The sequence below is a fragment of the Streptomyces sp. NPDC037126 genome, from assembly GCF_055605965.1.
In genome coordinates, this window is sequence record NZ_JBVJTD010000002.1 from 224,556 (window position 1) to 280,954 (window position 56,399).

Annotated in this window: 45 protein-coding genes and 1 pseudogene (2 of these 46 cut by a window edge); 22 read left to right on the forward strand and 24 right to left on the reverse strand. The window is 73.0% G+C overall.

Features of this window, described 5'->3' with window-relative positions; all coding sequences use genetic code 11:
- The 4 genes in view from egtA to egtD are tightly spaced (each overlapping or abutting the next) and all read left to right on the forward strand, a layout consistent with a single transcriptional unit that may run on beyond the window.
- On the forward strand, positions 1 to 1,162 hold the 3' portion of the coding sequence (gene egtA / locus ACZ7FF_RS06095) for an ergothioneine biosynthesis glutamate--cysteine ligase EgtA (protein WP_470809883.1). It extends 173 nt beyond the left edge of the window; only the last 1,162 of its 1,335 coding nucleotides appear in the window; its start codon lies beyond the left edge, outside the window; it ends in the stop codon at positions 1,160 to 1,162.
- Positions 1,159 to 2,496 (forward strand): ergothioneine biosynthesis protein EgtB, encoded by a 1,338-nt coding sequence (gene egtB / locus ACZ7FF_RS06100; RefSeq protein WP_470809884.1) that lies wholly within the window; start codon positions 1,159 to 1,161, stop codon positions 2,494 to 2,496. The genes egtA and egtB overlap by 4 nt, the downstream gene beginning before the upstream one ends.
- The gene (gene egtC / locus ACZ7FF_RS06105) at positions 2,496 to 3,275 is read left to right on the forward strand and encodes an ergothioneine biosynthesis protein EgtC (RefSeq protein WP_470809885.1); all 780 of its coding nucleotides are present in this window, start codon (positions 2,496 to 2,498) and stop codon (positions 3,273 to 3,275) included. Before egtB ends, egtC begins: the two co-directional genes overlap by 1 nt.
- Positions 3,272 to 4,234 (forward strand): L-histidine N(alpha)-methyltransferase, encoded by a 963-nt coding sequence (gene egtD / locus ACZ7FF_RS06110; RefSeq protein WP_470809887.1) that lies wholly within the window; start codon positions 3,272 to 3,274, stop codon positions 4,232 to 4,234. Before egtC ends, egtD begins: the two co-directional genes overlap by 4 nt.
- Positions 4,235 to 4,256: 22 nt before the next feature.
- Here egtD and ACZ7FF_RS06115 read toward each other — a convergent pair whose 3' ends face one another.
- Entirely contained in the window at positions 4,257 to 5,513 is a 1,257-nt protein-coding gene (locus ACZ7FF_RS06115; RefSeq protein ID WP_470809888.1) for an extracellular solute-binding protein, read from the reverse strand.
- Positions 5,514 to 5,730: 217 nt separating this feature from the next.
- On the opposite strand from ACZ7FF_RS06115, the gene ACZ7FF_RS06120 reads away from it, so the two are divergent.
- The gene (locus ACZ7FF_RS06120) at positions 5,731 to 5,946 is read left to right on the forward strand and encodes a dodecin (RefSeq protein WP_470809890.1); all 216 of its coding nucleotides are present in this window, start codon (positions 5,731 to 5,733) and stop codon (positions 5,944 to 5,946) included.
- Between the two features lie 12 nt (positions 5,947 to 5,958).
- On the opposite strand, the gene ACZ7FF_RS06125 is transcribed toward ACZ7FF_RS06120, so the two are convergent.
- Positions 5,959 to 6,450: a phosphatase domain-containing protein gene (locus ACZ7FF_RS06125; protein WP_470809892.1), complete on the reverse strand. Its 492-nt coding sequence runs from the start codon at positions 6,448 to 6,450 to the stop codon at positions 5,959 to 5,961.
- 118 nt (positions 6,451 to 6,568) lie between these two features.
- On the opposite strand from ACZ7FF_RS06125, the gene ACZ7FF_RS06130 reads away from it, so the two are divergent.
- The 3 genes from ACZ7FF_RS06130 to ACZ7FF_RS06140 all read left to right on the forward strand — a co-directional run bounded on the left by ACZ7FF_RS06130 (position 6,569) and on the right by ACZ7FF_RS06140 (position 10,203).
- A complete protein-coding gene (locus ACZ7FF_RS06130) occupies positions 6,569 to 7,576 on the forward strand; it encodes an LLM class flavin-dependent oxidoreductase (protein ID WP_470809893.1) in 1,008 nt (335 codons plus the stop codon).
- Between the two features lie 72 nt (positions 7,577 to 7,648).
- On the forward strand, positions 7,649 to 7,843 hold the full coding sequence (locus tag ACZ7FF_RS06135) for an antitoxin (RefSeq protein WP_470809895.1): 195 nt from the start codon (positions 7,649 to 7,651) through the stop codon (positions 7,841 to 7,843).
- Positions 7,844 to 7,872: 29 nt separating this feature from the next.
- Entirely contained in the window at positions 7,873 to 10,203 is a 2,331-nt protein-coding gene (locus ACZ7FF_RS06140; RefSeq protein WP_470809896.1) for an ATP-binding cassette domain-containing protein, read from the forward strand.
- A 100-nt stretch (positions 10,204 to 10,303) separates the two neighbouring features.
- Here ACZ7FF_RS06140 and ACZ7FF_RS06145 read toward each other — a convergent pair whose 3' ends face one another.
- From ACZ7FF_RS06145 to ACZ7FF_RS06165, 5 genes are all read right to left on the reverse strand, one after another.
- Positions 10,304 to 11,182: a lysophospholipid acyltransferase family protein gene (locus ACZ7FF_RS06145; RefSeq protein ID WP_470809898.1), complete on the reverse strand. Its 879-nt coding sequence runs from the start codon at positions 11,180 to 11,182 to the stop codon at positions 10,304 to 10,306.
- Positions 11,182 to 11,952 (reverse strand): GNAT family N-acetyltransferase, encoded by a 771-nt coding sequence (locus tag ACZ7FF_RS06150; protein ID WP_470809901.1) that lies wholly within the window; start codon positions 11,950 to 11,952, stop codon positions 11,182 to 11,184. Before ACZ7FF_RS06150 ends, ACZ7FF_RS06145 begins: the two co-directional genes overlap by 1 nt.
- Positions 11,953 to 12,315: 363 nt before the next feature.
- On the reverse strand, positions 12,316 to 13,065 hold the full coding sequence (locus tag ACZ7FF_RS06155) for a succinate dehydrogenase/fumarate reductase iron-sulfur subunit (RefSeq protein ID WP_470809903.1): 750 nt from the start codon (positions 13,063 to 13,065) through the stop codon (positions 12,316 to 12,318).
- A complete protein-coding gene (locus ACZ7FF_RS06160) occupies positions 13,062 to 15,011 on the reverse strand; it encodes a fumarate reductase/succinate dehydrogenase flavoprotein subunit (protein ID WP_470809905.1) in 1,950 nt (649 codons plus the stop codon). The genes ACZ7FF_RS06155 and ACZ7FF_RS06160 overlap by 4 nt, the downstream gene beginning before the upstream one ends.
- Before the next feature lies 1 nt (position 15,012).
- Positions 15,013 to 15,684, reverse strand: coding sequence for a succinate dehydrogenase (locus ACZ7FF_RS06165; RefSeq protein ID WP_470810579.1), 672 nt, complete (start codon positions 15,682 to 15,684; stop codon positions 15,013 to 15,015).
- A gap of 120 nt (positions 15,685 to 15,804) precedes the next feature.
- On the opposite strand from ACZ7FF_RS06165, the gene ACZ7FF_RS06170 reads away from it, so the two are divergent.
- From ACZ7FF_RS06170 to ACZ7FF_RS06180, 3 genes are read left to right on the forward strand one after another with little or no spacing between them, the layout of a single operon-like run.
- Positions 15,805 to 16,689, forward strand: coding sequence for a LysR family transcriptional regulator (locus ACZ7FF_RS06170; protein WP_470809906.1), 885 nt, complete (start codon positions 15,805 to 15,807; stop codon positions 16,687 to 16,689).
- 53 nt (positions 16,690 to 16,742) lie between these two features.
- Positions 16,743 to 17,201, forward strand: coding sequence for a MarR family winged helix-turn-helix transcriptional regulator (locus ACZ7FF_RS06175; RefSeq protein WP_470809908.1), 459 nt, complete (start codon positions 16,743 to 16,745; stop codon positions 17,199 to 17,201).
- A gap of 49 nt (positions 17,202 to 17,250) precedes the next feature.
- A complete protein-coding gene (locus ACZ7FF_RS06180) occupies positions 17,251 to 18,972 on the forward strand; it encodes an MFS transporter (protein WP_470809909.1) in 1,722 nt (573 codons plus the stop codon).
- Between the two features lie 67 nt (positions 18,973 to 19,039).
- On the opposite strand, the gene ACZ7FF_RS06185 is transcribed toward ACZ7FF_RS06180, so the two are convergent.
- The 3 genes from ACZ7FF_RS06185 to ACZ7FF_RS06195 all read right to left on the reverse strand — a co-directional run bounded on the left by ACZ7FF_RS06185 (position 19,040) and on the right by ACZ7FF_RS06195 (position 23,208).
- Positions 19,040 to 21,184 carry a putative bifunctional diguanylate cyclase/phosphodiesterase gene (locus ACZ7FF_RS06185; RefSeq protein ID WP_470809910.1) on the reverse strand — a complete coding sequence of 715 codons (2,145 nt, stop codon included), beginning with the start codon at positions 21,182 to 21,184 and terminating at the stop codon, positions 19,040 to 19,042.
- Positions 21,181 to 21,993, reverse strand: coding sequence for an SAM-dependent methyltransferase (locus ACZ7FF_RS06190; protein WP_470809911.1), 813 nt, complete (start codon positions 21,991 to 21,993; stop codon positions 21,181 to 21,183). The genes ACZ7FF_RS06185 and ACZ7FF_RS06190 overlap by 4 nt, the downstream gene beginning before the upstream one ends.
- Positions 21,994 to 22,251: 258 nt before the next feature.
- Positions 22,252 to 23,208 carry an SCO0930 family lipoprotein gene (locus ACZ7FF_RS06195; protein WP_470809912.1) on the reverse strand — a complete coding sequence of 319 codons (957 nt, stop codon included), beginning with the start codon at positions 23,206 to 23,208 and terminating at the stop codon, positions 22,252 to 22,254.
- A 799-nt stretch (positions 23,209 to 24,007) separates the two neighbouring features.
- On the opposite strand from ACZ7FF_RS06195, the gene ACZ7FF_RS06200 reads away from it, so the two are divergent.
- Positions 24,008 to 24,136, forward strand: a complete 129-nt coding sequence (locus tag ACZ7FF_RS06200) for a hypothetical protein (protein WP_470809914.1) — start codon at positions 24,008 to 24,010, stop codon at positions 24,134 to 24,136.
- Positions 24,137 to 24,167: 31 nt separating this feature from the next.
- Complete coding sequence (locus tag ACZ7FF_RS06205; protein ID WP_470809915.1) at positions 24,168 to 24,932, forward strand: bestrophin-like domain; 765 nt, start codon at positions 24,168 to 24,170, stop codon at positions 24,930 to 24,932.
- Positions 24,933 to 25,020: 88 nt separating this feature from the next.
- On the opposite strand, the gene ACZ7FF_RS06210 is transcribed toward ACZ7FF_RS06205, so the two are convergent.
- Positions 25,021 to 26,184, reverse strand: a complete 1,164-nt coding sequence (locus ACZ7FF_RS06210) for a hypothetical protein (RefSeq protein WP_470809916.1) — start codon at positions 26,182 to 26,184, stop codon at positions 25,021 to 25,023.
- A 335-nt stretch (positions 26,185 to 26,519) separates the two neighbouring features.
- Here ACZ7FF_RS06210 and ACZ7FF_RS06215 point away from each other — a divergent pair, with 335 nt between their 5' ends.
- A complete protein-coding gene (locus ACZ7FF_RS06215) occupies positions 26,520 to 27,182 on the forward strand; it encodes a class F sortase (protein ID WP_470809917.1) in 663 nt (220 codons plus the stop codon).
- A 37-nt stretch (positions 27,183 to 27,219) separates the two neighbouring features.
- On the opposite strand, the gene ACZ7FF_RS06220 is transcribed toward ACZ7FF_RS06215, so the two are convergent.
- Positions 27,220 to 28,053: a polysaccharide deacetylase family protein gene (locus tag ACZ7FF_RS06220; protein ID WP_470809919.1), complete on the reverse strand. Its 834-nt coding sequence runs from the start codon at positions 28,051 to 28,053 to the stop codon at positions 27,220 to 27,222.
- Between the two features lie 216 nt (positions 28,054 to 28,269).
- Between ACZ7FF_RS06220 and ACZ7FF_RS06225 the strand changes: the two genes are divergently transcribed.
- Positions 28,270 to 29,703 (forward strand): MFS transporter, encoded by a 1,434-nt coding sequence (locus ACZ7FF_RS06225; RefSeq protein ID WP_470809921.1) that lies wholly within the window; start codon positions 28,270 to 28,272, stop codon positions 29,701 to 29,703.
- Here the strand turns inward: ACZ7FF_RS06225 and lysX are convergent.
- A complete protein-coding gene (lysX, locus tag ACZ7FF_RS06230; protein WP_470809923.1) occupies positions 29,648 to 32,926 on the reverse strand; it encodes a bifunctional lysylphosphatidylglycerol synthetase/lysine--tRNA ligase LysX in 3,279 nt (1,092 codons plus the stop codon). The two genes, ACZ7FF_RS06225 and lysX, sit on opposite strands and share 56 nt — an antisense overlap.
- A gap of 109 nt (positions 32,927 to 33,035) precedes the next feature.
- Here lysX and ACZ7FF_RS06235 point away from each other — a divergent pair, with 109 nt between their 5' ends.
- Positions 33,036 to 33,506: a universal stress protein gene (locus ACZ7FF_RS06235; RefSeq protein WP_470809924.1), complete on the forward strand. Its 471-nt coding sequence runs from the start codon at positions 33,036 to 33,038 to the stop codon at positions 33,504 to 33,506.
- A gap of 255 nt (positions 33,507 to 33,761) precedes the next feature.
- A complete protein-coding gene (locus ACZ7FF_RS06240; protein ID WP_470809925.1) occupies positions 33,762 to 35,186 on the forward strand; it encodes an APC family permease in 1,425 nt (474 codons plus the stop codon).
- Here ACZ7FF_RS06240 and ACZ7FF_RS06245 read toward each other — a convergent pair whose 3' ends face one another.
- On the reverse strand, positions 35,187 to 36,338 hold the full coding sequence (locus ACZ7FF_RS06245; protein WP_470809927.1) for a CapA family protein: 1,152 nt from the start codon (positions 36,336 to 36,338) through the stop codon (positions 35,187 to 35,189).
- Positions 36,339 to 36,583: 245 nt separating this feature from the next.
- On the opposite strand from ACZ7FF_RS06245, the gene ACZ7FF_RS06250 reads away from it, so the two are divergent.
- From ACZ7FF_RS06250 to ACZ7FF_RS06260, 3 genes are all read left to right on the forward strand, one after another.
- The gene (locus ACZ7FF_RS06250) at positions 36,584 to 37,153 is read left to right on the forward strand and encodes a sigma-70 family RNA polymerase sigma factor (protein WP_470809929.1); all 570 of its coding nucleotides are present in this window, start codon (positions 36,584 to 36,586) and stop codon (positions 37,151 to 37,153) included.
- Positions 37,154 to 37,296: 143 nt separating this feature from the next.
- A complete protein-coding gene (locus ACZ7FF_RS06255; RefSeq protein ID WP_470809931.1) occupies positions 37,297 to 37,812 on the forward strand; it encodes a hypothetical protein in 516 nt (171 codons plus the stop codon).
- A 184-nt stretch (positions 37,813 to 37,996) separates the two neighbouring features.
- Entirely contained in the window at positions 37,997 to 38,650 is a 654-nt protein-coding gene (locus ACZ7FF_RS06260) for a zf-HC2 domain-containing protein (protein ID WP_470809933.1), read from the forward strand.
- 4 nt (positions 38,651 to 38,654) lie between these two features.
- On the opposite strand, the gene ACZ7FF_RS06265 is transcribed toward ACZ7FF_RS06260, so the two are convergent.
- The 3 genes from ACZ7FF_RS06265 to ACZ7FF_RS06275 form a co-directional block, all read right to left on the reverse strand.
- Complete coding sequence (locus tag ACZ7FF_RS06265) at positions 38,655 to 39,518, reverse strand: Fpg/Nei family DNA glycosylase (RefSeq protein ID WP_470809935.1); 864 nt, start codon at positions 39,516 to 39,518, stop codon at positions 38,655 to 38,657.
- Positions 39,519 to 39,558: 40 nt separating this feature from the next.
- Positions 39,559 to 41,637 carry a SpoIIE family protein phosphatase gene (locus ACZ7FF_RS06270; protein WP_470809937.1) on the reverse strand — a complete coding sequence of 693 codons (2,079 nt, stop codon included), beginning with the start codon at positions 41,635 to 41,637 and terminating at the stop codon, positions 39,559 to 39,561.
- Positions 41,638 to 41,704: 67 nt separating this feature from the next.
- On the reverse strand, positions 41,705 to 43,105 hold the full coding sequence (locus ACZ7FF_RS06275) for a DUF6777 domain-containing protein (RefSeq protein WP_470809939.1): 1,401 nt from the start codon (positions 43,103 to 43,105) through the stop codon (positions 41,705 to 41,707).
- Between the two features lie 101 nt (positions 43,106 to 43,206).
- Here ACZ7FF_RS06275 and ACZ7FF_RS06280 point away from each other — a divergent pair, with 101 nt between their 5' ends.
- Positions 43,207 to 44,628 carry a lipase maturation factor family protein gene (locus tag ACZ7FF_RS06280; RefSeq protein WP_470809941.1) on the forward strand — a complete coding sequence of 474 codons (1,422 nt, stop codon included), beginning with the start codon at positions 43,207 to 43,209 and terminating at the stop codon, positions 44,626 to 44,628.
- Here ACZ7FF_RS06280 and ACZ7FF_RS06285 read toward each other — a convergent pair.
- Positions 44,520 to 44,768, reverse strand: a pseudogene (locus ACZ7FF_RS06285) (hypothetical protein); the annotation flags it as partial. The gene ACZ7FF_RS06280 and the pseudogene ACZ7FF_RS06285 sit on opposite strands and share 109 nt — an antisense overlap.
- Before the next feature lie 151 nt (positions 44,769 to 44,919).
- Between ACZ7FF_RS06285 and ACZ7FF_RS06290 the strand changes: the two are divergent.
- On the forward strand, positions 44,920 to 45,945 hold the full coding sequence (locus ACZ7FF_RS06290) for a Gfo/Idh/MocA family protein (protein ID WP_470809942.1): 1,026 nt from the start codon (positions 44,920 to 44,922) through the stop codon (positions 45,943 to 45,945).
- A gap of 22 nt (positions 45,946 to 45,967) precedes the next feature.
- On the opposite strand, the gene ACZ7FF_RS06295 is transcribed toward ACZ7FF_RS06290, so the two are convergent.
- The 6 genes from ACZ7FF_RS06295 to ACZ7FF_RS06320 form a co-directional block, all read right to left on the reverse strand.
- Positions 45,968 to 46,963: a phosphotransferase family protein gene (locus ACZ7FF_RS06295; RefSeq protein ID WP_470809944.1), complete on the reverse strand. Its 996-nt coding sequence runs from the start codon at positions 46,961 to 46,963 to the stop codon at positions 45,968 to 45,970.
- A gap of 101 nt (positions 46,964 to 47,064) precedes the next feature.
- Complete coding sequence (gene murJ, locus ACZ7FF_RS06300) at positions 47,065 to 48,639, reverse strand: murein biosynthesis integral membrane protein MurJ (protein WP_470810581.1); 1,575 nt, start codon at positions 48,637 to 48,639, stop codon at positions 47,065 to 47,067.
- Positions 48,640 to 48,815: 176 nt separating this feature from the next.
- Positions 48,816 to 49,982: an alanine--tRNA ligase-related protein gene (locus ACZ7FF_RS06305; RefSeq protein WP_470809946.1), complete on the reverse strand. Its 1,167-nt coding sequence runs from the start codon at positions 49,980 to 49,982 to the stop codon at positions 48,816 to 48,818.
- 319 nt (positions 49,983 to 50,301) lie between these two features.
- Entirely contained in the window at positions 50,302 to 53,316 is a 3,015-nt protein-coding gene (locus ACZ7FF_RS06310; RefSeq protein WP_470809948.1) for an alpha-mannosidase, read from the reverse strand.
- Between the two features lie 30 nt (positions 53,317 to 53,346).
- The gene (locus tag ACZ7FF_RS06315; protein ID WP_470809949.1) at positions 53,347 to 55,383 is read right to left on the reverse strand and encodes an endo-beta-N-acetylglucosaminidase; all 2,037 of its coding nucleotides are present in this window, start codon (positions 55,381 to 55,383) and stop codon (positions 53,347 to 53,349) included.
- Positions 55,380 to 56,399, reverse strand: the 3' portion of a protein-coding gene (locus ACZ7FF_RS06320; protein WP_470809950.1) for a glycoside hydrolase 5 family protein. 237 nt of this gene lie beyond the right edge of the window; the window shows 1,020 of its 1,257 coding nt (coding positions 238–1,257); its start codon lies beyond the right edge, outside the window — the gene reads right to left on this strand; its stop codon occupies positions 55,380 to 55,382. The genes ACZ7FF_RS06315 and ACZ7FF_RS06320 overlap by 4 nt, the downstream gene beginning before the upstream one ends.

Below are 56,399 nucleotides of genomic sequence, written 5' to 3' on the forward strand. Positions count from 1 at the left end.
GTCACCCGAACGACTCACGGCGGCCTACGCCACGCTGCGGACCGTGCCCCTGGGATCGGCGCTCACCGTCGAGCCCGGCGGCCAGCTGGAGCTGAGCTCGCCGCCCGCCGCCTCCCTCATGGAGTGCATCGGCACCGTCTCCGCCGACCTGGACGCGGTCCGGGCCGTCCTCGCAGGGGACGGGCTCGGTCTCGTCGGCATCGGTCACGAGCCCTGGCACGCGCCCCGCAGGTTCCTGCACGAGCCGCGGTACGACGCGATGGAGACCTGCCTCGACCGGCGCGGCCCGGCCGGCCGGCACATGATGTGCGCCTCCGCCTCCGTCCAGGTCTGTGTGGACGCGGGCCACGAGGAGCCCGGCCCGCTGGGGCACGTACGGCGCTGGTGGCTGGCCCACCGGCTGGGCGCGGTCCTGGTGGCCGCGTTCGCCAACTCCCCGCTGATCGGCGGCCGACCCACGGGCTGGATGTCCTCCCGGCAGCTGATGTGGATGGAGATCGGCGCGGGCCGGGCGGGCGCTCCCCCGCTGAACGGGGAGCCGAGGACGGCGTGGGCCCGGCATGTGCTGGACTCCCCGGTGATGTGCGTCCGCGGGGACGGCGGTCCCTGGGAGGTCCCCGAGGGCCTCACCTTCCGCGAGTGGACACGTTCCCGGCAGCCGCGGCCGCCCACCCGGGCGGACCTCGACTACCACCTGACCACGCTGTTCCCGCCGGTGCGGCCGCGCGGTCACCTGGAGCTGCGGATGATCGACGCGCAGCCGGGAGACGACGGCTGGATCGTGCCGCTCGCGGTGACGGCGGCGCTCTTCGACGATCCGGAGGCGGCCGAGACCGCGTACCGGAGCCTGAAACGGCTGGGCGAGCGGGACCCGCACGCGCCCGCCCCACACAACCGGCTGTGGAGCGACGCGGCCCGCCTGGGACTCGCCGACCCCGAGCTGCGCGACGCCGCCACGGTCTGTTTCACGGCGGCGCTGGAGGCGCTGCCGAGGATCGGCGCGACCACCGAGGTCACGGACGCCGTGGCGGGGTACCTGGACCGCTATGTCGCCCGGGGCCGCTGTCCGGCCGACGACCTCCTCGACCCCTCGCCCGGTACGGGCCTCTCCCCGGCCGGGGGCAGCCCCGCCGCCCACGGCAGGAAGGACATGCGCACATGACCGCCCCCGAGACCGACACCACGGCCGCGGAGCCGGACACCGAGGCGCTGCGGGAACGCGCGCTGGCCTCGCTCACCACCGCCCGTGACCGGACCACGCTGCTGACCGGTTGCGTGGACGAACCCGACCTCACCGCGCAGCACTCCCCGCTGATGTCCCCGCTGGTGTGGGACCTGGCGCACATCGGCAACCAGGAGGAGCTGTGGCTGCTCAGGGCGGTGGGCGGCCGGGAGGCGATGCGGCCCGAGATAGACAGCCTGTACGACGCCTTCGAGCACCCACGTGCGGAGCGTCCCTCGCTGCCGCTGCTGCCGCCCGCCGAGGCCCGCGGGTACGCGGCCGAGGTGCGCGGCCGGGCGCTGGACCTGCTCGAGTCGGCGGACTTCCACGGCACCCGGCTGACCGAGGCCGGTTTCGCCTTCGGAATGATCGCGCAGCACGAACAGCAGCACGACGAGACGATGCTGATCACCCATCAGCTACGGAAGGGGCCGCAGGTCCTGACCGCGCCGGACCCGGAGCCGGCGCCGCTGTTCACGGGCCCGGCCGAAGTCCTCGTCCCCGGCGGCCCGTTCACCATGGGCACCTCCGGTGAGCCGTGGGCGCTGGACAACGAACGCCCGGCGCACACACGGGAGGTGGCGCCGTACTGGATCGACACGACGCCGGTGACGAACGCGGCGTACCAGGCGTTCGTCGAGGACGGCGGCTACGACACCGAGCGCTGGTGGACCCCGGAGGGCTGGGCCCACATCAGGCAGCACTCCATCACGGCACCGCTGTTCTGGCGCCGGGACGGCGGCCGGTGGCTGCGCCGCCGCTTCGGGATCACCGAGGCGGTCCCGGCGGACGAGCCGGTGCTGCACGTGTGCTGGTACGAGGCGGACGCCTACGCCCGCTGGGCCGGGCGCCGGCTGCCCACCGAGGCGGAGTGGGAGAAGGCCGCCCGCCACGACCCTGCCACGGGCCGGTCCACCCGCTACCCCTGGGGCGACGACGATCCGGCGCCCCGGCACGCGAACCTCGGCCAGCGGCACCTCAGGCCCGCCCCGGCCGGCAGCTATCCGGCGGGTGAGTCGCCGCTGGGCGTGCGGCAGCTGATCGGTGACGTCTGGGAGTGGACGGCCAGCGACTTCCTGCCGTACCCGGGGTTCCGGGCCTTCCCGTACAAGGAGTACTCGGAGGTGTTCTTCGGTCCCGCGCACAAGGTGCTGCGCGGCGGCTCGTTCGCCGTGGACCCGGTGGCCTGCCGGGGCACGTTCCGCAACTGGGACTACCCGATCAGGCGGCAGATCTTCTCCGGGTTCCGCACCGCCCGCTCGGAGACCGTCTGATGTGCCGTCACCTGGCCTATCTGGGGCCGGAGGAATCGCTGGGCCGGATCCTCGTGGAGCCCGAGCACAGCCTGTTCCGCCAGTCGTGGGCGCCGCGCCGGCAGCGGCACGGCACGGTGAACGCCGACGGTTTCGGCGTGGGCTGGTACGCCCCCGAGGACCCCGTCCCGGCCCGCTACCGGCGGGCCGGGCCGATCTGGGCGGACCTGTCCTTCGCCGACCTGGCGCGGGTGGTGCGCTCCGGTGCCGTGCTCGCCGCCGTCCGGGACGCGACCCTCGCGGGCGCGGACGCCGAGGCCGCGGCGGCGCCCTACGCGTCGGGGCGCTGGCTGTTCAGCCACAACGGCGTGATCGCGGGCTGGCCGGACGCGGCGGCGTCCCTGGTGTCCGCGCTGCCGCCGGTCGACCTGCTGTCGCTGCCGGCCCGCAACGACTCGGCGTTCGTCTGGGCGCTGGTCCTGCACCGGCTGCGGTCCGGTGACGACCCGGACCAGGCGCTCGGTGACACCGTCCGCCGGTTCGCGCGGGCGGCCCCGGCCTCGCGGCTCAACCTGCTGCTGACGGACGGCACCACGATCGCCGCCACCGCCTGGGGCGACAGCCTCTGGTACCGCACCGAACCCGGCCGGAGCACGGTCGTCGCCTCCGAACCGTACGACGACGACCCGCTCTGGCAGGAGGTCCCCGACCGCACCGTGCTCACCGCGAGCCGCGCCGGCGTGCTGCTCGCCCCGCTGGAGGATCCGGCGGCCGTATCCCCGAAGGAGACCTGTACGTGAGTCCCCTGCACGTCACTCGCACCCTCCCCGAGGACGCCACGGACGCCGCGCTGCGCGCCGACGTCCGGAGCGGCCTGACCGTCACCCCCAAGTGGCTGCCGCCGAAGTGGTTCTACGACGCCCGTGGCAGCGAACTGTTCGAGCGGATCACCGAGTTGCCCGAGTACTACCCCACGCGGGCGGAGCGGGAGATCCTGGCCGCCCGGTCCTCCGAGATCGCCGCGGCGAGCGGTGCCCGGACGCTGGTCGAGCTGGGTTCGGGTTCCTCGGAGAAGACGCGCTTCCTGATCGACGCGCTGCCCTCGCTCGCCGCCTACGTCCCGGTGGACGTCAGCGAGAGCGCCCTCACCCAGGCCGGGCAGGCGCTCGTGGCGGAGCGTCCGGAGCTGGAGGTCCATGCGCTGATCGCGGACTTCACCACTCCGCTCGGCCTGCCCGGCACCCCCGGCCCCCGGCTGGTGGCCTTCCTCGGCGGCACGATCGGCAATCTGCTGCCCGCCGAGCGCGCCAAGTTCCTGGCCTCCGTACGCGCCCTGCTGGCCCCCGGCGACGGGCTGCTGCTCGGTACCGACCTGGTCAAGGACGAGGAGGTGCTGGTGCGGGCGTACGACGACGCTGCCGGGGTGACGGCCGCGTTCAACAAGAACGTGCTGTCCGTCATCGACCGGGAGCTGGGCGCCGACTTCGATCCGGACGCCTTCGACCACGTGGCGCTGTGGGACTCCGGGCAGGAGTGGATCGAGATGCGGCTGCGCTCGCGCGTCCCGCAGACCGTGAAGGTGCCCGCGCTCGACCTCGCCGTGGACTTCGCGGCGGGCGAGGAGCTGCGCACCGAGGTGTCGGCGAAGTTCCGCAGGTCCGGGGTGACCCGCGAACTGGCCGACGCGGGCCTCGATCTGACCCACTGGTGGACGGACGCCCAGGACCGCTTCGCGCTGTCGCTGAGCGTGGTGCGGTGAAGCGGCGGCCCGGCCCGCCCGGTCAGAGGTCCGGGGTGAGTTCCCCGGTGAGCTTCCGGGAGGCCCGGCGGGCCTCGGTCGCCGGGTCGGCGCCGGTGAGCACCCTGGTCATGTACTGCTTGATCGGGTTGTCGGCCTCGACGTCCGCCCACTGAGGGGTGTTGGGGGTCGCCCTGCCGTGCGCCGCGCCCGCGGCCATGGCGGCGACCCCCTCCTCGCCTGCGACCGCGCCCGCCAGGGTGGTCTTGTTGGGCACGTAGTTCATGGTGCGGGCGAGTTCGGTGTCCCACTTGGCGCCGGTGAGCGCCCCGACGACGGCGGTCGCGGCGAACTGGTCCTTGCTGCGCTGCGGGACGACGAGGTCGGAGCCGCCGGTGAAGACGGTGCCGGGCCGGGACGCGGCCTTGCCGGGCACCGGGAAGAAGCCGAGCTTGTCCTTCAGGTCCGGGTTCTGTTTCACGATCGCCTGGGCCTGCCCCGGTACGGCGATGATCTGGGCCACTTTGCCGCCCGCGAACACGCCTGCCTGGGGCGGGTGTTCCTCGTCGGCGTCCCTCGGCCCCGCGCCCAGCGACTGCAGCCGCCGGTAGAAGTCCATGCCGCGCAGCGCGGCCGGGGTGTCCAGGGTGCCCTTCCAGTTGTAGTCGTCCTTCTTCTGGGCGAGGTCGCCGCCCTCGTCCCAGATGAAGCCGGAGAGCGTGTACCAGTCCTGCCCGGCGAGATAGATGCCCTGGTCGCCGCCGGAGTCGAGCTTCTCGGTGTCGGCGAGCCATTCGTCGCGGGTCCTCGGCGGGCGGGTGATGCCGGCCTGCTCGAAGAGGTCCTTGCGGTAGATGACGACGCGGTTGGCCGCGTACCAGGGGATCCCGTACTGCTGGTTGCCCTCCTTGCCGGGCTGGGCGAGGCCGGGCAGCCACTTGTCCTTGCCCCAGTCGCGCATCGACTCCAGGGTCAGGTCGGCGAGCCTGCCGCCGTCCGCGTAGAGGGGCACCTGGGTGTTGCCGACCTCGATGACGTCGGGGCCGCCGCCGGAGTGGTCGTCGAGCGCCTTGCGGACCTTCTCGACGATGCCGGTCCACTCCTGGATGCGGATGTCCAGCCGCAGGTCCTTGTGGGTGCGTTCGAAGTCCGCGGTGAAGCGCTGGAGGAACTCCTTGGAGGCGCTGTCCTTCATCAGCCACACGGTGACGGTCTCGCGGTCGTGTCCGCCCGGGAGCATCCCGCAGCCGCTGGCGAGGGAACCGGTGACACAGATGAGGGTGAGCAGACGACGTCTCACGAGGGGTCCTGTTCTGTCTGGCATGGGCGGTGCGGACAGGGGTGGGGGACCCGAGGTGGGGGGACGAGCACGCGTGCTCGTACGGGTGTGCTGGATTTTGGTATGGACCAATGCGTTGGTCAAGTGCTGTCAGTAGTTCGGTGGTGACGCCGTGCGGAACGGGCGGCTATGCGGCACGGTGGAGTACGGCGTGACTCACGGCGGTAAGGAGCCCCTCATGTCGAACCACACCTACCGGGTCACAGAGATCGTCGGCACCTCACACGAGGGCATCGACCAGGCCATCCGCAACGGCATCGCCCGCGCCGACCAGACGCTGCGCAACCTGGACTGGTTCGAGGTGACCCAGGTCCGCGGGCAGATCGAGAACGGGCGGATCGAGCACTACCAGGTGGGCATCAAGGTGGGCTTCCGCATCGAGGACGGGGACTGACCCGCCCCGGCGTCAGGTACGGCCCTCCCGTTCCTGGGCGTCCCGGAGCGCCTCGGACTGTGCGGCCCAACGGGCCCGCACGACGGTGAAACCGGCGCGTTCCGCGTCGTCGCACACCAGCTCGTCGTCGTCCACGAGGACCCGCACCTCGCGGTTCCGGGCGAGCCCGCGCAGGGTCTCCAGCTTGGTGAACCGGGCGGGCCGGCGGTCGGCGTCGCCGCGCATGTGCAGCCGCCCCTCGGGCAGCCCGTGGGCCGCGAGCCAGTCCAGCGTGTCCCGCCGGCACCGCTCCGGGCGGCCGGTGAGATAGACGACCTCGCACGTCCGGGCACTCTCCACGGCCAGCGCGACGCCCTCGGCCAGCGGGGGGTCCTGCGGCGCGGCCGCGAAGAAGGCCGCCCACTTCTTCGGCCGCGCTTCGAGGAAGTGCTGCCGGTGGGCGGTGTCCGCCAGGGTGTTGTCGAGGTCGAAGACGGCGATCGGCCGTGCGCTGCTGTCGGTCACACCGGAACCCTAGCCAGTGGCCCGTGGCCTCATGCCTCCTCCCCGGAGCAGTCGGTGACCGCCCGCCGGCGCCCGGCGCCGTCGGGAATCACCGGGCCGCCCGGGCGTTGAACCCTGCGTGAGCAGCACAGTGATCGCCCGGACCAGGTTCTCCGTCCTCGACCGCTCCCGCACCCGGGAGGGGCACCCGCCCGCCGAGGCGCTGCGGGACACCGTCGTGCTGGCCCGGGAGGCGGAGGCGCTCGGCTACCACCGGTTCTGGGTCTCCGAGCACCACGGTGTGCCGGGCGTCGCCGGTTCGGCGCCGACCGTGCTCGCCGCCGCGGTCGCCGCGGCCACCCGGACGATCCGGGTGGGCACCGGCGGGGTGATGCTGCCCAACCACCGGACCCTGGTCGTCGCCGAGCAGTTCGGGGTGCTGGAGTCGCTGTTCCCCGGGCGGATCGACATGGGCCTCGGGCGTTCCGTGGGCTTCACCGACGGGGTGCGCAGGGCCCTCGGCCGGGACAAGGGCGACGCCGAGGACTTCGCCGCCCAGCTCGGCGAGCTGCTGGACTGGTTCGCGGGAACCTCGCCGACCGGGGTGCACGCCCGCCCCTCGGAGGGCCTGAGGGTGCCGCCGTTCGTGCTGGCGACGGGCGAGGGCGCGACGATCGCCGCCCGCGCCGGGCTGCCCATGGTCATCGGGGACCTGCGCGACCGGGAGAGGATGCTGCGCGGCATCGACCGGTACCGCTCCCTGTTCCGCCCCTCCCCCTGGGCCGCCGAGCCGTACGTCGTGATCTCCGGGACGGTCGCGGTCGCCGGCACCGAGGAGGCGGCCCGGCGGCTCCTCGTCCCGGAGGCCTGGTCCATGGCGTACTCGCGCACCCACGGCACCTTCCCGCCGCTCGCCCCGGCCGAGACGGTCGGGTCCCGCGCGATGGGCGCGCGGGAACGGGGCTTCTACGAGTCCGGGCTCGCGGGGCACCTGGCCGGCACCGCCGAGCAGGTCGCCCACGGGCTGGAGACGGTACTGAAGGAGACCGGGGCCGCGGAGGTCCTGGTCACGACCAGCACCTACGACCGCGCGGGCCTGCTGGACTCCTACCGCCGGCTCGCCGGGCTCTTCGCACCAGCCTCCTGACGCTCGAGATGCGAAGGGGCTCCGGGCCGGAGACCCTGGAAGTGCAAGCCTCAAGCGACGAGGAGGGCTCCCATGTCCTTCATGGACAAGATCAAGGGCATGCTCAAGGGTCACGAAGACATGGCCGACAAGGGCATCGACAAGGGTGGCGACTACCTCGACCAGCGGACCGGGAACAAGTACCAGTCGCAGGTCGACACCGCCCAGGACAAGATGAGGGACGAGTTCGGCACCCGGCGCGACCCGGGCAACCCTCCGCAGTCCTAGCGCACGGGGGCGGATAGAGTGGCCGCCCGATGCGCAGCCCCCGAGACCCGTACGTCCGTGTCCGCGGCGCCCGTGAGCACAACCTCAAGGGCGTCGACGTGGACATCCCGCGCGACGTACTGGCCGTTTTCACCGGCGTCTCCGGCTCGGGGAAGTCGTCCCTGGCGTTCGGCACGATCTACGCCGAGGCCCAGCGGCGGTACTTCGAGTCGGTAGCGCCGTACGCGCGCCGGCTGATCCACCAGGTCGGAGCGCCGAAGGTCGGCGAGATCACCGGGCTGCCGCCCGCCGTCTCGCTGCAGCAGCGCCGCGCGGCGCCCACCTCACGCTCCTCGGTGGGCACGGTCACCAATCTCTCCAACTCGCTGCGGATGCTGTTCTCGCGCGCCGGGGAGTACCCGCCGGGCTCCGAGCGCCTGGACTCGGACGCGTTCTCGCCGAACACGGCGGCCGGCGCCTGCCCGGAGTGCCACGGGCTCGGCCAGGTGCACGGTACGACCGAGGAGTTGCTGGTCCCCGATCCCACGCTGTCGATCCGCGAAGGTGCCGTCGCCGCCTGGCCCGGCGCCTGGCAGGGCAAGAACCTGCGGGACATCCTCGACGCGCTCGGTCACGACGTGGACCGGCCCTGGCGCGAACTGCCCGCCGAGCAGCGGCGGTGGATCCTGTTCACGGACGAGCAGCCGGTCGTCACCGTGCATCCGGTGCGGGACGCGGACCGTATCCAACGGCCTTACCAGGGCACGTACATGAGCGCCCGCCGGTATGTGCTGAAGACGTTCTCCGACACCAGGTCGCCCACTCTGCGGGCCAAGGCGGAGCGTTTTCTGGCCAGTTCGCCCTGCCCGGTCTGCGGGGGCAGTCGGCTGCGGCCCGAGTCGCTGGCGGTGACCTACGACGGCCGGACCGTCGCCGAGCTGGCCGCGCTGCCGCTGACCGACCTGGCCGGACTGCCGGCGGGCGGCACGGAGACCGCGCGCGTCCTCACCGAGGACCTCAGGGCCCGCATCGCACCCGTGGTGGAGCTGGGCCTCGGCTACCTCAGCCTCGACCGGGCCACCCCCACCCTCTCGGCGGGCGAGCTGCAACGGCTGCGGCTGGCCACGCAGTTGAGGTCCGGGCTGTTCGGTGTGGTGTACGTGCTGGACGAGCCGTCCGCCGGGCTGCACCCCGCGGACACCGAGGCGCTGCTGACCGTGCTGGACCGGCTGAAGACGGCAGGCAACTCGGTGTTCGTGGTGGAGCACCACCTGGATGTGGTGCGCGGCGCCGACTGGCTGGTGGACGTGGGTCCCGGCGCGGGCGAGCACGGCGGCCGTGTGCTGTACAGCGGGCCGCCGGACGAACTGGCGTCGGCCGAGGGCTCGGCGACGGCCGTGTTCCTCTTCGACGAGTCGCCCGGGCCGCCGGGCGCGGCCCGCGAACCGCGCGGCTGGCTGGAGATCGGCCCGGTGACCCGGCACAACCTGCACGAGGTGACGGCCGCGTTCCCGCTCGGCGCTTTCACCGCGGTCACCGGGGTGTCCGGCTCCGGGAAGTCCACGCTGATCGGCGAGCTGACGGAGGACGTGGCGGGGGTGGACCGCCTGGTGCGGGTCGACCAGAGGCCGATCGGGCGCACCCCGCGCTCCAACCTGGCGACGTACACCGGGCTCTTCGACGTCGTACGGAAGGTGTTCGCGGCGACGGACGAGGCGCGGGCCCGTGGGTACGGGGTGGGACGGTTCTCGTTCAACGTCGCCGGGGGGCGCTGCGAGACCTGCCAGGGCGAGGGGTTCGTCAGCGTCGAGCTGCTGTTCCTGCCGAGCACGTACGCGCCCTGCCCGGACTGCGGCGGCGCCCGCTACAACCCCGAGACGCTGCAAGTGGCCTACCGGGGGCGGAACATCGCGGAGGTGCTCGATCTGACGGTGGAGGCCGCGGCGGAGTTCTTCGCGGACACCCCGGCCGTCGCCCGGAGCCTCGGCACACTGCTCGACGTGGGGCTCGGCTATCTGCGTCTGGGCCAGCCGGCGACCGAGCTGTCCGGCGGGGAGGCGCAGCGCATCAAGCTGGCGAGCGAGTTGCAGCGCGGCCGCCGGGGGCACACCCTCTACCTGCTGGACGAGCCGACGACCGGACTGCACCCGGCCGACGTCGAGGTGCTGATGGACCGGCTGCACGGGCTGGTCGACGCCGGGCACACGGTCGTCGTGGTCGAGCACGACATGACGGTGGTCGCCGGCGCCGACTGGGTGATCGACCTGGGCCCGGGCGGCGGCGACCGGGGCGGCCGGATCGTGGCCGCCGGCCCCCCGGACCGCGTCGCCGTGGCCGAGGCGAGCGCGACGGCCCCGTATCTCGCCCGGGTCATGCCGTGACGGCCGGCCCGGCGCCTGCCTCGCCCCCCGGTCGGCCGGTTCCGCCGCGTGGGTCCCGTCCCGGTCCCGCCCGGCACAGGAGGCGGAACCGGGTGGCGGCCTAGCCGGCGCGGGTCATGTCCCGGGGGGATGCCGGGCCGCCGGCCGGGAGCGCCCGCACGGCGGTGGGGTGGCCGGTGACCAGGGCCGTGTGGGTCCAGGCCGGCTCCGGGGTGACCGGCTGGGCCGCCTCGGCCAGGCCGCGGCGGTCGGGGTGGGCGCCCGGCGGTATCACCGGACGCACCTCGACCTCGGCCGTGAGGCCCCGCGTGCGGGCCACCCGCCACAGCGAGGCGAGCAGGGTGTCCTCGCCGACGAACGCGGCCGGGGTGCCGCTGCCGCCGTCCTGCTGCCGGTAGCGCAGCCGGACCGGCTGCACCGGTACGCCCGCGTCCAGGGCGGCCTGGAAGACGGCCCGGTGGAAGCGGCCGTGGGCGCGCCCGCACCAGGTGCTGCCCTCCGGGAACGCGGCGACGGCCGCGCCCTGCCGCAGCGCCCCCGCGATCCGGGCGACCGTCTCGGGCAGGGCGCGCAGCCGGTCCCGCTCGATGAACAGGGCGCCGCCGCGCGCGACCAGCGCCCCCGCCACCGGCCACTGCCGGATCTCGGTCTTGGCGAGCATCCGGGCGGGCCGTACGGCGGTCAGCAGCGGGATGTCCAGCCACGAGACGTGGTTGGCGACCAGCAGCAGCCCACCGTCAGGCGCGTCGGCCCCGGTGACACGGACCCGTACCCCTATGGCCCGTACGACCGCCCGGCACCACCGCCTGACCCACTCGGCGGGGATCCTCCCGCCGAGTGGGGACAGCGCGATCCCGGCCAGCACCAGGACCACCACCGCGGTCAGCCGGAGCACGGCACGGGGTACGGCCGCGGCGGCCCGGGCGGGTTCCACGCAGGCGCCCGGGGTGCAGGGCGCCGTGGGCAGCCAGACGCTCATCAGGCCGGCACGAGGGAGAGGAAGTGCCGCAGGTAGCGCGCGTTGACCCGGCGCATCGACAGCAGCACGTACAGGTCGGCGACGCCGAAGTCCGGGTCGTGCGCGGGCTCCCCGCACACCCAGGCGCCGAGGCGAAGGTAGCCGCGCAGCAGGGCCGGCAGCTCGCCGCGCCCGGCGGGGACCTCGGCGTTCGGGGACCAGGGCAGCAGCGGCCGTACCCGGAACTCCTCGGGCGCCAGGTGCTTGGCGCGCACCCGGTCCCAGGTGGCGGTGGCGACGACGCCGCCGTCGGCGAGCGGCACCGAGCAGCAGCCGGCCAGCCACTCGTGGCCGCGGTCGACCATGTAACGGGCTATCCCGGCCCAGATCAGGCCGATGACCGCGCCGTCACGGTGGTCGGGGTGCACGCAGGAGCGGCCGACCTCGACCAGCCCGGGCCGGATCGCGTCCAGCGCGCCCAGCTCGAACTCGCCCTCCGAGTAGAGCCGGCCGGCGACCGCGGCCCGCTCGGGCGGCAGCAGCCGATAGGTGCCCACGACCTGCCCGGTCACGGTGTCGCGGACGAGCAGGTGGTCGCAGTACGCGTCGAAGGCGTCGACGTCGAGGCCCGGCTGCGGGGTGGCCAGCAGGGCACCCATCTCCCCGGCGAAGACGTCGTGCCGCAGCCGCTGCGCGGCACGCACGTCGTCCTCGTCCCGGGCGAGGGTGACGGTGTAGCGGGTGGGTGCCGCGGGCTGCGGGGGACGATCGAGGGTGGAAACGCCGGTCATGGCTCTCTCCTGGTCACGGGCCGGTTCGGCGACGGCGGCGGTGGGCCGGTGACGTACGGCCCGCCGTTCCTGTTCTTCCGATGCCGGTTGGCCGTCGCGTGACCTGTGCCAGGAGAGCGGATGTGGGGATGTTGAACGCCGGGGTCGGGGCCGCCGGTGGTGCCCTCGGCCGCGTGGGTGTCCGCGCCGCTCAGCCGCCCTCGGCCACGCACCCGGGGAGCGGCCGCGGGGCCTCCCGGGGATCGGGGACGCGCCCCGGGATGATCATGTGCGCAGCCTACCGCGGGCGCGGAAACCAGACGGGGCCGGGTGAGCACCACTCCCCGGCCCCGCCCGCCCGCCGTTCGCGGCGAACGCTCGGTGCTACCGCCTGCCGGCCTTCCGGGCGGCCCTCAGCCACTCCTTGTTCATGCTCGTGATGGACATCAGCGGGATCCCCTTGGGGCAGGCGGTCGCGCACTCCCCGGTGAGGGTGCAGCCGCCGAAGCCCTCGGCGTCCATCTGCGCCACCATGTCCAGCACCCGGGTCTCCCGCTCGGGCGCGCCCTGCGGCAGCACGTTCAGGTGGTTGACCTTGGCGGAGGTGAACAGCATCGCCGCCCCGTTGGGGCAGGCGGCCACGCAGGCCCCGCAGCCGATGCACTCCGCGTGCTCGAAGGCGAAGTCGGCGTCCGCCTTCGGCACCGCCGTGGCATGGGCCTCGGGGGCGGAACCGGTGGGCGCGGTGACGTAGCCGCCGGCCTGGATGATCCGGTCGAAGGCCGACCGGTCGACGACGAGATCCTTGACCACCGGGAAGGCGGCGGCCCGCCACGGCTCGACGTCGATCGTGTCGCCGTCCTGGAACGACCGCATGTGCAGCTGGCAGGAGGTGGTCCGCTCGGGGCCGTGCGCGTCGCCGTTGATCACGAGGGAACAGGCGCCGCAGATGCCCTCGCGGCAGTCGTGGTCGAAGGCGACGGGTTCCTCGCCGGACAGGATGAGCCGTTCGTTGAGGATGTCCAGCATCTCCAGGAAGGACATGTCGGGCGAGATGCCGTCCACCTCGTAGGTGGACATGGCGCCGTCGGCGTCGGCGTTCTTCTGCCGCCAGACGCGCAGGGTGAGCTTCATGCGTAGCTCCGCTGGGTGGGGTGGACGTACTCGAAGACCAGGTCTTCCTTGTGCAGGACGGGGGGGGTGCCCGTGCCGGTGAACTGCCAGGCCGCCGCGTAGCCGAACTCGTCGTCCCGGCGGGCCGCCTCGCCGTCGGGGGTCTGGGACTCCTCGCGGAAGTGGCCGCCGCAGGACTCGGCGCGGTGCAGCGCGTCGAGGCACATCAGCTCGGCGAGTTCGAGGTAGTCGACGATGCGGTTGGCCTTCTCCAGCGACTGGTTGAACTCCTCGCCGGTGCCGGGGACCTTGATGCGCCGCCAGAACTCCTCGCGGATCTGCGGGATCCGTTCCAGGGCCTTGCGCAGGCCGGCGTCGGTGCGGGCCATGCCGCAGAACTCCCACATCAGTTCGCCGAGTTCGCGGTGGAAGGAGTCCGGGGTGCGGTCGCCGTCGACCGCCAGCAGCAGGTTCAGCCGGTCCTCGGTCTCCGCGAGCACCTCACGGACGACGGGGTGTTCGGGGGTCACCGGCTCCTGGTGCGGGTTGCGGGCCAGGTAGTCGTTGACCGTGGCCGGGAGCACGAAGTAGCCGTCGGCCAGTCCCTGCATCAGCGCGGAGGCGCCGAGGCGGTTGGCGCCGTGGTCGGAGAAGTTGGCCTCGCCGATCGCGAACAGGCCCGGGACGGTGGTCTGCAGGTCGTAGTCGACCCACAGTCCGCCCATCGTGTAGTGCACGGCCGGGTAGATGCGCATCGGCACCTCGTACGGATCCTCGTCGGTGATCCGCTGGTACATGTCGAAGAGGTTGCCGTACCTCGCCTCCACGGCCGTGCGGCCCATGCGCTGGATCGCGTCGGCGAAGTCCAGGTAGACGCCCTGGCCGCCGGGGCCCACTCCCCTGCCCTCGTCGCAGACGTTCTTCGCGGCGCGGGAGGCGATGTCGCGCGGGACCAGGTTGCCGAAGGAGGGGTAGATGCGCTCCAGGTAGTAGTCGCGCTCGTCCTCGGGGATCCGGTTCGGCGGGCGGTCGTCGCCCTTGGCCTTCGGCACCCAGATGCGGCCGTCGTTGCGCAGCGACTCGCTCATCAGCGTCAGCTTGGACTGGTGGTCGCCGGTGCGCGGGATGCAGGTCGGGTGGATCTGGGTGAAGCAGGGGTTGGCGAAGTACGCGCCGCGCCGGTGCGCCCGCCAGATCGCGGTCGCGTTGGAGTTCATGGCGTTGGTCGACAGGTAGAAGGCGTTGCCGTAGCCGCCGGAGGCGAGGACCACCGCGTCGGCGAAGTACGTGTCGATCCTGCCCGTGATCAGGTCGCGGGCCACGATGCCGCGGGCCCGGCCGTCCACGACGACCAGGTCCAGCATCTCGGTGCGCGGGTGCATCTCCACGTTCCCGGCGGCGATCTGCCGGGACAGCGCCTGGTAGGCGCCGAGGAGCAGCTGCTGGCCCGTCTGGCCGCGGGCGTAGAAGGTGCGGGAGACCTGGACACCGCCGAAGGAGCGGGTGTCGAGCAGGCCGCCGTACTCGCGGGCGAAGGGCACGCCCTGGGCCACGCACTGGTCGATGATCTCCACCGAGATCTGGGCCAGGCGGTGCACGTTGGACTCGCGGGAGCGGAAGTCGCCGCCCTTGACGGTGTCGTAGAACAGCCGGTGGACCGAGTCGCCGTCGTTGCGGTAGTTCTTCGCGGCGTTGATGCCGCCCTGAGCGGCGATGGAGTGGGCGCGGCGCGGGGAGTCCTGGTAACAGAACTGGACGACGTGGTAGCCCTGTTCGGCCAGGGTGGCGCCCGCGGAGCCGCCGGCGAGCCCGGTGCCGACGACGATGATCGTGTGCTTGCGCCGGTTGGCGGGGTTGACCAGCTTGGCCTCGAAGCGGCGGGTGTCCCAGCGCTCGTGGATCGGGCCGGCGGGGGCCTTGGTGTCGGCGACGGGTTCGCCGGTCGTGTAGTGCACGTACTCGGTCATGTCAGCTCACCACTCCGGTCATGACGCCCACGGGTACGGCGACGAAGCCGGCCGTGAGCAGCAGCGCGAGGACGTCGGCGACGGTCTTCAGGGCGCGGTCGCGGGCGCGGCTGCCGACGCCGAGGGTCTGGGCGGCGCTCCAGAAGCCGTGCCGGATGTGCAGGCCGAGCGCGAGCATCGCGACGATGTAGATGACGTTGCTGTACCAGTGGGAGAAGTCGGCGACGACGTTCTGGTACGGGTGTCCGGGCTGGAAGTGGCCCGGGTGCACGGTGCCGGTGGTCAGGTCCAGGAGGTGCCAGACGACGAACAGGCCGAGGATGACGCCGCCCCAGCGCATGGTGCGGGTGGCGTAGCTCGCCCGGGGCCTCGTGTGCACGTACCTGCTGGGCCGTGCCTTGATGTCGCGGCGGCTGAGCTGGTAGGCGGAGGTGGCGTGGGCGACCACGGCGACGACGAGGACGATCCGGATGAGCCAGAGCGTCCACTCGTAGTGCATGAAGGGCTCGCCGACGGTGCGCAGCCAGTGGGCGTAGTGGTTGAACTCGCCCGCCCCGAAGTAGATCTTCAGGTTCCCGATCATGTGCGCCACCAGGTAGAGCAGCATGATCAGGCCGCTGACGGCCATCACGGTCTTCTTGCCGACGGAGGAGTCCCACATCGTGCGCGCCATCGACGGCCGTCGGTCCGTCCGCGTTACCAGTGCCATGGCACAGCACGCTAGGGCCGCACGACCTGATCGGTCCAAGACATGGTCCGGCTCGTTTCCATAGCCTGGAGCTATGCTCGCTGGATGCAGTTCCATCAGCTCCAGTACTTCGTGGCCGTCGCCGAGACCCGGCACTTCACCCGGGCCGCCGAGCTGGTCCACGTCGCGCAGCCGTCCCTGTCCCAGCAGATCAAGGCGCTGGAGCGGGAGCTGGGCGCGGACCTTTTCCTGCGCGCCCGGGGGAACATCACGCTCACCGACGCGGGCGAGGCCCTGCTGCCGCTGGCCCGGCGGATCCTCGCGGACGCGGACACGGCCCGGTACGAGGTGCAGGAGCTGGTGCAGCTGCGGAGCGGCCGGGTGCGGCTCGGGGCGACCCCGAGCCTGTGCACGGGGCTGCTGCCGGACGTGCTGCGCGCCTTCCACGACCGCTACCCCGGCATCCGGCTGCTGATCGAGGAGGGGGGCTCGCACGACCTGGTGCGGGAGCTGGCCCGGGGGGCGCTGGACCTGGCCCTGGTGGTGCTGCCGCTGCCGACCCCGTCGCCCGCGCTGACCACGGTGGAGCTGTTGCGGGAGGACCTGGTGGTGGTGTCCTCGCCGGAGGCACCGGCGCCGGGGCGGGGCGGGCGGGTGGTACGCATCGCCGATCTGGAGGGCGAGCGGCTCGTGATGTTCCGGCACGGCTACGACCTGCGGGAGCTGACCGTCGCGGCCTGCCGCGCGGAGGGCTTCGAGCCGGACTTCGCGGTGGAGGGGGGCGAGATGGACGCCGTGCTCGGGTTCGTGCGGGCGGGGCTGGGCGTGGCCGTGGTGCCGCGGATGGTCGCGACCCGGTCGGGGCGCGGGCTGCGGGTGACCCCGCTGGCCCGGCCCGGTCTCCACCGCACGATCGCGCTGGCCCACCGCAGCGACGTCGCCCCGCCGCGCGCGGCGAGGGAGTTGCAGAGGATGCTCCTCGAACGCTGAACGGTAGCCCCCGGCATCTTGTTTCAAGCTACACCTATATGCATGATGCGGTTATGCATAAGCGGGTTGTGGAAGCCGGGGCGGCCGAGCCCGCCCCGGAGGACCTGATGACCGCGGTCGAGCTGCTGGTGCGCCATGTCCGCAGACACGCCACGGCCGGCGGCCTCAGCACGGCCGCCTCGTCGGCGATCGGCCGCCTGGGCCGCGAGGGCCCGCACCGGCTGACCGATCTGGCCCGGGTCGAGGGCGCCTCCCAGCCCAACATGACCCAGCTCGTGACCCGCCTGGAGCGGGCCGGGCTGGTACGGCGCACCGCCGACAGCCGCGACGGCCGGGGCGTCCTGGTCGAGGCCACCGACACCGGCATGGAGGTCTTCCGGCAGCGCCGCGCCGAGCGCTCCCACGCCCTCCAGCTGCTCGTCGAGGAACTGACCGAGCCGGAACGGCGCGCGGTGGGGATCGCCCTGCCCGCCCTCGCCCGCGCGATCCAGGACCGCGCGGCCCGCGACTGACATCCGCCCCCGTGATCTCCCCCGTCAACTCTCCGGAAGAGAACCGCACATGAGTGCTCCGCACGGAAGGGAAGCCAGCCCCTTCAAGCAGCCGAAGGCCGTCTGGGCCGTCGCGTTCGCCTGCGTGATCTCGTTCATGGGCATCGGTCTGGTCGACCCGATCCTGCCCGCCCTGGCCCAGAGCCTGCACGCCACGCCCAGCCAGGTCTCCCTGCTGTTCAGCAGCTATCTGATCGTCACCGCCGTGGCCATGCTGATCGTCGGCTGGTTCTCCAGCCGCTTCGGCGCCAAGCGCACCCTCGTCATCGGCCTGGCCGTGATCGTCGTCTTCGCCGCGCTGGCCGGCTCCTCGGGCTCCATCAACGGCATCGTCGGCTTCCGCGCGGGCTGGGGACTCGGCAACGCGCTGTTCATCGCCACCTCCCTGGCCGTCATCGTGGCCTCCGCCAGCGGCGGCTTCGGCGGCGCGATCATCCTGTACGAGACCGCCCTCGGCCTCGGCATCGCCGTCGGGCCGCTGCTCGGCGGCGAGTTGGGCGCCGTCAGCTGGCGCGGGCCCTTCTTCGGCGTGGCCGTGCTCATGGCGATAGCCCTGGTGGCGACCCTGGCCTTCGTGCCGTCGCTGCCCAAGCCCGCCCGGCCCACCTCCCCCCTCGCCCCGCTCAGGGCACTGCGCCACCGCGGTCTGCTGACCATGGGCATCATGGCCCTGCTGTACAACTGGGGCTTCTTCACCATGCTCGGGTACGCGCCCTACCCCATGGAACTGAGCGCCCACCAGCTCGGACTGGTCTTCACCGGCTGGGGTCTGCTGGTGGCCGCGTTCAGCGTGTTCTTCGCCCCGCGCCTGCAGGCCCGGTACGGCACCGCGCCCGTGCTCTACGCCAACCTGCTCGGACTCGGCATCGTGATGGCCGTCATCGCCGCCGGGGTCAAGACGCCCGCGGTGGTCGTCGTCGCCGTCATCGTCAGCGGTGCCTTCATCGGCATCAACAACACCCTGACCACCCAGGCCGTCATGCTCGTCTCACCGGTGGAGCGCCCGGTGGCCTCCTCGGCGTACGGGTTCCTGCGCTTCATCGGCGGCGGCCTCGCTCCCTATGTCGCCGGGAAGCTCGCCGACGCCACCGATCTGAGCGTGCCCTTCTACCTCGGTGCCGCCACGTTCGTCGTGGCCGTCCCGGTGCTCGCCAGCGGCCACCGCCTGCTCCGGCAGGCCGAACAGCGCACGGAGGAGGGCGAGCAGGTCGCTCCCACGCTCACGCCGGTCACCGCTCAGGCCGCGCCCGGCGGGGCCCCCGTCATCGTGGCCGTCGGCGACCACGACCGGGCCGCCGTCATCGTGGACGCGGCCGCCCGGCTCGCCCGTGAGACGGGCAGCCCGCTGGAGGTCGTCCACGTCCGGCAGACCGCCGTGGTCGAGGAGCAGGCGGCGGAGACCGAGTCCGCGGACCGGGCGCGGCGCGCCGTCACCACGCACCTCGACCGGCTCGCCGGGCACGGCGTCGCCGCCACCGGACAGGTCCTCGACAGCGTCGGCGACCACGCGGCGGCCGGCCGGGTGCTCGCCCGGCACGCGGCGCACGTCCGGGCGCGGGCGGTCGCCGTCGGCCGCTCACCCCTCGGAGCCCCGGCCCAGTTCGCCGACGGCAGCTTCACCACGGCGCTCACCCGCAGCGCCGAGTGCACGGTCGTCCTCGTGGACCCCGACCACGACCCGCGGCCGCTGACCCGGGACACACTGACGGAGCTGCGCGCGGGCGCCGCCTAGGGCCTGTCGTTCGGATCAGGTCGGCCTGGCCCACGGTGCGTTGTCAGCCATCCCGCGCCGCGCGGCATCAGCCCGTCGCGTCGACCAGCGCCAGGTCGTGGAGCCGCTCCGGCGGCCCCGGCCTGGCGTAGTACCAGCCCTGGGCCGTGTCGCAGCCCAGTATCCGCAACTGCTCCGCCTGGGCGCCGGTTTCGACGCCCTCGACGGTGACCGCGAGGTCCAGGCTGTGGGCGAGCGAGACGATCCCTTCGACGATCTTCAGGTCCACCGGGTCGGCGGGGAACTGCTGCATGCCCTGGGTGAAGGAGCGGTCCAGTTTGAGGATGCGCACCGGCAGCCGGCGCAGGTTCGCCAGGTTCGAGTAGCCGGTGCCGAAGTCGTCGAGGGCGATGTCCACGCCCATCTCGGCCAGTCGGCGCAGGGGCTTGAGCAGGTCGTCGTCGGCGCCGATGAGCGCGGACTCGGTGACCTCCAGGCACAGGGCGTCCGGCGCGACCCCGGCGCGTTCGAGGATGTCGACCGTGTCCTGGACCAGCCCGGGATGGCTGAGCTGGCACGGCGACAGGTTGACGTTGATGCGCAGCGGCCCGGCGGCCGTCTCCGCGCCGTAGCGTTCTCGCCACTCGCGGGCCTGCCGGATCGACTCCTCCAGGACCCAGCGGCCGAGCGGGACGATGAGACCCGTGTGCTCGGCCAGCGGGATGAACCGGTCGGGGCCGAGGACACCGTGCTGCGGGTGCAGCCAGCGCACCAGCGCCTCGGCGCCGCGCACGCTGCCGTCGCCGAGGTGGACGAGCGGCTGGTACTCGATGAAGAACTCGCCGCGCTCCAGGGCCGTCGGCAGCGCCGTGGTGAGGCCGTGGCGGGTGATGGCGCGCGCGTCGGCCTCGGGGTCGGCGAGTTCGGAGCGGTTGCCGCCCGCCGACTTGGCCCGGTACATGGTGATGTCCGCGCTGCGCAGCACTTCGGCGGCCGTGCGTTCGCCCGCCGGACCCTCCACGATCCCGAGGCTGCCGCGCACCAGGAGATCACGGCCGTCGAGGCTGACCGGGGTGACCAGCGCGTTCATGATGCGCTCGGCAAGTTCGTCCACCTTGCGCTCGGTGCCGGGGCCGGTGGTCAGGGCCACGAACTCGTCGCCGCCGAGCCGGGCCACCATCTCGCCGGGCGCCGTGGCGCAGGACTGCAGCCGGTCGGCGACCTCCACCAGCAGCCGGTCGCCGGCCGCGTGGCCGAGGCTGTCGTTGATGGTCTTGAAACCGTCCAGGTCGAGGTAGCACAGGCCGAAGCGCTGGCCTTCGCCGGCGTTGAGGACCTTTTCGAGGCGCTCGAAGAACAGCGTGCGGTTGGGCAGGCCGGTGAGCGCGTCGTGGGTGGCCTCGTAGCGCAGCCGGAGGTTGAGCAGGCGCCGCTCGGTGGTGTCCTCCATGAGCGCGAGCTGGTACTGCGGGCTGCCGTCGGCGTCACGCAGCAGGGAGACGGTCAGGTTGGTCCACAGCACCGTGCCGTCGGTGCGGTTGAACGCCTTCTCCAGGTGGTAGTGCTCCCGCTTGCCGCTGACGAGTTCGTCGTAGAGCTTCCAGGTCTGGGGGGCGTCCTCCGGGTGGGTCCAGTCCTGCACCCGGCGACCGCGCAGCGACTGGTCGGTGAGCCCGAACATGCGCAGCAGGGCCGCGTTCACCTGCAGGACGTGGCCGTCGAGGTCGGCGATGCCGATCCCTATCGCGGCGCCCTCGAAGACGGCGCGGAAGCGCGCCTCGCTGGTGTGCAGCGCCTGTGCCACCACGCCCTGCGCCAGCAACGCGGCCTGGGCGATGGCCTCCTGCTCGGCGAGGGTGCGCTCGCGCAGCGCCTGCGCGTAACCCGCGGCCATGGCGTGCTGCAACCGCGAGGAACGCATGCGCAGTTCGTCCTGGGGGCCGTCCGCGCCGCAGTAGAGCACCAGATACGCGTCGACGCAGTCCAGCGTGCGGGAGAGCGCCTCGGGGTCGGTGCAGTGCGCCCCGACGAGGGCGGCGCCGACCGCCCTCGCCCCGTCCGCGTCGAAGCTGCGGGCACGCAGCAGCTCACTCAACCGGCGTGCGAGCGGGCTGAGTTGTTCCTCGAACTCGACACGGGTGAGCGACGTCGACGTCACCGGGAAGACCGCCCGGCTCCAGATCGTCGTCAGCCGGCGCAGTCTGTCCTCCGGCCCGTCCGGCTCCGCGCTCACGCGGTACGCCCCACGCCGGCGAACCCGGAGAAGGCGTACGGATCCTCGTCCTCCGGCGCCGAGTCCGGGCGCCAGCGCGGCATCGGCACCAGTCCGGGTTCCACCATGTCGTACCCCTCGAAGAACCGCGCGATCTCCTCGCGCGAGCGCATGATCAGCGGGTTGCGAATGTCCTTGTATACGTCCACCGCGCCCTCGGCCCGCTCGGCGGGCAGCGGGATTCCCTCGTACGAGGCATGGGTGAGGATCAGCAGGCTGCCGGGCGCGAGTGCCTCGCGCAGCTCGGCCACCGCTCCGTAGGGGTCGTCCGCGTCTTCCACGAAGTGCAGTATGGCAATGAGAAGGAGGGCCACTGGCCGATTCAGGTCGATCAGCCGCTCCACCTGGGGGCTGGCGAGGATGTCCTGCGGCTTGCGCAGATCCGCGGCGACCACGTCCGCGGTGTCGTCGCCGGCCAGCACGGCCTGGCTGTGGGCGACGGCCACGGGGTCGTGGTCGACGTAGACGACGTGGGCGCCGGGTACGGCGCTCCGGGCCGCCTCGTGCACGTTCCCGAACGTCGGGATGCCGGAGCCGATGTCCAGGAACTGGGTGATGCCCTCCCCGGCCGCGAACCGCACGGCCCTGCGCATGAACGCCCGGTTGGCCTGCATGATCTTGGGCAGCCCGGGCATGAACTCCATGGCCTTGCGGGCGGCCTCCCGGTCGACCTCGAAGTTGTGCGAACCGCCCAGGTAGTAGTCGTAGATCCGCGAGACGCTCGGCACCGAGATGTCGATGCTCCGTGGGGCCCAGGCGGGACGCTCCATGTAACTCTCCAGGCGTGGACGTGAGGCGTAGGCGATCCGGTGTTCGAGCTGAGGCTACTGATCGCCCGCCAAAGGAGCGACCCGAACCGGAAATTGACCGTCCGTTCCCGGTCACTGCCTGCGGCAAGTGCCCGTGCGACCCCGCTCCGTAACCGGCTCCCCGCACACAAGAAAGTCCGCCCCCTCCGTGCGGTGCGGAGGGGGCGGACCTGCGGTCGCGTGCCGGGCGGGCGGGGCGATCGACCCTGGGGAGGTGATCTACTTGCCCGGCGCGCCGACCGGCTTGCCGTCGGGCGAGACGGCGTACCAGGTGCCGCCCACGCCCTGACCGTTGGTGTCACCGGGGGCGCTGTCCCCGGAGAAGGTGTAGACGGGCCAGCAGTTGACGGTCATCTGCTTCGTTCCGTCGGGACGGGTGAAGCCCATCAGGCCCTTCTTCTTGACGCCCTGGGTGTCGGCGGCGTTGACGGGGGCGACCGCGGGCCACTTCTCCAGGCAGGCGCCGGTGCAGTTGGAGACCGACTTCGGCCAGGCCTGGTCCTTCAGGAAGCGGTAGACCGTCATGCCGTTCTTGTCGACGACGATGTCGCCCAGCTTGGGGTCCTTGCGGACGGACAGACCGGGCAGGGCGGCCAGCGAGGCCTTCTTGCCGTTGGGTGCCAGCGCGAACCACTTGGCGCCCACGTTCTGGCCGTTGACGTCGCCGGGGTTCGTGTCCTTGGCGTAGCGGTAGGCGGGCCAGCCGCCGATGGTGAGCTGCTTGGTGCCGTCGGCCCGGGTGACCTCGCCCAGCAGCGACTTGTCGATGCCGGCGCCGGCCGTGGCGTCGTTGGCGGGCACCGGGGGCCAGGTGGTGGCGCACTTGCCGTCGCAGTTGGACTTGGGCGGGTCGGCCGTGTCGTCGTCGAACCGGTAGAGGGTCAGACCCGCGCCGTCGGTCACCAGCTTGCCCAGGTTGGCGTTGGCCGCCACGGTCAGCTTGCCGGCGGGGACGGCCGGCGCGGGGGAGGCGGAACTCTGGCTGCCGTCGGCGCCGTAGCCGTTGCCGGCCGCCGTCCCGCTGCCCGGGGTGCCGTAGTCGCCGGCCGCGGCCGTGGCCCCGACGTTCTGGGCCGAGGAAGCGGGAGCGGCGTTGTCCTGACCGCACGCCGTCGTCAGTGCCAGCACCGCGGCGGCCGTGGCCACCAGTGAGGCGGTCCGCCAGGAGGTCCTCATTGTCAACTCCCCATTATCGCCTGGATTTGCAGCGTCTGCTGTGCCGCCGCACGGCCATGGGTACGCGGCGCGGGGGGTGGAGCGTTCAACGGGGACGGGATTTTCTTTCGGCATCCCCTGCGGCGCCCGCGCCGGGGGAGTCGTACGGGCGTACCGATTCCGCTATTTCGGGCTCTTCGGATCGTCAAACCACTGATCGGTTTGTATCCCTCCTTCGTGCCAATACCCGTGCACTTCGGACCCATTGCGGTGCCGGGCGCCCCATGATCTTGGCGTGCATGGACCCCAAGTGACCCGATGCGCGCCCGCCACAAGGGCGTTGGCCCTGCTGGCGCTGACCTGGACCATGGTGGGCTGCCCGGTCGGCAGCGCGTCGGCGGACGCCTGCGCGTACGCCTCGACGGGCCCGGACGGCTCGGTGGCGGTGGCCTACGCCGGCGGTGCGACGGGGGCCTACGCCGGCGTAGGCGCAGGCCTGCGGCCGTCGGCGGAGGCCCCCGGCGACGGCCCCCACCGGCCCGTCCCACCGCCCTGTTTCCCGCCGCCTCCGCCCCCGTGCCCGCCCACGCCGACGCCGACACCCACGCCCACGCCCACGCCGACCCCGCCGCCGAAGCCGCCTCCCCCGCCGAAGCCGAAGCCCGCTCCGCGGCCGACGCCCAGGCCCAGACCGCCCGCCCCGGCTCCCCCGCCGCCCCGGCCGACGCCCACCCCACCGCCGCCGGCGGCCCGGCCCGTGCCTCCGAAGCCGAAGCCGAGACCGAGGCCGAAGCCCACCCCGCGGCCGGCCGTGACCCCGGTGAGCTACCCGGCGTACCACCCGCATCCCCCCGCCCGCCCCGCGCCCGGGCACACCGCGCCCGTCACCTACGTCCTGCTCATCGCCGTTCCCGCGATCGTCGCCGTCGCGGCCCTGCGCCCGCGCTGACGCGCCGGCGGCTCATCCCTGGAGGTATCCGTTGTCGGATTGGCTTGTTCTCGTCCTCGCGATGCTGGGGGCCTGTGCCGTGGTGGTGATCGTCACCCTCGTGCGGCACAGGCGGGCGCCCGAGGACGAGGACCCCAGCGAGACCCCGGACGTCATCGAGTACATGACGATGTGGATCGGCGTCGTGTACGCCATCGTCCTGGGCCTGGCCATCGCGGGCGTGTGGGAGGCCCACAGCTCCGCGCAGGACTACGTGCAGTCCGAGGCGCAGGCGCTGCACGAGATCTCGGAACGGGTCCGGGTCTATCCGCCGGACGTGCGCGACGGGATCCGTAAGGACATCGACGCCTATGTCGGCTACGTGGTGCACTCCGAGTGGCGCACGATGTCCCATCAGGGGCGCATGACCGACCGAGGAACGGCGCTGCTGCAGAAGGTCCGTCAGGACGTCACCGACTACCGGCCGAAGAACGACTTCGAGGCGCAGGCGTACCAGCCGCTGCTGGACCAGATGGCCGCCGCCGACAAGGCGCGCAACGACCGCGCCGACTCCACGGGGGCGACCATGCCGCCGGTGGTGTGGTGGGGGCTGCTCACCGGGGCGGTGGTCACGGTGGGCATGGTGTTCGCGCTGCAGATCCGGCGCACCAGACGAGAACTGGTCCTGGCCGGGCTCTTCTCCGCGACCATCGCCTTCATGCTGTTCCTGATCTGGGACTTCGACGCCCCGTACAGCCGGGGGATCGCGGTGACCGCGGAGCCGTTCCTGAACCTCTTCCCGACCGTCGCGGGATGACGAGCGGTCTTCCGCGGACCTTCGCCCGGTTCCCGTGCGGGACCGGGCGAAGGCCTGCCGTGGTGCGAGGTCCGCTCCTGACGTCTCCTCAGACGCGCTTCTCGTGCCGGCGGCGCAGCCAGTAGGCGCCGCCGCCGATCAGGGCGGCGCCCACCAGGGCGCCGCCGATGGCCATGTCGGTGGTCGTGGCGCCGCTGATCCTGCTGCCGCCGATGCCGCCCTGGACACCGCCGAGCACGGTGAAGGCCGCCGGGCGGGTCAGCGTACGGCCGTTGCAGCGGACGGTGATGTCGTACCGTCCGGGCCGGGCGTCGCGGTCGATGAAAGCGACGCCCCGCGAGATGTTGTCGCGGAACGGTGTGAGCGGGACGGTGCGGAAGGCCCGCGAGGACATCGTGCCGCCCCGGCAGCCGCTGACGGCGACGGTCAGCCGGGCACCGGCCGGGATCACGCTGGGCGTGGCGACGATGTTGCGCACGTTGGCGCCGCCCAGGCCGCCGAAGTCACCGCCGAGGCCGGTGCCGAGACCGTCACCGGGGAAGCCGCCCGGCCCCCCGAAGTCGCCGCCGAGGCCCGTACCGTCGCCCAGGCCGCCGAAGTCGCCGCCGAGGCCCGTACCGTCACCCCGGCCGCCGAAGTCGCCGCCGAGGCCGTTGCCGAAGTTGTCGCCGCGGCCGCCGTTGCTGCTGATGCGGCCGTTGCCGTTGATGGTTCCGTTGAAGTGGCCGTCGAAGTGGCCGGTGCCGTTGAAGCCGCCGGGCCCGCCGCCGTTGAAGCCGCCGAGACCGTTGCCGGGCCCGATGCCGTTGAAGCCGCCGAGGCCGTTGCCGGGCCCGATGCCGCCCGGTCCACCCGGGCCGATGCCGCCGATGCCACCGACGCCGCCGATGCCACCGACACCTCCGACCCCGCCGACACCTCCGACGCCGCCCACACCTCCGACGCCTCCGACCCCTCCGACGCCTTCAAGTCCCTTGCCACCGGTGCCGCCGGTACCGCCGACGCCGCCGACGCCGGTACCACCGACTCCGGTGCCGCCGACTCCGACGCCGCCGACACCTGGGATGCCGGTGCCCGTGCCGGCGATCCCGGTGCCCGTACCGGCAGTTCCGGTGCCCGATCCCGTGATGACCCCGTTGCCGTTGGACGGGCCGCCCCCGTTGCCCATGCCGTCCGCGACGGCAACAGGGGCGGCGAGCCCGAGCACGGCGGCCGCGGCGCACGCGGCCCCCAGCGCACGTTGGTTTCGCATGCGATCCTCCGCGGGAGGCACCCCGGGTCCCGTCCCCGGGTCGATCGGCGAGAAAGCGCCTCCCGGATCAGACCCTCCGACGTGCGGAACACGCCCGCATGTCGAGAATGGTCCGTCCTGGTGATCCGACACACCGAGCGAAAACCACACAATCCGATATTGTCCCAGGTCACGACCCGTCAGAAAATTCCTCGGAATGGCAACTCGGATGGCGCACCCAAAAGGCCACGGGCCACCCGTTCGCCACTTGCCCCGTCGCCCGTCGCACGCGCGGGACTTAGCGTTTTCCCATGCGCGATGGACGGGGCGACGGCCGTATCGAGAGGGGATGGCGAATGTCTGCGTCCGAGCTTGCCGAGGAGGCGGAACGGCGGAGGAGGCGCGCGCCCTGGGGCGTCATAGCGCTTGTTCTGCTGACCGGTCTGGCGCTCATCCGCAATGGTTCCGGAGAGTTCGACGTCGGGCCACCGCAACCCGCCTCGGCCGCGGCCCCGGACACCCGTGCCCCGCAGAGCACTCCCGCGGCCGCACCCGCCACGCTGCCCTTCTCCGCGGCCGACCGGGTCCGGATCCCCGTGATCCATGTGGACGCGCCGGTCATCCCCGTCGGCCTGGACGCCAACGGCTGGGTCGGCGCACCACCACCGGACGACCCCAATCTCGCGGGCTGGTTCACCGGTGCGGTCTCCCCCGGGGAAAAGGGCACCGCGGTCATCGTCGGCCATGTCGACAACAAGAAGGGCCCCGCCGTGTTCTACGGCCTGGGGGCCCTGAAGAAGGGAAACCAGATCGACGTCCTGCGAAAGGACGGAAAGACCGCGGTGTTCGAGGTCTACGGCGTCGAGGTGTTCTCGAAGGCCAGTTTTCCCGGCGACCGCGTCTACGGCTCGAAGGGGACACCGGAACTCCGGGTGATCACCTGCGGCGGCGGTTTCTCGAAGCAGAACGGCTACGACGGGAACGTCGTCGTCTTCGCCCGCCTGGTCACGGTCGGCTGAACCACCGCGGCCGGGCGGGCGAGCGCCTGACGGGTCATCACACGCGTCTGCTCGGCACGGTGAGGTGGTAGCCGTTGTCGAGCAGATAGGGCAGCCACTCACGGATGGCGTGCACGGTCTGCGAACGGTCGCCCCCGGCGTCGTGCGAGAGCACGACCACACCGGGGGCGGCGCCGCTCTCCACCCGGTCGATGATGGTGCCGGTGCCGGGCGTCTCCCAGTCGGTGGTGTCGACGGTCCAGGCCATGGGCTCCATGCCCATCTCCGCGCCCAGCTGGAACGTGGCCCGGTTCCAGGCGCCGTAGGGGGCACGGAACCACTGCGGACGCTCGCCGTAGGTCTCCTCGATGATGTCGCTGGTGCGCACCATCTCGGAGCGGATCTCCTTGCGGCTGAGGGTGGTGAGCAGCGGGTGCGTCCAGGTGTGGTTCCCGACGACGTGGCCCTCGTCAGCCATCCGGGCCACCAGGCCCTTGTTGACGGCGACGCACTCGCCGCACACGAAGAACATCGCCCGCACGTCGTACTTGGCGAGGGTGTCCAGGATGTGCGGGGTGTACTCGGGATTGGGCCCGTCGTCGAAGGTCAGCATCATGTGCCGGCCGCGTCCGGAGATCTGCAGGATGGGCTCGGTGCGCACCTTCAGCTTGCGCGGCGCCGTCTGTGGCGGGCCGTATCCCGTGAGCGGCTGGAGCCGGAAGGCGGAGGACTTGAGCGCCTGGCGGGCCTGCGGGCCGGGGACGGGAACGGCGGTGGGTGCGGTCTCCTCTTCGCTGCCCGCCACGATCACTCCGGCCGTGCCCGCGGCTCCCAGGGCGGCGGCTCCGGCGAGAAGCATCCGGCGGCGCGTGAACAACTGATCCTTCTGCATGACTCATCAGTCGCCCCACCGGAGTCCGGCGCACCACAACGCCACCGGTGCGGCGGTCGGGAACCACCCGGTCGGAGCAGCACCGGGCCCGGAGTGGAACCCGCCGGGCCCTTCTGGTAGTCATTCACACCGCACATGATGAGCGGACAACGGACACGGGAGCGGAGCGAGTTGACGCACGGGGGAGAAAACGGGCCACGGCGGCGGGGGCTCGCGGTGGTGCTGTTGGCCGTCGCCCAGGTACTGGTCGTGTTCGACACCACGGTGTTCACCGTGGGGCTGCCGTGGATCGAGGCGCGGTCGAGGCTGTCCTTCGAGGGGCTGACCTGGCTGCTGACCACGTACAGCGTGTGTTTCGCCGCGCTGCCGGTGCTCGCGGTGGCGCTCGGCGAGGCGCTCGGGCAGCGGCGGGTGCTGATGGGCGGACTCGCGCTGTCCACCCTCGCCGCCGTGGCACCGGCGGTGACGTCGGACGCCACGGTGCTGCTCGGTTCGCGGGCGGTGGAGGGCGTCGCGGCGGCGGCGATCACGGCCGGTTCGCTCGCGCTGATCGACTCGACGCATCCGCGGGGACCGGGCCGGGACCGCGCGCTGAGCGTGCACTTCGCGGTCGTCGCGTGTGCCGCGCCGGCCGTGCTGCTGCCCTGCGCCCTGCTGCTGGACGTCGCGGTGCGGGGCGAGACGGTGTTCTGGGTGCAGGCCGCCGTCGGGGCGGTGCTCCTGGTGCTGACCCCGGTGGCGCTCGCCGAGTCCGCGCCCCTGCCCGGTGCCCCGGCCCGGGTGGGCCGGGCAGCGCTCGGTGTCGTCCCGCTGGGCTTCCTGGCCTGGTTCGCCGACTGGCTCGGGGACCGGGACCTGTCCTCCACGACGATCATCGTGATCGCCGTGGCCGGAGCCCTGCTGCCGTCCTCGCTGGGCTGGTTCGGCCGCGGCGAGCGGGTGCCGGCGCTGTTCACCCGGCTGAACCGGGAGCGCGCCGCGTTCGGCGCGTACACGGTGGTGGCGCTGCTGGCGTCGTGTCTGGCGGGTGTCGTGTTCGCCCTCACCCTGGCGCTGCAGCTGCTCGGCGGTCTGTCCGTGATGCGGGTCGGCTGGGCCCTGCTGTCCGCGGTCGCCGGGGTGGTGCTGGGCTGGCTGGCGCTGCCCGCGCTCGCGGCCCGCGCCGGCCTCGCGGCCACGGTGGCCGGGGCCTGCGCCGTGGCGGCCGCCGGGTTCGTGCTGCTGAGCCGGGAGAGCGCCTTCGGGTTCGCCGACGTGCTGCTGCCGCTGCTGCTGGTCGCGTTCGGCTGCGGGGTGCTGGCGCTGCCGGTGAGTTTCGGCCGGTCCGGGAGCGGTGCCCTGCCGCAGGGGCTGAACTCGTCCCGGCAGCTCGGCGCCGGCCTCGGCGTCTCGCTGTTCGTCGGCATCGTCACCACCGTGAGCCGCCAGCAGGCGTCCTCCGGCATCGGCGACGGCAAGGCGTACGGCGCCGTCATCGGGAGCGCCGTCCGTGACTGCTTCGAGCTCGGCGTGGCGCTGTCCCTGGCCGCCGCGGCGGTGGCGCTGCTGACCCTGCCCCGGCAGCGCGTGCCGGGCGCCGGTCCGGCTCCGGGGGTCAGCGGCGGCGCACCAGCGGGAACGGCAGCGTCTCCCGGATCGTCAGTCCGGTGAGGAACATGACGAGCCGGTCGACGCCGATGCCGAGGCCGCCGGTCGGGGGCATCGCGTAGTCGAGGGCCTGGAGGAAGTCCTCGTCCAGCTCCATGGCCTCCGGGTCTCCGCCGGCGGCGCGCAGCGACTGCTCGGTGAGCCGGCGGCGCTGTTCGACGGGGTCGGTCAGCTCCGAGTAGGCGGTGCCGAGTTCGGTGCCGAAGGCGACGAGGTCCCAGCGCTCGGCGAGGCGCGGGTCGGTGCGGTGCTGCCGGGTCAGCGGGGAGACGTCGGTCGGGAAGTCCTTGTAGAAGGTGGGCAGGACGGTGCGTTCCTCGACGAGCCGCTCGTACATCTCCAGGACGACGTCGGCGGGCCCGTCGTCGGCGATGTACGGCACGCCCGCCCGGTCGCACAGCCGGTGCAGCCGCAGCAGCTCGGTGCCCGGGCCGATCTCCTCCCCCAGCACCTCGGACAGGGCGCCGTACACGGTCCTGACCGGCCAGGGCCCCGAGATGTCGTACTCCCGGCCGTCCTTGCGGGCCAGGGGGGCGCCGAAGGCCGCGGTCGCGGCGCCCTGGATCAGCTCGCGGGTGAGGTCGAGCATGACGTCGTAGTCGGCGTGCGCCTGGTAGGCCTCCAGCATCGTGAACTCGGGGTTGTGCTTGTAGGAGACGCCCTCGTTGCGGAAGGTGCGGCCCATCTCGAAGACCTTCTCCAGGCCGCCGACGCACAGCCGCTTCAGATACAGCTCGGGGGCGATGCGCAGGTAGAGGTCGAGGTCGTAGGCGTTGATGTGGGTGGTGAAGGGGCGGGCGTTGGCGCCGCCGTGGATCTGCTGGAGCATCGGCGTCTCGACCTCCAGGAAGCCGCGGTCCAGCAGGCCCTGGCGCAGGGCCTGTACGGCGACCGAGCGGGCGCGGACCACGGCGCGGGCGTCGGGGCTGATGACCAGGTCGAGGTAGCGGCGGCGGACCCTGGCCTCGGGGTCGGCGAGGCCCCGGCGCTTGTCGGGCAGCGGGCGCAGGCACTTGCCGGTGAGCTGCCAGGAGGTGGCGAAGACGGTGGGCTCGCCCCGGTCGCTCAGCGCGGCGCGGCCGGTGACGGTGACGTGGTCGCCGATGTCGGTGTCGACGGTGAAGCGGTCGAGGGCGGCGCCCGACCGGTCGCGGGTGAGGGCGATCTGGTGGTCGCCGGACCAGTCGCGCAGGACCGCGAAGACGATGCCGCCGAAGTCGCGGACCAGCATGACGCGTCCGGCCACCGTGACGTCGGTGTCGGGCGGGACGTCGGCGAGGGCGTGGGTGGGGGCGGGCAGGCCGACCGGGTAGGGGTCGGTGCCGGTGGCGCGCAGCCGGTCGAGCTTGTGGTGGCGGACCCGGACCTGTTCGGGCAGGCCGGCGTCGGGTGCGACGGGCCCGGCCTCGTCCCCTCCGTCGAGGCCGAGCGCCGTCAGAGACGGCAGGCCCTCCGTGGTGGCGGGCCGCTGTCCGCTCTTCGGGTGCCCCTTTCCCCAGAGTTTGCGCAACGAAGGTACGGGGACGAAGCCTTCGGCGATGCCGGAGGCAAGGCCGATACGGGCCAGGGAGCCGGTCTCGCCGTAGCAGATGAAGCGCGGGTACCACTCCGGGTGGTACTTGGCGTTGGAGCGGTAGAGGGCCTCCAGCTGCCACCAGCGGGAGAAGAACAGCAGCAGACGGCGCCAGAGCCGCAGCACCGGTCCGGCGCCGATGCGGGCGCCCTCCTCGAAGACGGACCGGAACACGGCGAAGTTCAGCGAGATCCGGCGTACGCCCAGCTTGGGCGCGGCCGCGCAGAGTTCGGCGACCATGAATTCCATGACCCCGTTGGGTGCGGCCCGGTCACGGCGCATCAGGTCGAGGGAGACGCCGTCGCGCCCCCAGGGCACGAAGGACAGCAGGGCGAGGAGCCGGCCGTCGTCGCCGAGGGCCTCGACCAGCAGGCAGTCGCCGTCGAAGGGGTCGCCGAGCCGGTCCAGGGCCATGGAGAAGCCGCGCTCGGTCTCGGTGTCCCGCCAGGCGTCGGCCTTGTCGACGATCTCCTCCATCTCCCGTTCGGTGAGGGTCGCGTGGCGGCGGATGCGGCAGGTGGCGCCGGTGCGGCGGACCCGGTGCACGGCCTGCCGGGTGACCCGCATGTCCCGGCCGTCCAGGTCGAAGGCGGCCGTGTGCACGATCGCCTCGTCACCCAGTTGCAGGGCGCCGAGCCCCGCGCGGGCGTAGGCGCGGGCGCCGTCCTCGGAGGCGCCCATCACGGCGGGCGCCCAGGCGTAGCGGCGGGCCACGTCCTGCCAGGCGGCGATGGCGTGCGGCCAGGCCTCCCGGTCCCCGACGGGGTCGCCGCTGGCCAGGCAGACCCCGGCCTCGACCCGGTAGGTGACGGCGGCCTTGCCGCTGGGCGAGAAGACGACGGCCTTGTCGCGGCGGGTGGCGAAGTAGCCGAGGGAGTCCCGCGCGCCGTAGGCCCTGAGCAGGGCGCGGATGCGGGCCTCCTCGTCGCCGTGCAGGGCGGCTTCGAGGCGCTGTGAACGAAAGAGGGTGGCGGCGGCGTTGAGCAGGGCGAGCGCGCCGAGCAGGCCGAGCAGGAAGGTGACCTTGCGCGGCGGCCGGCCGCCGAAGGAGCTGGCCGGGACCAGGCCGCCGCACACCCGGTCGGCCGCCCAGGCCAGGTGCTGGTAGGACGGGAGGGTGCCGGGGAACAGCATGACCAGGCCCCAGCCGAGCAGGATCGCCACGACGAGTCCGCCCAGCAGCACGGCGAGCGCCCGCCACACGGCACCGCGGCGGGAGGCGGCGTAGAACTGCCCGCGGGCCACGATCAGCAGGAGCAGCAGCAGCCCGCACAGCACCAGGGACGGCAGCGACTGGGTGTACAGGCCGACGGCCACGCCGAGCGCGTCGGTGAGGACGACGAGCCCCAGGTAGACGACGACCAGCCACCAGGCGACCTTCTTGCGGGCGGCGATGGCGGCGGCCAGCAGGAACAGGAAGACCGCGTAGGCGAGGTTGGCGCTGATGGGCACCAGCAGCAGGTCGAGGGCGTGCACGACCGGGCGGAGCAGGGCGCGCAGCGGTCCGATGAGCGCGAGCAGCGCGCACAGCAGGCCGAGGGCGGCGAACAAGGTCGCGAAGGCCTCCGGCACCCAGCCGAGGCGCCGGCCCGCGGGCGGGCGTATCGGGGCCGTGGCGTCCCTGTGTGCGGCGGGCTCCACGGTGGCAGTCATGGTTCCGACTCTAGGAAGGGGCCGGGCGGCTCGCCCGTCGAGAGCCGCCCGGGATCCGGGGAGGTACCGCGCCTCGGCGGGAACCTCCGGTTCCGATAGCCTCGGCCCCGTGACGGAACAGCACGAACAGCGCTCGCACCGGTTCGAGCGGGGCACGGACGGTCCGAAGGTCATCGTGGTCGGGATGGACGGTTCGGACTCTTCGCTGCGCGCCGCCGCCTACGCGGGTGGTCTGGCCCGGCGCCAGGGCGCGCTGCTGGCCGTCGTGTACGTGCAGCCGGTGCTCGCGGCCGGGGCGGCCCTGGGGGCGCCGGTGGCGGAGACGACCGACGCGATCGCCGAGGACCTGGTCGCCTACATCCGTGAGGCGGCCGAGCGGGTCAGGGGGATATTCGAGGTGCGCTGGGAGTTCCACACCTTCCGCGGTGATCCGTACAACGGTCTGGTGAAGGCGGCCGACGAGCTCAAGGCGGACGCGGTCGTGGTGGGCGCCTCGGAGCAGGCCGGTCACCGGATCGTCGGGTCGGTGGCGGTCCGGCTGGTGAAGGCCGGGCGGTGGCCGGTGACGGTCGTCCCGTAAGGCCCGTCGCGGGACCCCGGCGGGGCCGGGCCGGCACGCGGGTATGGCCCCTGCTTCCACAACCAGTGGTTGTGGAATCCTGCCGTCGGCGCGGACCGCCGTTCCGGGCCCGGCACCCCGCCCGTACGGCGCTCCGGCCGGCCTCGCACGCATGGCCGCCGGAACCGGGCCCTGCGTGGTGTCTTCCCAGCGGCGCGGCGCTGAGCCATCATGATCGGCCGTCAGCCGTTTGCCGTCGGCGAAGAGGTGAGGCACATGGCAAGGCTCCGCCCGGGTGAGGGGATTCTCCGCCGCAAACCCATTGAGCACATCGAGGAGACCGAGGTCGGCGAAGGCCCCCGGCTGGAGAGGTCGCTCGGGCTGTGGCAGCTCACGGCGATCGGCGTGGGCGGCATCATCGGCGCGGGCATCTTCACGCTCGCGGGCACGGTGGCCCACGGCACGGCCGGGCCCGCGGTGCTGGTGTCCTTCCTGATCGCCGGTGTCGCGAGCGCGTGCGCCGCGCTGTCCTACGCCGAGTTCGCCGGGCTGATCCCGAAGGCCGGGTCGGCCTACACCTACGGCTACGCGGTGCTCGGCGAGTTCGCGGGCTGGTTCATCGGCTGGGACCTGCTGCTCGAGTACACGGCGATCGTGGCGGTCGTCGCGATCGGCATCTCCGGGTACTTCGGCTTCCTGGTCGAGGAGATGGGCGCGAACCTGCCGCACTGGATGCTGGGCGCGCCCGGCACCGGGCCCGGCCACCGGGTGGACCTGTTCGCGGTCGTGCTGTGCCTGCTGATCGCATGGCTGCTGAACCAGGGCATCCGCAGCGCGGCGCGTTTCGAGACGTTCGTGGTCGCGCTGAAGGTGGTGGTGGTGCTGCTGGTGATCGTGGTGGGCGTCTTCCACATCAACAGCGCGAACTACCACCCTTTCTTCCCCTTCGGCGTCAGCGGCGCCTTCACGGGTGCCGCGACGGTGTTCTTCGCGGTGTTCGGCTACGACGCGATGTCGACGGCGGCCGAGGAGTCGAAGGACGCGCAGCGGCACATGCCGAAGGCGATCATCTACTCGCTGGCGATCTCCATGGTGCTGTACGTGGCGGCCTGCCTGGTGCTGACCGGCATGCAGAACTACAAGGACATCGACCCGGAGAGCGGTTTCTCGTCGGCGTTCAAGTCGGTCGGGCTGAGCGGGCTCGCGGACGTTATCGCGGTCGGCGCGATCATCGGCATCCTGACGGTGATGTTCACCTTCATGCTGGGCGTGACCCGGGTGTGGTTCGCGATGTCCCGGGACGGCCTGCTGCCCCGGTGGTTCGCCAAGACGCACCCGACGCGGCACGTGCCGACCCGGGTGACCTGGATCGTGGGGGCGGCGTCGGGCCTGATCGCCGGGTTCCTGCCGATCGCCGAGGCGGCCGAGCTGACCAACATCGGCATCCTGCTGGCGTTCGTCGTGGTGTGCGCGGCGGTGATCAGGCTGCGCTACCGGCGTCCGGACCTGCCGCGCACCTTCCGCACGCCATGGATGCCGTTCGTGCCCGCGCTGGGCATCGTCTTCTCGATCTGGCTGATCACGTTCCTCCAGTGGCAGACGTGGGTGCGGTTCGCGGTGTGGTTCGTGATCGGCTGCGTGATCTACTTCAGCTACTCGTACAAGCGCTCGGCGCTGGCCGGGCAGCCGCCCGCCGAGTGATCATTCCCCCATGACCAGGCCGTCCTTGGCGGCGCCGCGGCTGAGCACCACGTCCCGGAGCCGGTCGCGCACCCCGCCGAGGTCGGCGCCCTCGGTGATGGCCCGGTTGACGTCGAGGACGCGGCCGGCGTCGACGTCGTACATCTGCGGGACGAACTCGGCCCGCGTCACCTGCCAGCGGCCGCCCGGCCGGGCGGGCGGGGCGAAGGTGAAGCGGCCGATGACGGACTCGTCGCCGCGCGGGTCCCGGGCGCCCCGGTCGTTGTACATCTCGCCGGCGATCTGGTCGCCCAGGCCGTAGGCCACCCAGGTGCCGTTGACCTTCTCGTACGGCTGCGCGACATGGGCGTGGGTGCCGAGGATCAGGTCGATGTCGGGCCGGCCGCCGGAGGTGGAGGCGGTGAGCCGCCGGGCGAGGGTGAGCTGCGCCGGGTCGGGGGCGTCCTGCCATTCGGTGCCCCACTGCACGGAGACCACGACCACGTCGGCGCCGGCCTGCCGGGCGGCCCGCGCGTCGGCGATCATCCGGTCCGGGTCGGTCAGGCTGACCGCCCAGGGCGCCCCGGCCGGCAGCGGGTGGTCGTCGGTGTCCAGGGTGTACGACAGGTGCGCGACCCTCGCCGGACCGGCCTGGTAGACGGTCACGGAGCGGGCCTCGGCCTCGGTGCGGGCGGTCCCGGCGTGCTGCAGGCCCGCCGCGTCCATGACCTCCAGGGTGCGCCGGATGCCGGGCCCGCCGTCGTCGAGGGCGTGGTCGGAGGCGGTGGAGCAGCCGGCGTAGCCGGTCTCGGCGAGGCCCAGGGCCAGCTGTGGCGGGGCCTTGAGCACGGGGAACCCGGAGCGCTCCCCGGGGGCGCCGAAGACGGTGTCCATGTGGCACAGCGCCAGGTCGGCACGGCGGACAACGGGTTCTACGCCGAGGAGCATGGGCCGGAAGTCGTAGCCGTCCCCGTGGGCGTCGTAGGCGGCGTGGTCCACCACGGAGGGGTGCGCCAGCACGTCACCGGAGGCGACGAGGGTGAAGCCGCGGGTGACGGCGGGCCCCGGCGCTCCGTTGCGGCCGTAGTCCTGCCGCTCCTGGTTCTGGCAGGCGGCCGCGGCCGCGAGGACGGCGGTCAGGGCCAGGGCCACCTGGTGCCTGCGTCTGATCATCGGTTCACCCCAGGATCGTTTCGTCGGTACGGACGTCGTCTCCGCAGACATTGCCGTGACGGGCATATAGGTATAAAGGCGACTCTCCGTATAAGCAGTCCAGGTACTCTCATTGACCCATCCGGAGCCACCCCGGAGCGGCGCCCCGACCGCTCGCCCTACCGTTCGCCGACGCGATCGACCGTCCGTCGCAGAGCCGTGCGCGCCCCCTGTCCCCCGGGCCCCGCCCGCGCTGCGATACGGCCATGACGACCGGGACCTCACTGAGCCACGCGACGACACCGCCGACCGGCGGTACGACCATCGCCGAGCACGAGCCGGCCGCGCTCCAGCGCGAGCACGGCGGCCCCCTGTTCGCCCTGCTGCTGCGGCTCTGCGACGGGGACCGGCAGCGCGCCGAGGACCTCGCCCAGGAGACGCTGCTGCGCGCCTGGCAGCACCCGGAGGCGCTGCACGCCACCGGCTTCGACTCGGTGCGGCCCTGGCTGCTGACCGTCGCCCGGCGGCTCGCGATCGACGCCCGGCGGGCCCGGCAGGCGCGGCCGCCCGAGGTCGGCGAGGGCGTCCCGGAGGGTGCGCGGATCACCGCGGACCACGCCGAGCGGGCCGCCGCGGCGCTGGACGTCCGGGAGGCTGTGAAGACACTCACGCAGGAACACCGTGACGTCCTGGTGCTCGTGTGCTTCCTGGGTGCCAGTGTGGCGGAAGCGGCGCAGACCCTCGGCATTCCACCCGGTACCGTGAAGTCCCGCGCGTTCTACGCGCTCCGCGCCCTGCGCCGGGTCCTTCCGGGTTATACAAACGACCTGCGGTGAAACCGGGAACCTGGTCAAACCTCGGTAAAGCGCCTTGCTGTGCCCCCCGTTCGGGCAATGGGCTGTCCTCATCCATGTTCCGGGCGGGGGGCGGGTCCCGGGGTTCGGGCGACGCGCAAGCACCGGAGGAAGGGCAGGAAGGAATGCTGCACAGAGGTCACGAGAGCACGGACGGCACCGGTGGCGGTGAACTGGCCGTCCCCATGGCCTGGCTGTACGCCGAGTACATCGCCGACGAACTGCTGCGCACCGGCGATCTGATGCCACCGACGTCGTTCGAGTTCCGGGCCGGCCGGGACGCGCTGGCGCTGACCGTCTTCCTGTCCGACACCGACGGGGAGCTCTCCGGCATCCGGGTGATCTCCCAGCTGGAGCACTGGCTGTCGCTGACCGCCTACGACCAGCCGTGGCGGGACTGGGTGAGCGAGCGCATGGCCGAACTGACCGACCTGGCCGCCGGCTCCGGCACCCCCTCCCCCGATCTGGCGCTGGCGGCGGACGCCTGGCGCTGGCTGGAGGAGACGGAGCTGCTGGCGCCGGACCTGGACGCGGTGCCGGGCGGCGGCGCGCTGGTCGGCGAGGACGACGGGCCGAAGGTGTGGACCCCGGCCTGGCGGCTCGGGCTGCCCCTGGGGCACCTCGCCATCCATCTGTTCTGAGGGCCGTCCGGCCCGCCCCGGCCGGGTTCCGGAAGTTTTCCGGAATCCGACCAATCCGCGGGCCGGGCCGCTCCGAATCTCTTGCCCGCGATTCTGTGGGTGCCTTGAGTGATTCGGCTGTCGGCTGCGTACGGGTGGGAGCAAGGAGTAACCCCACCCACACCCTTCGGCACGAGGATTCGGCATGAGGTCCCTGGAACGGCATCGCGACGTCGGCGCGTACGCGCTCGGCGTGCTGGACGAGGCGGAGGCCTTCCGCTTCGAGGACCACCTCATGGAGTGCCCCCAGTGCGCTGCACAGGTGACCGAATTCGGGCCCGCGGCACGGCAGTTGATGCTGTACCGGCGCGCCACCCCGCGCTTCGTGCACCCCATGGCCCAGCCCGGTCCCCGGCTGCTGGACCGGCTGCTCGGCGAGCTGGGTCGTCGGCGCCGGGCGCAGCGCCGCCGATTTCTGTACGGGCTGGCCGCCTCCGTGGTGCTGGCCGTGGCCGGACCGGGGATCGTGGCCTTCACGAACCACGACGGCCCCGCGGCCGGGGTCGTCACGGCGACCGATCCGCACACCGGGGTGTGGGCCGAGGTGCGGGCCGCGGACGGGAACGGGGGCAGTCAGCTGCGGCTGCGGGTGAAGGACGGCACCGGCCCGCACACCTGCCGGCTCGTCGTCGTGGGCCGCGACGGCTCCGAGCAGGTCGCCGGCACCTGGACCGACTCCGGCCACGGCGCCCCCCTGCTCACGGCGCTCGGGGCCTCCGCGATGCACCCGGACCAGATCGCCCGCTACGAGGTGCGCACCCAGGACGGACAGCACCTGGTGACGCTCACCGCGCGTTAGCCGCTCACTTCAGCAGCCGGGAGAGTCTGCGGTCCGCGAGGGGCTTGCCGCCCGTCTGACAGGTGGGGCAGTACTGCAGCGAGGAGTCGCTGAAGGAGACCTCGCGGATGGTGTCGCCGCACACCGGGCAGGCCTCGCCGGTGCGGCCGTGGACGCGCAGTCCGCTCTTCTTCTCGGACTTCAGCCGCCCGGCGGCCACGCCCCGGGAACGCTCGACCGCCTCGGTGAGGGTGGTGCGCAGCGCCTCGTACAGCTGGTGGGTCTCCTCCGGGGTGAGGGTCGCGGCCAGCTTGAACGGGGACATCCTCGCCGCGTGCAGGATCTCGTCGCTGTAGGCGTTGCCGATGCCGGCGATCAGGGACTGGTCGCGCAGGGCGCCCTTCAGTCGGCGTCTCTCGTCCGTCAGGAGGGCGGCGAGCCGGGCCTCGTCGAAGTCGGCCGCGAGCGGGTCGGGTCCGAGGCGGGCGATGCCCGGCACCTCTCCCGGGTCGCGGACCACGTACACCGCGAGGCGTTTTTGGGTGCCGGCCTCGGTGAGGTCGAAACCCTCGCCCGTCTCCAGCGCCACCCGCAGCGCCAGCGGGCCCTTGCCCGGCTTGGGCGGGCCGTCGGGGAGCCGGTCCTTCCACTGGAGCCAGCCCGCGCGGGCCAGATGGGTCACCAGGTGCAGTCCGCCGTCCGCCTCCAGGTCCAGGAACTTGCCGTGCCGGCGCACGGCCGTGACCCGGCCGCCCTCGAAGGCGGTGACGGGAGGGTCGTACGTCTTCAGGACGCTGACGGCGACGGGCAGCACCCGCACCACCCGGCGGCCGACCAGGTGCTCGGCGAGGAAGTCCGTCAGCGCTTCTACCTCGGGCAGTTCCGGCATACGTCCAGAGTGCCATCCGGCACCGACAACGCCTCCCGGCTCACCCGCCGCCCTCGGTCAGCCGGAACTCGCACCACACGGCCTTGCCGCCGCCGCGGGCCTCCACGCCCCAGGCGTCGGCGAGCCGGTCCACGAGGAGCAGGCCCCGGCCGGAGACGCCGTTCTCCCCCGCGTCGCGGCGGCGCGGCAGGGCGCTGGAGGAGTCCTCCACCTCGATGCGGAGCTTGCGGTCGGCGGTGTCCAGGGCCCGCAGGGTGACGATCGCGGCACCCTCGGTGTGCATCAGGGCGTTGGTGATCAGCTCGTCGGCGACCAGCTCGACCTCGTAGGCCCGGTCGCCGGCGCCCCAGGCGCGGACGGCGGCGCGGATCATGTGCCGGGCCTGGGTGAGGGCCTCGGGGTCCCCGGGCGCCACGTGCTGCTGGAGCCGGCCGCCGGGCCGGGCCGCCTCCGGGACGTTGCGGCGCAGCAGGAGCAGGGCCACGTCGTCGTCGCCGCCCTGCTCCTCGGCCAGCTGGATCAGCCGGTCGGCGAGCGCGCGCACGTCGCCGGGGCCCTCGCAGATGCGGTCCGCCAGGGCCCGCATGCCGTCGTCGAGGTCGGCGCCGGGCTGCTCGACGAGCCCGTCGGTGCACAGCAGCAGGGTGTCGCCGGGGTCGAGTTCGACGGTGGAGACGGGATACGCCAGCCGGCCGAACTCGGCGGACAGGCCGAGCGGCAGCCCGCCCTCGACGGGGATGCGGCGGCAGCTGCCGTCGGCGTCCCGGATCAGCGGGTCGATGTGCCCGGCGCGGACCACCTGGACGACCCCGGTGGACAGGTCGGCCTCGGCGTACAGGCAGGTGGCGAAGCGGTCGGTGTCGAGTTCGTGGAGGAAGACGGAGGCGCGGGCCATCACGGTCGCCGGGGTGTGCCCCTCGGCGGCGTAGGCGCGCAGCACGATCCGCAGCTGGCCCATCACGGCCGCCGCGTGCGTGTCGTGGCCCTGGACGTCCCCGATGACCGCGCCGACCCGGCCGCCGGGCAGCGGGATCAGGTCGTACCAGTCGCCGCCGATGTCCCGGCCCAGGGCGGCCGACCGGTAGCGCACGGCTATGTCGGCGCCGCGCACGCTGGGGATGGTGCGGGGCAGCATGGCCTGCTGCAGGCCCTGGGCGAGGTCCTTCTCCTGCTCGTAGAGCATGGCGCGCTGGATGCTCTGCGCGATGCTGCTGCCGAGGGCCACCAGGACGGCGCGCTCCTCCGCGGAGAAGCCGCGCCGGTCGCTGTAGAGCAGGCCCATCGCGCCGATCGGGCGGGCCTGGGCGATCAGCGGGAGGTAGGCGGCGGAGGTGACGTGGAGACCGGTGAGGTGCGGCCAGAGGATCGGGTAGCCCGCGGCGAACTCCTCCGGGGACTCGATGAAGCGCGGGCTGAGCGTGCGGACGACCTCGCTCATCGGGTACGGCTCGTCCGTCCGGGTGACGCGGGTGCCGGGCACGGAGGCGGTGGCGGGGCCCTCGGCGACGAGCCGGATCCGGCCGGCCTCCAGCAGGCCCATCACCAGGCTGGCGGCGCCGAGGTGACGGATGCCGTGGGTGTTCTTGAGGACGTCGATGACGTCCTCGACGCTGCGGGCGTGGGCGAGGGCGGCGGAGATGACCTGGACGACGTTGGTCTGCTGACGGAAGGCCTCGTCCTGGGCGGCGCGCAGGCTGCGGGGCGCGGTGTCGGCGAGCTCCTCGGTGGCGTCGCGCACGATGCCGACGACGCGGCGCGGGCGGCCGGTCGTGTCGCGGCGGATGTAGCCCTGGGTGTGGGTCCAGCGGGGGGTGCCGTCGCGGCAGCGGATGCAGAAGTAGGCGCCGTAGTTCTCGCTGCCGTCCTTGATGGCCCGGGCCACCACCGCGTCCAGCCGGGCCGCCTCCGGCTGCGGCACCCGTACGACCAGGGACTCGGGGCGTCCGTCGTACTCCTCGGGCAGCAGGTCGAACACCTCGTGCGCCTGGGCGTCCATGTGGAAAAGACCCGTGTCCAGGTCCCAGTCGAAGGTGCCCATGCGGTTGAGCGCCAGGATCGGGTCCGGGTGGGCGGGCCAGTCGTCCGGGAGTGTCAGGGCACGCCCTCCCCGATCAGCCATGGGGCCACCTTGCCAGGATTCGGCTGATTCTTCGACCCCGTCGGACGGGCGCGATCCCGGCCCCTGCTCAGCCGTCGAGGACACCGGCGGGGCTGTCGAGGACGCTGTCGGTGACGCCCGGGGAGTCGGCGGGGACGTCCGGGATCAGACCGTCGAAGTCACGGGTGTCCGGGGTCTCCGGAACGCTGGGCGGGCCGATGTCGTCGGAGGTGTCCGCGGCACCGGACGGGGCGGTCTCGTCGGGGGTGTCAGCGGCACCGGAAGGGCCGGTCGTCACGGGGGCGTCAGCGGCACCGGAAGGGCCCGTCTTCTCGGGGGTGTCCGGCTGCGAGGGGGCGAGCGGCGCCGGGGCCGGCGGGAGGGCCGTGCCGGGCGGCGCGGTGCCCTGGCTCCCGGGACCCGTCGCGCTGTTCACCGGCCCGGTGCGGTCACCGGCGACGGAGGGCGCCGTGAGGCAGTCCGCGCGGCCGGCCGGCTGCGGCAGCACCAGGGGCACGCAGCCGGCGGTGGTGGGGTCGGGGGCCGGCCGGGTGGCGTCGTGGGACCCGCTGCCGGTCTCGCCCGCCGCGACGCCGGGCCGGCTCGTGGGGGCGCCGGGCTGCGCGGTGCCCGTCAGCGTGAGGCCGGTGGTACCGGTGAGCGCCGGGACCGGGGACGCGGAGGCGGAGGCGGGGGGCGGGGCCACGACCTGGTCCTTGCCCACGTCGAGGCCGATCCGGCGTTCTATCCAGGTGTTCGACCCCACGTCGACGAGCGTCAGGCTGGTGACGGTCTGCGGCGCCGGGGTCACCACGATCACCTGGTTGGGCCGGTAGCCGGACCAGGCGGTGCCCCGGGCGCCGACGCCGCCGTGGGATTCCTGGGGCGGGCGCAGCGGGTTGCCGCAGGCACAGCGCACCCGGGGCACGCCCCGGTCGTCGACGAGGACGGCGGTACCGGCCTGGAGCACGGCCTGGTACCCGGTCGCCCGCCCGCCGCGGAAACCGTGGTTGGTGACACGGGTGTCGCCGCGGAGCAGGACCGGGGTCAGGCCGCGCAGATAGCCCGGCAGGGCCGGAGCGGAGACGCCGACCGCGCGGGCGAAGGCGGCACCCCTGGCCGGGTCCGCCGCGAGCCGCCCTATCTGCCGCTCGACGTCGCAGCCGGCCACGTGCACGCTGCCGCTGTAGAGCCCGGGGGTCCCTCCGGACAGGGTGCGCGCCGCCACCAGGGGCGCGACGGCGAGCCCGGCGGGCGGCGCGCTGACGTCGGCGGTGCGGTTCGTGGCGGTCGGCCTCGCCGAACCGGTGGCCGTGGGGCCGGTCGCCGTGGAGTCGGTGAACGGGTCGGGCCCCTGGGCCGCGGAGGGCTGGAGGAAGACCTCCTCGCCCAGCTGGGCCTGCTTGACGTCGGCGCCGGCGCAGCCCGCGAGGAGCAGCGCCGCCGAGAGCACGCAGGCCGTGACGATGGAACCGGTGGGTATGCGCACCGTGCACTCCGCATCACTGTGGGTAATTCCTCACTATTGTTTGCATTGCCCCCTTTTGGCTGGCAACTCGGCGGCAACGCCACGATGGAGACGACGAGGCCGTGGACTGGTTCACCGCATCCGACTACTGGCTGAGCCGGCTGGTCTTCCAGCGGGCCCTGGCAGCCGTGTATCTCGTCGCGTTCCTGACGGCGGCCCTGCAGTTCCGGGCCCTGCTGGGCGAGCGAGGCATGCTCCCGATCCCCCGCTACGTGGCGCGGATCCCGTTCAGACGGGCGCCGAGCCTGTTCCAACTGCACTACTCCGACCGGTTCTTCGCGGTCGCGGCCTGGGCGGGCTGCGCGGTGTCGGCGGCGCTGCTGGCCGGGGCGGACTCCCTGCTGCCGCTGTGGGCGGCCGTCCTGCTGTGGCTGGTGCCGTGGGCGCTGTACCTGTCGGTGGTGAACGTGGGCCAGACCTGGTACGCGTTCGGCTGGGAGTCGCTGCTGCTGGAGACGGGCTTCCTGGGCGCGTTCCTCGGCAACGACGAGGTGGCGCCGCCGGTCGTCGTGCTGTTCCTGCTGCGCTGGATCCTGTTCCGGGTCGAGTTCGGCGCCGGTCTGATCAAGCTGCGCGGGGACGCCTGCTGGCGCAAGCTGACCTGCCTGTACTACCACCACGAGACCCAGCCCATGCCGGGCCCGCTGAGCTGGTTCTTCCACCATCTGCCGAAGCCGCTGCACCGGGTGGAGGTGGCCGCCAACCACGTCACCCAGCTGGCCGTGCCGGTCCTGCTGTTCACCCCCCAGCCGATCGCCTCGGCCGCGGCCGCCCTGATGATCGTCACGCAGCTCTGGCTGGTGCTCTCGGGCAACTTCTCCTGGCTGAACTGGATCACCGTCGTGCTGGCCCTGTCCGCGCTGCGCCTCCCGGTGGCGGCGCCGCCCGTGCCGCCGGCGCCGCTGTGGTACGAGGTCCTGGTGCTCGCGGTCGGCGCGCTGCTGGTGGGCCTCAGCTACCACCCGGTGGTGAACATGGTCTCCCGCCGCCAGGTCATGAACCGCTCCTTCGACCCGCTGCACCTGGTGAACACCTACGGCGCGTTCGGCAGCGTCAGCCGGGACCGCTACGAGGTGGTCGTCGAGGGCACGCTGGACGACCGGCCACGGGAGGACTCGGACTGGCGGGAGTACGAGTTCCGGGGCAAGCCCGGCCCGCCCGGCCACTGGCCGCGCCAGTTCGCGCCCTACCACCTGCGCCTGGACTGGCTGATGTGGTTCGCCGCGCTGTCGCCCGCCTACGCGGGAGAGTGGTTCGGGGGCCTGGTGGAGCGCCTGCTGGAGAACGACCGCGACACCCTGCGGCTGCTGCGCCGCTCCCCCTTCCCTCCGGACACCCCGCCCCGCTACGTCCGCGCCGGCCTCTTCCGCTACCGCTACACCACCTGGGCGGAACTGCGGGAGACCGGGGCGTGCTGGAAGCGGACGTATGTGCGGGAGTATCTGCCGCCGACACGGCTGGCCGGGGAGGTGCAGAGGTCGTAGACGCGTCCTGCGGTGCCCTCGTACACGACCGCACGCTCCGCCGGGCTCAGGGCGGCCGTCAACTCCATCGGGATGCCGATGACTTGGCCGTACCCGGCGGTCAGGGTGCGGACGGGCCGGTCGGAGCCGGACATCGGGCGGCTGGGCCCGACGGCCTCCGGGGCGGTGCCGGTGTACGGGCGTCCCGGCGGCCGGGGCGGCCTCGGTGACCAGGCCGGAGAGGTGGGCGACGGTGTCGGGCGGGGGCCGGACGGTGGTCATCCCGGGTGCCGTCGCGTCACACTCGTCCCCATGCCCCCTCACCTCAGGATCGGGCTGCTCGGAGCAGCCGCCGTCGCGCCGAGCGCGCTGATCGCCCCTGCCCGGCAGACACCCCGTGTCAGCGTGACCGCCGTCGCGGCTCGCGACCAGGCTCGGGCCGGGAAGTTCGCCCGCAGGCACGGCATCCCCGTCGTCCACGCCGGCTATGCGGAGCTGCTCGCCGACCCGTCGGTGGACGCCGTCTACGTGCCGCTGCCCAACGGGCTGCACGCGGAGTGGACCCTGAAGGCGCTGGAGGCGGGCAAGCACGTGCTGTGCGAGAAGCCGTTCACCGCCAACCGCGCCGAGGCCGAGCGCGTCGCGGAGGCCGCCGACGCGGCGTTCGAACACAGCGGCCTGGTGGTGATGGAGGCCTTCCACTACCGCCACCATCCGCTCGCCGGGCGGATGCGCGAGATCGTGGCGAGCGGCGAACTCGGCGAGCTGCGGCACGTCGAGGCCGAGGTGTCCTTCCCGCTCCCCCGCTTCAGCGACATCCGGTACGACTACGCGCTGGCGGGCGGGGCGACCATGGACGCCGGCTGCTACGCGGTGCACGTCGCCCGGCTGCTCGGCGGCGCCGAGCCGGCGGTGGCCGGGGCCCGCATGCGGACCCTGCGGCGGGACCCGCGCGTCGACCGTGCGATGAGTGCCGAACTCGTCTTCCCGGGCGGGGCGTCCGGCCGGGTCCGTGCGTCGATGTGGTCCCGGCGCGTGCTGGCGATCCGGGCCCGGGCGGTGGGCTCGGCCGGTGAACTTAGTGTGACCAACTTCGTGATGCCGCACGTCTTCCACCGGCTCACCGTCCGTGCTCCCCGCGCGGAGGGACGGCGCCTGATACGCCGCGAGCGCCTGCCCCGCACCCCGTCGAGCTACGCCTGCCAACTCGCGGCGTTCGCCTCGGCCGTGCTCGACGGCGGTCCGGTCATCACCTCGCCCGGGGACGCCGTCGCGAACATGGCCGTGCTGGACGAGATCTACCGCGCGGGCGGCCTCCCGCCGCGCGGCACCGACTGACCGGGCCGGCAGGCGCCGGGGTTCACGGCTGCACCAGTTCCAGCGCCTCCCTCAGGTTGTGCTCGGCGATGCCCGCCATGAACGTCCGGTCCGGGAAGTCCCCGTCGAGCAGTCGCAGCGGGCCGGCCGTCAGCGAGAGCCGCTGCGCCAGCGTGTAGAGCGCGAGCCGGTCCCCGTCCAGCCCCTGGAGCGCCAACGGCCCGTAGGCGTCCTGGAACCGGATCCGCAGAAAGACGTGCTCCCACTCGACGTCGAAGTACATCGTGCCCTCGATGTCGACCAGCACGGGGGTGCCGTCCGCGTCCACCAGCACATGATCGGGCCCCAGTTCACCGTGCACGAGCGCGTACTCGGCGCGCGGTCGTACCGCCGCCGCCAGCACACGCAGCCGCTCCTCCAGCCGGTCCCGCGCCGCCGCGATCCGTGGATCCCGCGACGCCGCCTCGGTGAGGTCCCGCAACGCACGGTCCAGTACGACGCCTTCGCAGGACGTCCCGCGCGACGTCCGCCCTCGCCCGACCACGGCCACCTTGCCGTACGCCGGCGCCCGATGCCCCCGCATCGCTTCCAGCGCCTCGCCGAGCCGGGCCAGCACCGGGGCGGCCGCGCGCGGATCCCGGGCGATCGTCCGCTCCAGGCTCTCGCCGCGCACGTCCTCGACGATCGCCAGGTCGGCCGGGCAGTGGACGCCGTCGCGGTCGACGAGGCGGATCTCCGGCACGCGGACGCCGAGCGCGTCCAGCCGCGCATGCGCGGCCTCGAACAGGTCGAGCCCGAGACCGGGTGAGAACGGGTCGGCCGGATCGTCGTCGCCCTCGGCGGCCGGCCAGTAGTTCTCGGCGTCGTCCCACAGATAGGCGACCGCGCTCGTCGCGTCGTCCATCATCAGGCGGTACACGCCCTTCTTGCTCCCGCCCGCGACCCGCTCGACCGCCTCCAGCGGCCGCGCACCCCCGAACGCGGCCCGCACCGCACCGGCCAACTGCTCCCGCCGCTCACCCCGGCCCGCCACGTCCACCCCACCTCTCCGCCACGACAGTCCGCGCACCCTACGCGCCCGTCGAGGTGTGAGGCGATCGGTTTCTCCCCGGTTTCCCCGGGACGAGCGCGTCGGGTGCGTCACCGTAGGCCCGGCACCGGGAGGGCGCGGAGTTCCGTGATCCGGAGGAGGCGTGCGAAGACGAGGAAGAGGAGTGCCATGACGGTTCCGCCCGCGGCCAGGGAGACGGCCGGTGTCCAGGAGCCGGGGGCTATCCCCCGGGCGGAGACGTGGGCGAGGAGCCGGCCGGCGGCCCCGGCTCCGACGGCGGCCGCGGTCAGCTTGGCGTAGGTACGGCAGACGCGCCGGCCGTCGAGGAGTCCCTCGGTACGCCGCCTGAGCCGCAGGGCCGTGAGCAGCAGTCCGACGCCGTACGACAGCGCGTAGGCGGCGGCCATCCCGGTGACCGCCCAGCGGGGGGACAGCAGCAGGTGGCAGGCCACGGCCAGCGCGATGTCGACGCCACCGATCCACAGCGCCATGCGGAACGGCGTACGGGTGTCCTCGAAGGCGTAGAAGCCGCGCAGCAGGAGGTACTGGGCGGAGAACGGGATCAGCCCCACGCCGAAGGCCTGCAGCATGTGGCCGAGCGGGAGCAGCGCCCCGGGGTGGGCGGCACCGTGGGCGAACAGCAGTTGGGCGATCTGCGGGCCGAAGGCGACGAAGAAGAACGCCGCCGGGACGATGACGACGCCGCTGACCCGGAGCGCGCGAGACAGGTCGGCGCGCAGGTCGGCGAGCCGGTGCTCGGCGACCGCCCGGCTCATGCGGGGAAGGAGCGCGGTGACGAGGGAGACGGTGACGATCGACTGGGGCAGCATCCAGATCTGCTGCGCGTAGCTGTAGGCCGTGTAGCCGACCCCGTCGTCGGGCAGGGCGGCGTCCGCGGCGGAGGCCAGCCGGGTGACCACGGTGCTCGCGACCAGGTTGGCCAGCACGAACAGCAGGGTCCAGCGCGCGGCGCCCACGCTCCTGCGCAGACCGGTGCCGCGCCAGTCGAAGCGCGGCCGGAACCGGAATCCGGCCGCGCGGGCGTACGGGACCAGGGCGAGTGCCTGGAGGGCCAGCGCCAGGGTGGTCCCGGTTCCGAGCAGCCGGACCTGCGCACCGGTGATGTCCGAGACCTTCTCCGGCGCCGCCATCATGCCGAGGTACAGGCCGAACATCCCTATCAGCACGAGGTTGTTCAGGACGGGGGTCCACATCATCGCCCCGAACCGGTTCCGCGCGTTGAGCACCTGTCCGAAGATGCTGAACACGCCGTAGAAGAAGATCTGCGGAAGCAGGAAGCGGGCGAAGACCACGGTCAGCTCGAACGCGTCGTGCGTGGCCGGCGTGTCGCGCTGGTAGACGCTGATGATCTCGGGAGCGGCCCAGGTGGCGAGCGCGCTGCCGACGCCCAGGACGCACAGCACGAGGGTGACCAGGCGCTGCTCGAAGGCGGCCCCGCCGTCCGCGTCCTGGGCCCGGGCCCGGACCAGTTGGGGAACCAGGACGGAGTTCAGCGCGCCACCGATCAGCAGGAAGTACAGGCTGGTGGGCACCGTGTTGGCCTGGTTGTAGGTGGTGGCCAGCAGCCCGGCGCCCAGCGCCGCGGCCTGCAGCACCTGCCGTATCAGTCCCGTGGCGCGCGAGACCACCGTCCCGGCGGCCATCAGCACCGACGTCCGCAGCACCCCGCCCCCCTGCGCCCTCCTGGGAGCGGCGTGCCTTCCGCGGATCGTGTCTCTCGGCCCCGGCCGCCCGGGCGGTGTCTTCTCGATCACGGTCACAATCTACGTCCCAACGCCCGCTGCCCCCACGGCCGTTCAGGACGACCCCCGCATCCGTGTCACTCCTGCCGCAGACTCGTCACCAGGTCCCGGGGCAGGCCGTGGGTGTCGTGGAGGTAGTGGAGGTCCCCGTCCGTCAGCGGGCCGCGGAAGCGGGGGCGGGCGAGCACCCGCCGGCCGTGCTCCAGGAGCCGGCCGAACCGGTGCTCCTCCTCCAGCAGCAGCCGTCGTACGGCGGCGGTGTCCCTCTGCTGCCGGAAGTGGTCCAGGGTGTGGGTGACCGGCTCGTCGGGGAGGTCTCCGAGGCTGCGCGAGGGGTCGTCCCGCCACAGCACCGTGAGCACCCGCCGCAGCAGGCGGCGCAGCACGTACCCCCGTCCGGTGTTGGCCGGAAGCACCCCGTCGCCGATGACCACGACGGCCGAGCGGAGATGGTCGAAGGCCAGCCGCAGCGACGGTTCGTCCAGCGGCCACAGGGACGGCAGATGGCGGCGCCAGGGGTCGAAGACGTCGCAGTCGAACACGGACGAGCCGCCCTGGAGGAGCGAGGCGAGCCGCTCCACGCCGAGTCCGGTGTCGACGTTGCGCCGGGGCAGCGGCACGAGGGAGCCGTCCGGGAGGCGGCGGTGCCGCATCATCACGTGGTTCCACACCTCCACCCAGCGGTCGTCGCGGGTGGGCGTCGAGCTGGGCGGGGTGTCACCGGTCCACAGGAAGATCTCCGAGTCCGGACCGCACGGGCCGACCGGTCCGTTGGACCACCAGTTGTCCTCCCCGGTGAGCTCGACGGGAACTCCGCGGTCCTGCCACACCCGCAGCGAGGCGGAGTCCGGTCCGGTCTGCTCGTCGCCTCCATGGACGGTGGCGTGCAGCAGGCCGGGATCGATGCCCAGCCCCTCGGTGAGCAGCCGGTACCCCCAGTCGAGACTGGTGCCGCCCTCGTAGTCGCCGAGGGACCAGGTGCCGAGCATCTCGAAGACGGTCAGATGGGTGGCGTCGCCGACCTCCTCCAGGTCCGTGGTGCGCAGGCAGCGCTGCACGTTGACCAGGCGTCTGCCCAGCGGATGGGGCCGTCCCTCCAGGTACGGGATGAGCGGGTGCATGCCGGCGGTGGTGAACAGGATGGGGTCGCCGGGCGGTGGCAGGAGCGTCGAGCCGGTGATCCGGCGATGGCCGCGGTCCTCGAAGTACTCGACGAACGTGCGGACGAGCTGCTCGGTCTTCATGGGGTGGCTCCTTCGCGTCAGAGCGGGGAGGCACACCGGAGAACGGGCCGTACGGGCGTCACACCGGGGCGGGAAGGCCTGGAACGCCACGGAACCACCGACGGGCCGTTTCCGGTCGCCGGTGGGAAAAGGGGAAGTCAGGCGGCGGCAACCGGCGAGCATGTCGCTCGCGCGGTCGCGATGGTGCTTCGGCCGGTGACGTTCATGAGGGTGACGATAGTGCGCCGCGCTCCTCCGGTCACCTGAATATCGGGCGGTCGCGCGGGCAACCGCCCGCCCCGGTCGTGTGCCTGTGCGGCTCTGCCGCACAGGCACGCGGTCAACGCCTGCTCAGCCGCAGGGTCCTCAGCTCGAAGGGCCGCAGCCGCACGGTGATCCGGTCCCCTTCGCGCAGGGGCGGCTCGGCGTCACCGTACGGCCGTTCCAGCAGGTCCGTGGCGGTCGCCTCCGCCACCTCGAACCCGGCCGTGAGGGTGCCCCGGGCCCGGCCGCCGTGCGCCTCGTGGAAGCGGACCACCACGTCACCGCTGCCGTCGTCGGCGAGTTTGACCGCCGTGACCACGATCGCGTCGTTGTCCACCGTGACCAGCGGAGCGACCTCGTGGGCCCCGGTCGTGCACCGCTCGGGCAGGTTGATCCGCCAGCCCTCGCGGACCGCGTCGCCGATCGAGGCGCCGGGGACCAGGGCGTGCCGGAAGCGGTGGACGCCCTGGTCGGTCTCGGGGTCGGGGAAGCGCGGGGCGCGCAGCAGGGAGACGCGCACCGTGGTCGTCGTGCCCCCGTCGCCGCGGACCGTGCGGGTCACGTCGTGACCGTAGGTGGAGTCGTTGACGACCGCCACGCCCCAGCCGGGCTCCTCCAGGTGCACGAAGCGGTGGTTGCAGGCCTCGAACCTGGCCGCCTCCCAGGAGGTGTTGGTGTGGGTGGGCCGGTAGAAGTGCCCGAACTGGGTCTCGGACGCGTACCGTTCGGCGTGCAGGTCGAGCGGGAAGGCCAGCTTCAGGAACTTCTCCGTCTCGTGCCAGTCGACCTCGGTGTCGACGACCAGCCGCCGCTCCCCCGGCGGCAGCGTGAGCACCTGGGTGGCCCGGGAGACGCCGAAGGCACGGACGATCCGCACCGAGGCGCCGTCGTCCCCGGCACCGATCTCGTCGGCCCCGGTCAGGTCGGTGACGCTGTTGCGGTAGAAGGAGTCGACGTCCCAGGCGTCCCACATGTTCGGGAAGTCCGGGTGCAGTTGGAGCAGGTTGGCGGCCGTTCCGGGGGCGACGGTCTCGCGGTCGGCGGCGAGGTCGCGGACGGAGACGACCAGTCCCCGGCCGTCGATCTCGACGCGCAGCAGCCCGTTGTCCAGGACGTGCCCGCCTCCCGCCCGGGGCGACAGACCGGTGCCCCGCGCAGCCGTCCGCGCGCCGGCGCCCGCGGCGGGCACCCCGTCACGGTCGTGCGGAGCCGAGTTGAACACCAGTTCCCGGGTGCCTTCCCCGGCCAGTGCCCGTTGCGCCGCGGCGATGATCCCGTTCAGCTCACCGGCGACGCGCTCGTACGTCGCGCGGGCCTCCCGGTGCACCCAGGCGATGGACGAGCCGGGCAGGATGTCGTGGAACTGGTGCAGCAGGACCGTCTTCCAGATGCGGTCCAACTCCTCGTACGGATAAGGGGATCCCGCCCGTACGGCCGCGGTCGCGGCCCAGAGTTCGGCCTCGCGGAGCAGGTGTTCGCTGCGCCGGTTGCCCTGCTTGGTCTTCGCCTGGCTGGTCAGGGTGGCGCGGTGCAGTTCCAGGTACAGCTCGCCGACCCAGACGGGCGGGTCGGGGTACTCGGCCTCGGCCTGCTCGAAGAACGCGCGGGGCGTCTCCCAGGCGACGGTGGCCGAGCCCTCCAGGTCGCGCAGCCGGGCCGCCTTGGCGACCATCTCGCGGGTGGTGCCGCCGCCCCCGTCGCCCCAGCCGGTGGGCGCGAGGGAGTGCCTGGCCCGGCCCTTGTCCCTGAAGTTGCGTGCCGCGTGGGCGATCTCGGCGCCCTTCATGGAGCAGTTGTAGGTGTCGACGGGCGGGAAGTGCGTGAAGATCCGGGTGCCGTCGATGCCCTCCCACCGGAAGGTGTGGTGCGGGAACCGGTTCGTCTGGGACCACGAGATCTTCTGCGTCAGCAGCCACTTGGAGCCGGCCGCCTTGATGATCTGCGGGAGGCCAGCGGCGAACCCGAAGGTGTCCGGCAGCCAGGCCTCCTCGTTCTCGATGCCGAACTCGTCGAGGAAGAACCGCTTTCCGTGCACGAACTGGCGGGCCATCGCCTCCGAGCCCGGCATGTTGGTGTCCGACTCCACCCACATCCCGCCGGCCGGCACGAACCGCCCGTCCGCCACCGCCTTCTTCACCCGCGCCCACACCTCGGGCCGGTGCTCCTTCACCCACGCCCACTGCTGGGCCTGGGACATCGCGAACACGAACTCCGGCTCGTCCTCGACGAGCGCGGTCATGTTGGACGTCGTACGGGCCACCTTGCGGACCGTCTCGCGCAGCGGCCACAGCCACGCCGAGTCGATGTGGGCGTGCCCGACGGCGCTGATCCGGTGGGCGGACGGCACGGCGGGGGCCGACAGCACACCGGCGAGCGGCTCGCGGGCACGCGGCGCGGTGCCGTTCACGTCCTGCAGGTCGACGGCGTCCAGCGCCCGTTCGACGGCGCGCAGGATGTCGTGGCGGCGGGCGGAGTCCACGGGCAGCTCGGCCATCAGTTCGCCGAGCACCTCCAGGTCCAGCACCAGATGCCACACGGTCTCGTCGAGGACGGCGAGGTCCATGCGGGCGAGCGTGTACTGCGGCTCGTGCCCGGCGGTGTCCTTGTCGCCGAGCCACGTGGGCCGAAACGGCTGGTAGTCGAGGATGACCGGGTTGGAGGCGGCCTCGATGTGCAGGCGCACCTCCTCGCCGCCCGCGACGGGCGCCCCGATGCGCACCCACTGGTTGCGGGGGTTGAGGCCCTTCACCGGGGTGCCGTCGGGCCGGTAGACCAGGCCCTCGCACTGGAAGCCGGGCATGTTCTCGTCGAAGCCCAGGTCGAGCAGGGCCTCGACGGTCCGGCCGGCCCAGGCCTCCGGCACGGTTCCGGTGACCCGGAACCAGCTCGTGCCCCAGGGGGCGCCCCACCGGGCGCCGACCTCGATCGGCTCGGGCTCGGCGGCGAGTCCCTCCGCGACCGGTACGGGTTCGCCGGGCGCGTGCCAGACCGCGACCTCCAGCGGCACGGACTCGGGGTACACGGCGGGGCGGATGCGTTCGTCGAGGACGCGCCTGAGGCGGGCTTCCACCAGAGTGCGGTCGTCATGCATGCGGGGTGCTCCCTGCTGGATTCCGGATGATCACCAGGTGTGGGTGACGGCCACGGGGGCCGACGAGGTGTACAGCTCCCCTACGGCGCGCACTTCCAACCGTGCGGCCCGCTCGCCCTGCTCGGGCCTCAGGCCGGTGAGGAAGTAGGCCCGCTGGCAGGTGGCGCCGAGGAAGCGGCGGGTGCCGTCGGGGAGGAGGCGGTGCAGGGTGTGGTGGCGGACGGCACCGGGTGCCGCCTGCCAGGCGAGGCGGAGGTCGCCGCCGTTCGCCGCGGTGACGCGGACGCCGGAGGGGGCGGCCGGGGTCGGCGAGGTGCCGGCCGCGCGGACGGCGAGGCCGCCGAGCCGCCAGCGCACGGGCGCCCCCGTGGGGGTGAGGCGGATGCCGAGCGCGTGCACGGTGCCGGACATCCCGGTGAGCGGCACGGTCACGGTGTCCCAGCCGTTGACCGACTTCACACCACGCGGGTGGTGCCTGTTGACCGGGTTCACGGCCCGATAGGTGTACGGCGGTGTCGCACCCGCGCCGCTCGGCTCGGCGGTGGCGACGGCGAGCTCTACGTTCACACTCCCAGCCTCGGCCCGGTAGGTCAGCTCGACAACCGTGTCGGCGGCGATCGGCAGCCGGGTCGCGTACAGATCCACCTCCACTGGTCGATCCGGTTCACCGGCGACCAGCACGCTGGTGCCGCCACGCCAGGCGTCGGCGAAGTCGAAGGACACCGTCGGCCGCTCCCCCGCCGTCCGCACCGACCAGCGCCGCGAGGGCAGCCGGTCCTGGAGGCCGAGGTGGTTCCAGGGCGTGTCCGAGGCGACGGCTCCGTCCTCGTACCAGCGCAGTCCGTGCCCGGTGTTGAACACGCTCGCGAACGGCACCGAGGTCACGGTGGACCGGTCGGCCACCGAGACCGCCGGCGCTCGCCAGGGGTCGCCCGGGTCCGGGGCCGAGGGGTCCAGCGAGCGCCCGGTCCAGAACCGGTCGTCGGCGGCGTGGAAGTCCTCGGGGGCGCGCTGCCCGTCGGGCAGGTGGTCGCGGGTCCACTCGGGCCGGTAGAAGCCGACCGAGGAGATGTGCGGTTTCCCGGCCGGCACGATCGCGTCCCAGTCCACGGACGTGCCGGACCCGTTCGACTCGACGTCGACCCCGGCCCACAACTCGTGGCGGTCACGCCCCAGTTGCTCCGCCCTGGTGCCGGAGGAGGCGAGCGTGGCGGCGCTCCACCGGAAGTCGACGAACATGTCGTCGGCGGCCTGGAAGAACGCCTGGTTCTGGCTGTCCAGCGCGCCCTGCCAGCCGACCGTGCCGTTCACGGTCATCGCGTCGTACCAGGTCACCCGCTGTCCCCTGGCCGCGGCGAGGGTCCTCAGCTCCGTAACGAAGCCGAGCACGGCCGTGCCGAGCGCGGTGTCGCCGCCGCCCGTCTCGGCGTTCACGAACCAGCCGTCGAAGCCGTGGGCGGCGGCCACCGCGACGAGCTGCGCGGCGAGCGGGTGGTGCCCGGTGGCGTCCTTCTGCACGAGATCGCGGGTCCACCGGAGCTGCCCGCCGTAGGCGGTGGGCGGCAGGAAGATGTTGCCGAGGACGGGGACGCCGTGGCGGTGGGCCGCGTCCACGACCGGCGCGTTCGGCGCGAGGACCAGTCCCTCGCCGGCCGAGCCGCCCCAGAAGACCAGCTCGTCGAGGTAGGCCCAGTGGGTGAGGGCGTAGTAGTCGGCGGTGGCCGAACCCTGGGAGGGGTTGGACGAGGTGGGCCCGAAGGAGACCAGGGCCTGGACGCGGGCCTGCCCGGCGCGCGCCGTGGTGTTGGCCGGGGCCGGGGTGAAGCGGGCGGCGAGCGGCACGCAGGACGCGTTGAAGGCGAGGTCGGGGTCGTCGGCCGCGCGCCAGGTCTTCAGGCTGCGCCAGGTGATACCGGGTCCGGGGCTGCCCGCGGGCAGGGAGTCGAGGTACCAGTAGGAGGCGTACGGCGGGGTCGCGGCGGCTCGGGGGGCCGCGGCCGCGGGCAGGGCGGGTGCCAGGGCGGCCGCGGTGGCGGCGGCCAGGACGGTGCGTCTGCTGGGGTTCACGAGCGGGTGCCTCCTTGTGGGGTGTGGAGTACCTGGTCGGGGGTGACGACTTCGGTGATGCCGCGCGCGTCGAGGTGGTCCTTGTCGTCGGCACGGGTGTCCAGGACGGTGGTGGGCCGGGCGCCGTCGGCGACGAGCCGGAAGAACGCGTCGAAGACCGGTCCGCCCGGGGCGCAGCGGGAGCGGTGACCCGGTTCGGCGGGGACGGCGAGGGCGGTGCCGCGCACGGCCGGCGGCCGGTGGGGCCCGCGGGCCGCTCCGGCGAGCACCAGCGCGAGGCCCTTGGGGCGCCGGTCGCCGGTGAGCAGGCCGAGGGAGTACTCCAGTTCGGGGAAGTCGGCGAGGCCGCGCGGGACGTCGTACGAGCACCACCAGGTGACGCCCCACAGGTCGGGGCAGTCGAGGACGTTCGCGAGGGTCGCCTCGGCGAAGGCGGCCGCGTGCTCGGCGGGCACGAGGGGCGCGGGTGCGCCGACCTCCTGGAGCCAGACCGGCCGGTGCGGCGCGTCCGCCCAGGCCTTGCTGAGTTCGACCAGGTAGGCGGCGTGGTGCTCGGCCGGCACGGAGGTACGGCCGTGGCGCTGGGCGGTGCCGTTGAAGACCCAGGAGTGCACGGCGGTGAGGTCGCCGAGCCGGGCGGAGTGGCCGGGGGTGAAGGGCTGGTCGTCCTGGTACCAGGCGGCGTCGTAGGAGGCGTGCAGGTGCAGTCGGTCCGGGGCGCCCTCGACGCAGGCGGCGAGCATCCGGGTGAGCCAGCGCTCGGCGTCGTCCGCCGTGATCCGGTCGGGGTCGGGGTGGGGGCCCGCGGCGAACTGGTTGACCTCGTTGCCGACGGTCATGCCGATGAAGTTGGGCCGGTCGGCGAGGGCGGCGGCGAGGGTCCGGAGGTAGGCGGCCTGGCCGTCCACCACCAGCGGGTCGGTGAAGAGGTTGCGCCGGTGCCAGGTGCGGGTCCAGGCGGGGAGGAAGTCGAAGCTGCTCAGGTGGCCCTGCAGGCCGTCCACGTTGACGTCGAG

Bases quoted from the DNA above. Each gene is read 5' to 3' on its own strand.
- egtB (WP_470809884.1), top strand. From the start codon at position 1,159: ATGACCGCCCCCGAGACCGACACCACGGCCGCGGAGCCGGACACCGAG.
- ACZ7FF_RS06120 (WP_470809890.1), top strand. From the start codon at position 5,731: ATGTCGAACCACACCTACCGGGTCACAGAGATCGTCGGCACCTCACAC.
- ACZ7FF_RS06220 (WP_470809919.1), bottom strand. From the start codon at position 28,053: ATGCAGAAGGATCAGTTGTTCACGCGCCGCCGGATGCTTCTCGCCGGA.
- ACZ7FF_RS06290 (WP_470809942.1), top strand. From the start codon at position 44,920: ATGCCCCCTCACCTCAGGATCGGGCTGCTCGGAGCAGCCGCCGTCGCG.
- ACZ7FF_RS06210 (WP_470809916.1), bottom strand. From the start codon at position 26,184: ATGCGAAACCAACGTGCGCTGGGGGCCGCGTGCGCCGCGGCCGCCGTG.
- ACZ7FF_RS06255 (WP_470809931.1), top strand. From the start codon at position 37,297: ATGCTGCACAGAGGTCACGAGAGCACGGACGGCACCGGTGGCGGTGAA.
- ACZ7FF_RS06215 (WP_470809917.1), top strand. From the start codon at position 26,520: ATGTCTGCGTCCGAGCTTGCCGAGGAGGCGGAACGGCGGAGGAGGCGC.
- ACZ7FF_RS06160 (WP_470809905.1), bottom strand. From the start codon at position 15,011: ATGACCGAGTACGTGCACTACACGACCGGCGAACCCGTCGCCGACACC.
- ACZ7FF_RS06310 (WP_470809948.1), bottom strand. From the start codon at position 53,316: ATGCATGACGACCGCACTCTGGTGGAAGCCCGCCTCAGGCGCGTCCTC.
- ACZ7FF_RS06195 (WP_470809912.1), bottom strand. From the start codon at position 23,208: ATGAGGACCTCCTGGCGGACCGCCTCACTGGTGGCCACGGCCGCCGCG.
- ACZ7FF_RS06140 (WP_470809896.1), top strand. From the start codon at position 7,873: ATGCGCAGCCCCCGAGACCCGTACGTCCGTGTCCGCGGCGCCCGTGAG.
- ACZ7FF_RS06270 (WP_470809937.1), bottom strand. From the start codon at position 41,637: ATGGCTGATCGGGGAGGGCGTGCCCTGACACTCCCGGACGACTGGCCC.
- ACZ7FF_RS06155 (WP_470809903.1), bottom strand. From the start codon at position 13,065: ATGAAGCTCACCCTGCGCGTCTGGCGGCAGAAGAACGCCGACGCCGAC.
- egtC (WP_470809885.1), top strand. From the start codon at position 2,496: ATGTGCCGTCACCTGGCCTATCTGGGGCCGGAGGAATCGCTGGGCCGG.
- ACZ7FF_RS06150 (WP_470809901.1), bottom strand. From the start codon at position 11,952: ATGACCGGCGTTTCCACCCTCGATCGTCCCCCGCAGCCCGCGGCACCC.
- ACZ7FF_RS06175 (WP_470809908.1), top strand. From the start codon at position 16,743: ATGCATAAGCGGGTTGTGGAAGCCGGGGCGGCCGAGCCCGCCCCGGAG.
- lysX (WP_470809923.1), bottom strand. From the start codon at position 32,926: ATGACTGCCACCGTGGAGCCCGCCGCACACAGGGACGCCACGGCCCCG.
- ACZ7FF_RS06245 (WP_470809927.1), bottom strand. From the start codon at position 36,338: ATGATCAGACGCAGGCACCAGGTGGCCCTGGCCCTGACCGCCGTCCTC.
- ACZ7FF_RS06250 (WP_470809929.1), top strand. From the start codon at position 36,584: ATGACGACCGGGACCTCACTGAGCCACGCGACGACACCGCCGACCGGC.
- ACZ7FF_RS06265 (WP_470809935.1), bottom strand. From the start codon at position 39,518: ATGCCGGAACTGCCCGAGGTAGAAGCGCTGACGGACTTCCTCGCCGAG.
- ACZ7FF_RS06240 (WP_470809925.1), top strand. From the start codon at position 33,762: ATGGCAAGGCTCCGCCCGGGTGAGGGGATTCTCCGCCGCAAACCCATT.
- ACZ7FF_RS06190 (WP_470809911.1), bottom strand. From the start codon at position 21,993: ATGGAGCGTCCCGCCTGGGCCCCACGGAGCATCGACATCTCGGTGCCG.
- ACZ7FF_RS06145 (WP_470809898.1), bottom strand. From the start codon at position 11,182: ATGAGCGTCTGGCTGCCCACGGCGCCCTGCACCCCGGGCGCCTGCGTG.
- ACZ7FF_RS06180 (WP_470809909.1), top strand. From the start codon at position 17,251: ATGAGTGCTCCGCACGGAAGGGAAGCCAGCCCCTTCAAGCAGCCGAAG.
- ACZ7FF_RS06170 (WP_470809906.1), top strand. From the start codon at position 15,805: ATGCAGTTCCATCAGCTCCAGTACTTCGTGGCCGTCGCCGAGACCCGG.
- ACZ7FF_RS06305 (WP_470809946.1), bottom strand. From the start codon at position 49,982: ATGAAGACCGAGCAGCTCGTCCGCACGTTCGTCGAGTACTTCGAGGAC.
- ACZ7FF_RS06260 (WP_470809933.1), top strand. From the start codon at position 37,997: ATGAGGTCCCTGGAACGGCATCGCGACGTCGGCGCGTACGCGCTCGGC.
- ACZ7FF_RS06135 (WP_470809895.1), top strand. From the start codon at position 7,649: ATGTCCTTCATGGACAAGATCAAGGGCATGCTCAAGGGTCACGAAGAC.
- ACZ7FF_RS06165 (WP_470810579.1), bottom strand. From the start codon at position 15,684: ATGGCGCGCACGATGTGGGACTCCTCCGTCGGCAAGAAGACCGTGATG.
- murJ (WP_470810581.1), bottom strand. From the start codon at position 48,639: ATGGCCGCCGGGACGGTGGTCTCGCGCGCCACGGGACTGATACGGCAG.